General features: G+C 45.0%; 51 protein-coding genes (1 of these 51 running past the window's edge). 19 read left to right on the top strand and 32 right to left on the bottom strand.

Going from position 1 to position 57,671, the window contains the following annotated elements; genetic code table 11:
- Both R7Z78_RS07005 and R7Z78_RS07000 read right to left on the bottom strand, forming a co-directional pair.
- A protein-coding gene (locus R7Z78_RS07005) for a tryptophanase (protein WP_104976313.1) crosses the window boundary here: on the bottom strand, positions 1-133 show its 5' portion. 1,268 nt of this gene lie to the left of the window's left edge; 133 of the gene's 1,401 nt are visible here — the first part of the coding sequence; the start codon lies at positions 131-133; its stop codon lies off the left edge, out of view.
- 298 nt (positions 134-431) lie between these two features.
- The gene (locus tag R7Z78_RS07000) at positions 432-1,676 is read right to left on the bottom strand and encodes an NADH:ubiquinone reductase (Na(+)-transporting) subunit B (RefSeq protein WP_047102825.1); all 1,245 of its coding nucleotides are present in this window, start codon (positions 1,674-1,676) and stop codon (positions 432-434) included.
- A 159-nt stretch (positions 1,677-1,835) separates the two neighbouring features.
- Between R7Z78_RS07000 and R7Z78_RS06995 the strand changes: the two genes are divergently transcribed.
- The 3 genes from R7Z78_RS06995 (at position 1,836) to R7Z78_RS06985 (ending at position 4,812) form a co-directional block, all read left to right on the top strand.
- Entirely contained in the window at positions 1,836-3,224 is a 1,389-nt protein-coding gene (locus R7Z78_RS06995) for a cytochrome ubiquinol oxidase subunit I (protein WP_017635517.1), read from the top strand.
- Positions 3,225-3,234: 10 nt separating this feature from the next.
- Positions 3,235-4,233 carry a cytochrome d ubiquinol oxidase subunit II gene (cydB, locus tag R7Z78_RS06990; protein WP_054574502.1) on the top strand — a complete coding sequence of 333 codons (999 nt, stop codon included), beginning with the start codon at positions 3,235-3,237 and terminating at the stop codon, positions 4,231-4,233.
- A 174-nt stretch (positions 4,234-4,407) separates the two neighbouring features.
- The gene (locus tag R7Z78_RS06985) at positions 4,408-4,812 is read left to right on the top strand and encodes a hypothetical protein (protein ID WP_054574501.1); all 405 of its coding nucleotides are present in this window, start codon (positions 4,408-4,410) and stop codon (positions 4,810-4,812) included.
- Between the two features lie 47 nt (positions 4,813-4,859).
- Here R7Z78_RS06985 and lhgO read toward each other — a convergent pair whose 3' ends face one another.
- The 3 genes from lhgO to R7Z78_RS06970 form a co-directional block, all read right to left on the bottom strand.
- On the bottom strand, positions 4,860-6,086 hold the full coding sequence (gene lhgO / locus R7Z78_RS06980; RefSeq protein WP_104976314.1) for an L-2-hydroxyglutarate oxidase: 1,227 nt from the start codon (positions 6,084-6,086) through the stop codon (positions 4,860-4,862).
- An 8-nt stretch (positions 6,087-6,094) separates the two neighbouring features.
- Positions 6,095-8,218 (bottom strand): TRAP transporter permease, encoded by a 2,124-nt coding sequence (locus R7Z78_RS06975; RefSeq protein ID WP_053307130.1) that lies wholly within the window; start codon positions 8,216-8,218, stop codon positions 6,095-6,097.
- Between the two features lie 88 nt (positions 8,219-8,306).
- Positions 8,307-9,317 carry a TAXI family TRAP transporter solute-binding subunit gene (locus R7Z78_RS06970; protein WP_053307129.1) on the bottom strand — a complete coding sequence of 337 codons (1,011 nt, stop codon included), beginning with the start codon at positions 9,315-9,317 and terminating at the stop codon, positions 8,307-8,309.
- An 836-nt stretch (positions 9,318-10,153) separates the two neighbouring features.
- On the opposite strand from R7Z78_RS06970, the gene brnQ reads away from it, so the two are divergent.
- Both brnQ and R7Z78_RS06960 read left to right on the top strand, forming a co-directional pair.
- On the top strand, positions 10,154-11,464 hold the full coding sequence (gene brnQ, locus R7Z78_RS06965) for a branched-chain amino acid transport system II carrier protein (protein ID WP_053307128.1): 1,311 nt from the start codon (positions 10,154-10,156) through the stop codon (positions 11,462-11,464).
- A 103-nt stretch (positions 11,465-11,567) separates the two neighbouring features.
- The gene (locus tag R7Z78_RS06960; RefSeq protein ID WP_053307127.1) at positions 11,568-12,776 is read left to right on the top strand and encodes a GGDEF domain-containing protein; all 1,209 of its coding nucleotides are present in this window, start codon (positions 11,568-11,570) and stop codon (positions 12,774-12,776) included.
- A 43-nt stretch (positions 12,777-12,819) separates the two neighbouring features.
- Here R7Z78_RS06960 and R7Z78_RS06955 read toward each other — a convergent pair whose 3' ends face one another.
- Positions 12,820-14,169 (bottom strand): sigma-54-dependent transcriptional regulator, encoded by a 1,350-nt coding sequence (locus tag R7Z78_RS06955; RefSeq protein ID WP_053307126.1) that lies wholly within the window; start codon positions 14,167-14,169, stop codon positions 12,820-12,822.
- A gap of 178 nt (positions 14,170-14,347) precedes the next feature.
- Between R7Z78_RS06955 and R7Z78_RS06950 the strand changes: the two genes are divergently transcribed.
- Together R7Z78_RS06950 and R7Z78_RS06945 are read left to right on the top strand one after the other, a co-directional pair.
- Positions 14,348-16,408: a sensor histidine kinase gene (locus R7Z78_RS06950; RefSeq protein ID WP_104976316.1), complete on the top strand. Its 2,061-nt coding sequence runs from the start codon at positions 14,348-14,350 to the stop codon at positions 16,406-16,408.
- Between the two features lie 147 nt (positions 16,409-16,555).
- Positions 16,556-17,947: a glycoside hydrolase family 1 protein gene (locus tag R7Z78_RS06945; protein ID WP_053307124.1), complete on the top strand. Its 1,392-nt coding sequence runs from the start codon at positions 16,556-16,558 to the stop codon at positions 17,945-17,947.
- A gap of 84 nt (positions 17,948-18,031) precedes the next feature.
- Here R7Z78_RS06945 and R7Z78_RS06940 read toward each other — a convergent pair whose 3' ends face one another.
- Positions 18,032-20,068 (bottom strand): PhoX family protein, encoded by a 2,037-nt coding sequence (locus R7Z78_RS06940; protein WP_104976317.1) that lies wholly within the window; start codon positions 20,066-20,068, stop codon positions 18,032-18,034.
- Between the two features lie 267 nt (positions 20,069-20,335).
- Here R7Z78_RS06940 and R7Z78_RS06935 point away from each other — a divergent pair, with 267 nt between their 5' ends.
- Both R7Z78_RS06935 and R7Z78_RS06930 read left to right on the top strand, forming a co-directional pair.
- Entirely contained in the window at positions 20,336-20,674 is a 339-nt protein-coding gene (locus tag R7Z78_RS06935; RefSeq protein ID WP_005374208.1) for a YggL family protein, read from the top strand.
- Between the two features lie 1,331 nt (positions 20,675-22,005).
- A complete protein-coding gene (locus R7Z78_RS06930; protein WP_005384184.1) occupies positions 22,006-22,905 on the top strand; it encodes a LysR family transcriptional regulator in 900 nt (299 codons plus the stop codon).
- On the opposite strand, the gene R7Z78_RS06925 is transcribed toward R7Z78_RS06930, so the two are convergent.
- Positions 22,873-23,217: a DUF5329 family protein gene (locus R7Z78_RS06925; protein ID WP_033906240.1), complete on the bottom strand. Its 345-nt coding sequence runs from the start codon at positions 23,215-23,217 to the stop codon at positions 22,873-22,875. The two genes, R7Z78_RS06930 and R7Z78_RS06925, sit on opposite strands and share 33 nt — an antisense overlap.
- A 95-nt stretch (positions 23,218-23,312) precedes the next feature.
- On the bottom strand, positions 23,313-24,326 hold the full coding sequence (locus tag R7Z78_RS06920; protein ID WP_104976318.1) for an MBL fold metallo-hydrolase: 1,014 nt from the start codon (positions 24,324-24,326) through the stop codon (positions 23,313-23,315).
- Positions 24,327-24,481: 155 nt separating this feature from the next.
- On the opposite strand from R7Z78_RS06920, the gene R7Z78_RS06915 reads away from it, so the two are divergent.
- The 3 genes from R7Z78_RS06915 (at position 24,482) to R7Z78_RS06905 (ending at position 26,835) form a co-directional block, all read left to right on the top strand.
- Complete coding sequence (locus R7Z78_RS06915) at positions 24,482-25,096, top strand: TetR/AcrR family transcriptional regulator (protein WP_104976319.1); 615 nt, start codon at positions 24,482-24,484, stop codon at positions 25,094-25,096.
- Between the two features lie 339 nt (positions 25,097-25,435).
- Entirely contained in the window at positions 25,436-26,341 is a 906-nt protein-coding gene (gene rimK, locus R7Z78_RS06910; RefSeq protein WP_005374224.1) for a 30S ribosomal protein S6--L-glutamate ligase, read from the top strand.
- Between the two features lie 65 nt (positions 26,342-26,406).
- Positions 26,407-26,835, top strand: coding sequence for an ATP-dependent zinc protease (locus R7Z78_RS06905; protein ID WP_005384193.1), 429 nt, complete (start codon positions 26,407-26,409; stop codon positions 26,833-26,835).
- Between the two features lie 66 nt (positions 26,836-26,901).
- On the opposite strand, the gene R7Z78_RS06900 is transcribed toward R7Z78_RS06905, so the two are convergent.
- Entirely contained in the window at positions 26,902-27,627 is a 726-nt protein-coding gene (locus tag R7Z78_RS06900) for an MBL fold metallo-hydrolase (RefSeq protein WP_064354549.1), read from the bottom strand.
- Positions 27,628-27,950: 323 nt separating this feature from the next.
- Between R7Z78_RS06900 and speA the strand changes: the two genes are divergently transcribed.
- From speA to R7Z78_RS06880, 4 genes are all read left to right on the top strand, one after another.
- A complete protein-coding gene (gene speA / locus R7Z78_RS06895; RefSeq protein WP_033906546.1) occupies positions 27,951-29,861 on the top strand; it encodes an arginine decarboxylase in 1,911 nt (636 codons plus the stop codon).
- 1 nt (position 29,862) lies between these two features.
- Positions 29,863-30,783 (top strand): agmatinase, encoded by a 921-nt coding sequence (gene speB, locus R7Z78_RS06890; protein WP_005374233.1) that lies wholly within the window; start codon positions 29,863-29,865, stop codon positions 30,781-30,783.
- A 410-nt stretch (positions 30,784-31,193) separates the two neighbouring features.
- Complete coding sequence (emrD, locus tag R7Z78_RS06885; RefSeq protein WP_005374234.1) at positions 31,194-32,399, top strand: multidrug efflux MFS transporter EmrD; 1,206 nt, start codon at positions 31,194-31,196, stop codon at positions 32,397-32,399.
- Positions 32,400-32,710: 311 nt separating this feature from the next.
- A complete protein-coding gene (locus R7Z78_RS06880) occupies positions 32,711-34,876 on the top strand; it encodes a S9 family peptidase (protein ID WP_104976321.1) in 2,166 nt (721 codons plus the stop codon).
- A gap of 217 nt (positions 34,877-35,093) precedes the next feature.
- On the opposite strand, the gene R7Z78_RS06875 is transcribed toward R7Z78_RS06880, so the two are convergent.
- The 19 genes from R7Z78_RS06875 to R7Z78_RS06785 all read right to left on the bottom strand — a co-directional run bounded on the left by R7Z78_RS06875 (position 35,094) and on the right by R7Z78_RS06785 (position 52,123).
- The gene (locus R7Z78_RS06875; RefSeq protein ID WP_031780879.1) at positions 35,094-36,089 is read right to left on the bottom strand and encodes a porin; all 996 of its coding nucleotides are present in this window, start codon (positions 36,087-36,089) and stop codon (positions 35,094-35,096) included.
- Between the two features lie 215 nt (positions 36,090-36,304).
- On the bottom strand, positions 36,305-37,174 hold the full coding sequence (locus tag R7Z78_RS06870) for a metal ABC transporter solute-binding protein, Zn/Mn family (protein ID WP_053304671.1): 870 nt from the start codon (positions 37,172-37,174) through the stop codon (positions 36,305-36,307).
- A 22-nt stretch (positions 37,175-37,196) separates the two neighbouring features.
- A complete protein-coding gene (locus R7Z78_RS06865; RefSeq protein ID WP_005393560.1) occupies positions 37,197-38,072 on the bottom strand; it encodes a metal ABC transporter permease in 876 nt (291 codons plus the stop codon).
- Positions 38,072-38,800 (bottom strand): metal ABC transporter ATP-binding protein, encoded by a 729-nt coding sequence (locus R7Z78_RS06860; protein ID WP_017635536.1) that lies wholly within the window; start codon positions 38,798-38,800, stop codon positions 38,072-38,074. Before R7Z78_RS06860 ends, R7Z78_RS06865 begins: the two co-directional genes overlap by 1 nt.
- The gene (locus tag R7Z78_RS06855) at positions 38,800-39,726 is read right to left on the bottom strand and encodes a metal ABC transporter solute-binding protein, Zn/Mn family (RefSeq protein WP_062730845.1); all 927 of its coding nucleotides are present in this window, start codon (positions 39,724-39,726) and stop codon (positions 38,800-38,802) included. Before R7Z78_RS06855 ends, R7Z78_RS06860 begins: the two co-directional genes overlap by 1 nt.
- Before the next feature lie 22 nt (positions 39,727-39,748).
- Positions 39,749-40,300, bottom strand: coding sequence for a DUF6162 family protein (locus tag R7Z78_RS06850; protein WP_053349399.1), 552 nt, complete (start codon positions 40,298-40,300; stop codon positions 39,749-39,751).
- Complete coding sequence (locus tag R7Z78_RS06845) at positions 40,297-40,617, bottom strand: hypothetical protein (RefSeq protein WP_005374251.1); 321 nt, start codon at positions 40,615-40,617, stop codon at positions 40,297-40,299. The genes R7Z78_RS06850 and R7Z78_RS06845 overlap by 4 nt, the downstream gene beginning before the upstream one ends.
- Before the next feature lie 42 nt (positions 40,618-40,659).
- Positions 40,660-41,490 carry a DUF4198 domain-containing protein gene (locus R7Z78_RS06840; protein WP_025768070.1) on the bottom strand — a complete coding sequence of 277 codons (831 nt, stop codon included), beginning with the start codon at positions 41,488-41,490 and terminating at the stop codon, positions 40,660-40,662.
- Between the two features lie 15 nt (positions 41,491-41,505).
- The gene (locus R7Z78_RS06835; protein WP_104976322.1) at positions 41,506-42,045 is read right to left on the bottom strand and encodes a DUF2271 domain-containing protein; all 540 of its coding nucleotides are present in this window, start codon (positions 42,043-42,045) and stop codon (positions 41,506-41,508) included.
- 21 nt (positions 42,046-42,066) lie between these two features.
- Positions 42,067-42,696: a PepSY-associated TM helix domain-containing protein gene (locus R7Z78_RS06830; protein ID WP_021035904.1), complete on the bottom strand. Its 630-nt coding sequence runs from the start codon at positions 42,694-42,696 to the stop codon at positions 42,067-42,069.
- Between the two features lie 133 nt (positions 42,697-42,829).
- Positions 42,830-44,002 carry a tetratricopeptide repeat protein gene (locus tag R7Z78_RS06825; protein ID WP_017635539.1) on the bottom strand — a complete coding sequence of 391 codons (1,173 nt, stop codon included), beginning with the start codon at positions 44,000-44,002 and terminating at the stop codon, positions 42,830-42,832.
- Entirely contained in the window at positions 43,999-44,619 is a 621-nt protein-coding gene (locus R7Z78_RS06820) for an energy transducer TonB (protein ID WP_005374256.1), read from the bottom strand. The genes R7Z78_RS06825 and R7Z78_RS06820 overlap by 4 nt, the downstream gene beginning before the upstream one ends.
- Positions 44,619-45,023, bottom strand: a complete 405-nt coding sequence (locus R7Z78_RS06815; RefSeq protein WP_005374257.1) for an ExbD/TolR family protein — start codon at positions 45,021-45,023, stop codon at positions 44,619-44,621. Before R7Z78_RS06815 ends, R7Z78_RS06820 begins: the two co-directional genes overlap by 1 nt.
- On the bottom strand, positions 45,020-45,574 hold the full coding sequence (locus tag R7Z78_RS06810) for a MotA/TolQ/ExbB proton channel family protein (RefSeq protein ID WP_017635540.1): 555 nt from the start codon (positions 45,572-45,574) through the stop codon (positions 45,020-45,022). Before R7Z78_RS06810 ends, R7Z78_RS06815 begins: the two co-directional genes overlap by 4 nt.
- Entirely contained in the window at positions 45,574-46,941 is a 1,368-nt protein-coding gene (locus R7Z78_RS06805) for a MotA/TolQ/ExbB proton channel family protein (RefSeq protein ID WP_025768072.1), read from the bottom strand. Before R7Z78_RS06805 ends, R7Z78_RS06810 begins: the two co-directional genes overlap by 1 nt.
- Positions 46,942-47,709, bottom strand: a complete 768-nt coding sequence (locus R7Z78_RS06800) for a DUF3450 domain-containing protein (protein WP_169644381.1) — start codon at positions 47,707-47,709, stop codon at positions 46,942-46,944. It abuts the gene before it with no gap.
- A gap of 74 nt (positions 47,710-47,783) precedes the next feature.
- On the bottom strand, positions 47,784-49,877 hold the full coding sequence (locus R7Z78_RS06795) for a TonB-dependent siderophore receptor (RefSeq protein ID WP_104976324.1): 2,094 nt from the start codon (positions 49,875-49,877) through the stop codon (positions 47,784-47,786).
- A 207-nt stretch (positions 49,878-50,084) separates the two neighbouring features.
- Positions 50,085-51,458 carry a sensor histidine kinase gene (locus R7Z78_RS06790; protein WP_054701940.1) on the bottom strand — a complete coding sequence of 458 codons (1,374 nt, stop codon included), beginning with the start codon at positions 51,456-51,458 and terminating at the stop codon, positions 50,085-50,087.
- On the bottom strand, positions 51,458-52,123 hold the full coding sequence (locus tag R7Z78_RS06785; protein ID WP_005386018.1) for a response regulator transcription factor: 666 nt from the start codon (positions 52,121-52,123) through the stop codon (positions 51,458-51,460). Before R7Z78_RS06785 ends, R7Z78_RS06790 begins: the two co-directional genes overlap by 1 nt.
- Positions 52,124-52,354: 231 nt before the next feature.
- On the opposite strand from R7Z78_RS06785, the gene R7Z78_RS06780 reads away from it, so the two are divergent.
- The gene (locus R7Z78_RS06780; protein WP_104976325.1) at positions 52,355-53,065 is read left to right on the top strand and encodes a glycerophosphodiester phosphodiesterase family protein; all 711 of its coding nucleotides are present in this window, start codon (positions 52,355-52,357) and stop codon (positions 53,063-53,065) included.
- Between the two features lie 35 nt (positions 53,066-53,100).
- Here R7Z78_RS06780 and R7Z78_RS06775 read toward each other — a convergent pair whose 3' ends face one another.
- On the bottom strand, positions 53,101-53,583 hold the full coding sequence (locus tag R7Z78_RS06775; protein ID WP_054574480.1) for a L,D-transpeptidase family protein: 483 nt from the start codon (positions 53,581-53,583) through the stop codon (positions 53,101-53,103).
- A 241-nt stretch (positions 53,584-53,824) separates the two neighbouring features.
- Between R7Z78_RS06775 and R7Z78_RS06770 the strand changes: the two genes are divergently transcribed.
- Both R7Z78_RS06770 and R7Z78_RS06765 read left to right on the top strand, forming a co-directional pair.
- Entirely contained in the window at positions 53,825-54,820 is a 996-nt protein-coding gene (locus R7Z78_RS06770; protein WP_053350830.1) for a 2-hydroxyacid dehydrogenase, read from the top strand.
- A gap of 85 nt (positions 54,821-54,905) precedes the next feature.
- Positions 54,906-55,262: a YibL family ribosome-associated protein gene (locus tag R7Z78_RS06765; RefSeq protein ID WP_005374274.1), complete on the top strand. Its 357-nt coding sequence runs from the start codon at positions 54,906-54,908 to the stop codon at positions 55,260-55,262.
- A gap of 163 nt (positions 55,263-55,425) precedes the next feature.
- Here the strand turns inward: R7Z78_RS06765 and R7Z78_RS06760 are convergent, their stop codons facing one another.
- Both R7Z78_RS06760 and R7Z78_RS06755 read right to left on the bottom strand, forming a co-directional pair.
- The gene (locus tag R7Z78_RS06760) at positions 55,426-56,457 is read right to left on the bottom strand and encodes a cytosolic protein (RefSeq protein ID WP_104976326.1); all 1,032 of its coding nucleotides are present in this window, start codon (positions 56,455-56,457) and stop codon (positions 55,426-55,428) included.
- Between the two features lie 103 nt (positions 56,458-56,560).
- A complete protein-coding gene (locus R7Z78_RS06755; RefSeq protein WP_104976327.1) occupies positions 56,561-57,322 on the bottom strand; it encodes a cytosolic protein in 762 nt (253 codons plus the stop codon).
- Positions 57,323-57,671 lie beyond the last annotated feature (349 nt).

Here is a 57,671-nt window from a genome sequence, read left to right as displayed (position 1 = left end):
TATAAACATCATCACTACGAAGAAGAAATGGATTATAGCCCGCTTCTTTTAACGCGACTTCACGGTCTGACAAAGTCGTCATTTTGATTGGCTCAACCATTTTGATACGAAAAGGTTCTGGAATACGTTTCATTGTTAATTTCCTTATACGCATTGCCCTACGCAGTTTCACGTAAGACTAAAAAACAAATAGATAGAATGCTTTTCAATGCGATTGCATTGAGGAAATCAACGAGAAGAGATTTTACTAAGAAGAGACAAGCAGTAGTCTAGGTTATACCAGAACGACAGCACCAAACGGCTATCGAGAATATCCTTTATTCTCATCGTCTTCGTCCTCCTGATAAAAATAAAAAGTCAGAAACCCCATGTCTCTGACCTTTTCAATATAGTGCAGTTTTCAATCAACTTTCAGTGAGGTTACCCTCATTTTAAGAAGGTCTCGCCCTTTTCATTCTGCGTTTGATATTACTTTCTTTGACTAGGTAATCGAAAAGTGGCGCGAATAAGTTAGCAAATAGAATAGCTAACATGATGCCTTCTGGATAAGCCGGGTTCAGCACTCGGATAAAAATCGTCATCACGCCGATTAATAGTCCGTATGCCCATTTCCCGTTATTGGTAAAAGCTGCCGAGACAGGGTCTGTCGCCATGAAGAAGGTACCAAACGCAACCCCACCAATCACGAAGTGCCAGTAGAACGGCATGGAGAACATGGGGTTAGAGTCTGAACCGATCGCATTCAATAGTAATGAAGCTCCGATTAAACCGACCAACACGCCCGCAACAATTCTCCACGATGCAATCTTCATAAAGATGAGAACCAAGCCTGTTAGTGCGATCAACAACGTGGAGACTTCACCCATCGAGCCTGGTAAATTACCAACAAAAGCATCTCCCCATGAAATTGGCTCTCCCGTCATATTATTTATCAAAGCACTTTGCCCTCCTTCATACCATTGGCTAAGTGGAGTAGCGCCAGAGTAACCATCAGCCGCGACCCACACGGCACCACCGGACATGTTGGCAGGATAGGCAAAGTATAAGAACGCGCGCCCTGCTAAAGCTGGATTTAGGAAGTTTCGTCCAGTACCACCAAAAATCTCCTTCGCCACAACAATACCGAAAGTGATACCTAAAGCCGCTTGCCATAGTGGAATTGTCGGAGGAAGGATCAGCGCAAAGAGTATAGAGCTGACAAAAAAGCCTTCATTTACCTCATGCTTTCGCACAATAGCAAACAGAACTTCCCAGAAACCACCAACGATAAACACCGTCGCATAAACTGGAAGAAAGTAAGTAGCACCAAGCCACATTTTACTTCCCCACCCCGCTTGTGAAACCGCATCTAACGAGCCCCATACCCAACTCAGTTGCCATGAAGAAACAAGCGCTTGCTGAGCTGAGGCTTGATCCATTCCATACAACAAGGCATCACTCGCTTGCTGGCCTATGTTGTACATACCCCAGAACATGGCAGGGAAGACCGCCAGCCACACCATGATCATAATACGTTTTAAATCGATGCTATCTCGAACATGAGTCATGCCCTGATTTACCTTACCAGGCGTGTAAAAAATGGTTTCGACAGCTTCAAACAGTGGGTAGAACTTGTGATACTTCCCACCTGGACCAAACTTAGGTGTCGCTTTCTCAAAGTAATGTTTAAGGCTCATAACGCTCCTCCTTTATCTAAAAGATGGTACGCACATGTGTAAAAAGCGATCGTTTTTTAATCTCTTCGTCTTCCTTCTTCGTATTTCACCTTGTTCGCCACTCTTCTGTCTCCTCTTTAAATCCGGCGAACAGTTTATCCAACGAAAAAGGGACCGCTCATGGACACACTCGCCATTGACCTAGCTAGATTCCAATTTGCCTTTACTGTCTCTTTCCACATTATTTTTCCAGCGTTTACGATTGGTTTGGCAAGTTATCTCGCTGTATTAGAGGGCTTGTACTTAAAAACGGGCAACAAACAGTACATGCAAATCTATAAGTACTGGCTCAAAATCTTTGCCATCAGTTTTGGTATGGGTGTGGTGAGTGGCATCGTGTTGAGCTATCAATTCGGTACTAACTGGAGCGTGTTTGCCGACAAAACAGGCCCAATCCTAGGCCCGCTAATGGGTTATGAAGTTTTTACTGCGTTTTTCCTCGAAGCTGGGTTTTTAGGCGTGATGCTTTTCGGTATGGATAAGGTAGGTAAGAAGCTTCACTTCGCCGCGACTTGTATTGTTGCATTCGGGACGTTTTTGTCTGCGTTTTGGATACTTTCGGTTAATAGTTGGATGCAAACACCAGCGGGCTATAGTATCAACGAAGCCGGACAGTTTATCCCAGAAGACTGGTGGGCGATTGTCTTCAACCCTTCCTTCCCTTACCGGCTCGTTCATATGTTGCTCGCCGCTTACCTTACTACTGCCTTTGTTGTAGCCGGCGTTGCCGCTTATCACTTGCTAAAAGCAAACCATAACCCTCTAGCCAGAATTATGTTCTCGATGGCAATGTGGATGGCTGCCATCGTGACACCAATTCAAATCGTTGCTGGAGACATGCATGGATTAAACACCCTTGAACATCAACCCGCCAAAGTTGCCGCGATGGAAGGGCACTATGAGTCTCACCAAGGCGCGCCATTGATCCTCTTCGGTATCCCTAACGATGAAGAAAAACGCATGGAATACGCACTGGAAATCCCCAAACTCGGTAGTTTGATTTTAACTCATGACCTCAACGGTGAAGTGAAGGGATTAGATGCTTTTCCAGAGGAGGAACACCCTCCTGTCTCTATCGTTTTCTGGTCTTTCCGAGTAATGGTCGCGCTTGGTTTTGGCATGCTTGTTATTGGTTTGTGGAGCCTTTGGCTAAGAAAACGTCGCAAACTTTTTGATTCGAGGGCACTTCAACGTATTTGTGTGCTGTTTGCCCCAGCGGGGTTTATTGCAGTTTTAGCAGGCTGGATAACTACCGAAGTCGGTCGACAGCCTTACACCGTATACGGTCTTTTAACCACAGCCAATTCGGCATCGCCTATTGATGCCGCCGCGGTGAGCGTCTCCCTGACGGCGTTCATCGTGGTTTACTTTGTGGTTTTTGGAGCTGGCTTCTTCTATCTCCTACGTTTGATGCGCAAGTCTCCAACTCGATATGAAGAAGGTCTAGATAGCCGACTTCCTGATGGCACGAAAACCGATGCCATCACACATTCTAACCATCTAACCTAGGAGCTAACTCATGGATTACGCATTAATTTGGTACGCTTTGATTGGGCTCGCCGTTCTGATTTATGTCGTGTTAGATGGCTTTGATCTCGGTATTGGTATCCTATTCCTCAGCGCTAATGACGATGAAGAGCGCGACATGATGATGAACAGCATCGCTCCTGTTTGGGATGGGAATGAAACTTGGCTAGTTCTTGGCGGTGGTGGGCTTTTTGCCGTGTTCCCCCTCGCCTACGCGGTCATTATGCCAGCACTCTATGCTCCCCTGATTTTAATGCTGCTCGGGTTAATTCTGCGCGGGGTTTCTTTTGAGTATCGCTTCCGAACACAACGCGGAAAGTTTTTATGGGATAGCGCTTTTTTCATTGGTTCACTCACCGCGGCATTGATGCAAGGCATTATGCTCGGAACCCTGCTCCAAGGTATAGAGGTTAGTGAACGAGCATACGCAGGTGGATGGTTTGATTGGCTTTCACCATTTAGCGTATTTTGTGGCCTGGCGCTTGTTTGTGCTTATATTCTGCTCGGTTCATGCTGGTTATTAATCAAGCTTCCAGAAGAGCTGATGGGGCGCTATTACGTGGTCGCGCGACGATGGGGACTAGCGATGGTAGCCTGTATATTCATCGCCAGTTTGTGGCTGCCATTGAGCCAAAATATCGTATTTGAACGTTGGTTCTCATTACCAAACTCGCTACTGTTTTTCATTTTACCAATTATTACAGCGGCACTTATTTGGCAGCTATTCAAAGCCTTACTCGACCACAAAGCCGTCCGAGCCTACGTTCTTGCGATCGGCCTGTTTCTTGTGTCCGCGATGGGTTTCGGTGTCAGTACATTCCCTTACTTGGTCCCATTCGCACTCACTTATCAAGACGTCGCCGCGCCAGACAAAAGTTTGGCATTTTTACTTGCCGGTGCGGTGGTATTACTTCCTCTGATCATAGCCTACACGGCTTATTCGTACTGGGTTTTCCGCGGCAAGATGAAACGTGGAGAAGGATATCACTGATGAAACTAAAACCCATTTTGTGGTTCATTGGCATTTGGCTGGCAAGCGTGGTCGCCTTGTTTATCATCAGTTCGTTGATACGAACTGCGATATTGTAGGCCCAGAGTCTACTGCACCACATCTGAAGCCATTGAGGTCTATACTCAAGCAAGAGTAAAACAACGGAGTGTTTTTATGACCTTAAAGCGGTTTCTGGTAACTTTGATTCCTTTGACGGTTCCACTGTTTTCACCAAATGCATTGGCCGTAGACAAGCAGATGTCATCCGCCATGAAAAGTAAAATGCGGTCTATTTGCTCCGCAACAAACGAACAGAGCCATTGGCAACTTGCTGAGGCAACTCCTGACGCCAGACGTTCACTTAACATGGTGCTTTATCAAATGAATGCCGATGATAAATTGAAAGCAATTCATGAGGTGAGAACGAAAATGGTCGGCGGCACCCATTATGCTTTTGAGTTCGAGTTGCAAGATGGTCAAGTCTGGAATGCAATTGTATTGCACAGTGCCCGAGGCGATTACATGATAGAAAGACACGCAAAGAAAGGCGAACTCTGCCCTAAAGATGGCAACTCCTAAATCCCAGATTCAAATACAATAAAGGCGACCGTTACGTCGCCTTTGTTTTATACCGTTTTCGCCTCTATCTTCTCATTCACTTTATCGCAAATGTACTCTCCAATAGGCATTGCAGATGTCGCTGCGGGAGAGGGCGCGTTGCAAACGTGTAGGCTTCTTGCGCTCTCGGCAAACAAAAAGTCATGAACCAAAGAGCCATCGGATAACACCGCTTGCGCACGAATACCCGCAGGATATGGTTTGAGATCGTCTACCTTGATGCTTGGGCAGTATTTATTGACCAGCTTGAGATAGCCCGGCTTCCACCACGAGTTCTTAAACTCATCCAATCCGGTTTTTAGATGCTTTTGTGTCACCTTCCAGAAACCGGAGAAGCTCAGCATTTGCATGGTATCTTGCAAGCTGAAGTTAACCTTGTCGTACCCTTCTCGCTTCCAGCCTTGCACCGCATTTGGACCTACGGTCACACTGCCATCAATCATGCGAGTCAGGTGGACGCCCAAGAATGGCAAGTCAGGGTCGGGAATTGGATAAATAAGATGATTCACCACTTGGTCGTGTTTGCTATCTAAGCGGTAGTATTCACCACGATAAGGGATGATTTGGAAATCGGTCGGAATAGACATCATCTTCGTCATGCGATCCGCCATCAAGCCGCTGCAAGTAACCAAGAACTTAGCATTGAGCTGCATGGTTTGACCGTCTGAAATACAGGTCAGTTGAACTTCTTCGTCCTTCTCTTCGGCAGCCACCACTTTGGTTCTCAAGCTGATTTGACCGCCGAGCTTTTTGAACTCTTCCGCCATCTGCTCAGTGACCAAACGATAGTCCACAATACTGGTGGTTTTGACATAAATCGCGCCCAATCCCGTGATGTTTGGTTCAGCCAGTTTAAGTTGAACTTCATCGAGTAGCTTTACGTCGATGCCGTTGACATGGCAGCGCTCATAGAGGGCATTCATGCGTTCGACTTCTTGCTCATTGGTCGCAACCAGTAACTTGCCACAGTTCTCCACCGGAATATCGTGCTCGGCGCAGAACGAAATGGTTCGCTCTACCCCACGCTTACAAAAATCCGCTTTTAAGCTGCCCGGTGCGTAGTACACCCCGGCATGAATCACGCCGCTATTGTGTCCGGTTTGGTGCTGGGCAAAACCGGACTCTTTCTCAACCAATAAAATGGATTTGTCTGGATGACGTTGCTGTAGTTGCCATGCTGTCGACACACCAACGATACCGCCACCAACAATGATGTAGTCATAGACTGATTTCATACGACCTCTTATAAAACCGATAGTTGAGATTGTTGCAATTTGAACTTGCGACCACTGTAAATGAACACCCCGACAAATACCGCGCAGCTTGCCACACGAACCAACATTGGGATATCGTGCCAAACTAGCAATGTACCCACCACTACCAACAAGAGACGCGTCAGAATGTTTAGAGGACCTTCCAAGTAGCCTTCAATCGCACCAATCAATGCATAGGTACCGATGATGGCAAAGAAGCCTACGGTAATTACCGACGTCACATCCCAACTGACCAAGCCTGTATAGGCAATAAGTAGCGGTACAAGATACAAACCTTTAGCGATTTTCCACGCCATCAGGCCGGTACGCATTGGAGGTGTTTTCGCGATGGTTGCCGCTGCAAATGCGGTCAAACACACTGGAGGCGTTACGTTACTGTCTTGCGATAACCAGAAGATGATGAGGTGAGCAGCCAGCAATGCCAAGCCTACCGCTTCCATACCCAAACTTTGCTCTAGTAGGGTTTCCATAAAGTCCGCAGGTACTAGCGCCACCATTTCTTTCGCGGTTTCCAACGCCATTGGTGCATTAAGCAGTTCCAACTTTTCTGGCGCCGCCAACATGAAGATAGCTTTTGCTTGTTCAGGCAATTGACCCGACACCATCAATTCAAGCAATTGGTTTTCGGCAATTAACTTGTAAAGCGCAGGGGCAGACAGAGTACCCAATACAATATACGCCGCTGTCACAGGTAAACCCATACCTAAAACAAGAGAAGCGAGCGCAATCAGAACGATCATGATGAACAAGTCGCCATTCGCCCAACCGTCGATCATCAGTGAGAAGGTGTTGCCGATGCCAGTTGTACTGATCACGTTGATCACCAAACCGATACCCACCAGCAATACGGCGGTTGTCGCCATGTTCTTTGCACCTTGCGATAGCGCTTCGATGATCGCTTTTGGTCCCATCTTATGATCTTTCGAGAACCAAGAAGCCACCACCACAGAAATGATTGACAAACCTGCAGCGTAAGTCGGTGTAAAACCTTGAACCAACAAAGTGACCAATACCGCCAGTGGGATAAGGTTGTGCCAACCGCTGATCAGCACTTTTAATAGAGATTCATCGCTGGTCGTGATTTTTTGAACGCCGCTGCGTTTGGCTTCAATACGCACAAAGAACGCCACGGACAAGAAATAGATAAGAGCAGGAATGAAAGAAACCGCGATGATATCGACATAAGGAATTTGCGTGTAAGACGCCATGATGAAAGCGCCCGCGCCCATCACTGGTGGCATCAGCTGACCACCTGTCGACGCCGCAGCTTCAACGCCCGCTGCAAAGCGCGAAGGGAAACCTGCTTTTTGCATTAAAGGAATACTGATAACACCAGTTGAAACCGTATTTGCCACACTAGATCCAGATACTGAGCCCATCAATCCCGAGCCAATCACTGCGATAAAACCGGGACCACCGATGATTTTACCAGCCGCAGCACGTGCCACATTGATGATGTAATCACCGACACCAGAGCGCACAAGAAACGCACCAAACAGAATGAACATGAATACGAAAGTCCAACTGATGCGCGAGATAGAACCAAACATGCCCTCAGAAGAATAGAAGCTACGGTAGAGCAAGGTTTCCATGCTCAAACCCGGGAAATGGAAAATACCTGTCGCCCACTCACCCCAAAGCACAACGTAACTCAGACACACCACAATCAGCACAGGAATAAACCAGCCCATGGTGCGTCGGATCAGCTCAATCACAATCAGGATTGCCATGATGGCGAAGACCCAATCGCTGGTCACGAACTTCACGCCACGTTCGTACAGCGCATCTTCGGCATAGGGAATGTAGAGCAAACACGCGACCGCGCCCATAGCAATTAACACATCGATGCCGAGTGCAAGCTTACTCTGCTTGAGAGAGATATGAGCCGGATACCAAAGCGCACAAATCACCGCAAAGCCAGCAAAGTGGGTCGCGGAAATCCATAACTCTGGTAACGTCGATAAGGTATTAAACCAAATGTGCAAAGCAGACAACACCACGCCAAACACTGTGATTGTGGTGGTTACCCACGGAAAATCAGTGCGCGTGGGCAGCTCAAACTTCTGCAATTCCTTTTCTATTGAGTTGCTCATCTCATACTCCAAGCTCTGGCGGCTTTTTCCATCTTAGAAATCGGTAGGGATAAAATGCCCCGAGCCGAAACTCGGGGCGAAGTTGGCGTTATTTCACCATTAGGTCTGATGGGATTTCGATGCCCATTTCTTTGTAGTAACGCACCGCACCTGGGTGAAGAGGCACTGGCAAGCCAGCGATCGCTTTCTCAATCGCCATTGCTTTTGTTGCTTTGTGGATGCCTTGTAGGAAAGGCAGGTTCTCGTAGATCGCTTTGGTTAGCTGGTAAACGTCTTCTTCCGAGATATCTTCACGAACTGCCAAGAAGTTAGGCTGTGCAATGGTGGTGATCGGCTTATCTAGACCCGGGTACGTGTTCGCTGGGATCTCGTACTTCGTCCATAGGTTGTAATTGCCGTTCGCCTCTTTGATTTGTTCGTCAGTAAACGAAAGAATCGAAATGTCTTTACCCAACGCAGCAAAAGCTTGAGTGACCGCACCAACAGGTACACCCGCAGGCGTGTTCATGCCGTCAATGGTGCCGTTTTGAAGTGCGCTCGCACTGCCGCCGTAACCCATGTAAGCAAGATTGAATTTATCAGGGTCGACCTTCAGACCTTTCATGATTTGGCGACCAGAGTTCTCAGTACCTGAGTTCTTCTTACCGATAGAGAACTTCTTGCCATCTAGGTTGTTCAGATCAGTCACTGTGCCCGTTTTTGCTAGGTCAGAGCGAACAATAAAGTGCTCAACGTTTTGCCAAAGCATAGAGACTGAGCGCAGTTGTTCTTGGCGACCGCTCTTCTCATAAGGACCTTCTCCAGACCAAGCCCACGCACCGTAAAGACCTTGTAGAATCGCGAACTGTGCTTCGTTTTCATTCAGCAGTTTAACGTTTTCACCAGAGCCCGCAGAGCTGATTGCAGAAAGGGAGAAGTGGTGCTTTGGTGCCAACTTCACTTTGCTTAACGTCGCCAACGCTACGCCCACAGGGTAGTAAGTACCACCTGTCGATGCCGTTGCAAGAATATAGCTACGATCTTCTGCCGCAGCGTTAGCAGCAATACCAAAAGAAGTCACAGCGACAGCCAAAGCTTTTACCAGCTTATTCATTTTCATTATTACTCTCCGTGTAGTCGTTTCACGATTGGGGATTTACATCATGTTAAACCTTTATTAACAACACATTCCCTAGAGCAATTGAAATGCCAACTTTTAACCCTTTGTATTTATTGAACTAAGAGCTGAAAGACATCAAAAATGAGCAAAATCATGCTGATTTGATAGCAAAGTAATGAGCAAGATCTTGCTCATTGAAGAGGAGAAGGTTGCACGCCTAGATCGCAAAAGGTTAATAAAATGTGATCAAGACAAAATAAATGCACGATTCACTAATAAGCAATATTTTGCCGATGCAATTTTGGATTGAATTGCAACTAATGAGCGTCTTAACAATAAGAAGAAAAAGCGCATCATTCTAAACTGCTCACTTTATCAGCGGAAGTTTATAGCCTAAACGACTACAAATAGCACAAAAATACAGCAAAACAAGCCATGTTACAGAAATGAAAAGTCATTTATTCTAATTTTGAATTTAAAAAGCAGTTCGATCCACCAGTTCAGAAACAAACATTGACCGTATCAACTTATTTTCTACTTCGGGGTTGTGCCAATAGCCCTATGTTCGTTAGGGTAACAACACACCAAGGCAAACGTATTCCTTGGTATTTTTTTGTCATTAAGGATCACCCATGTCAGCAACTGCGCAATTACAATTCGCTTTAAAACGCCCATCTGGCGTTGCTGCTGCGATCCTCCTGCTCTCTCTGAAACTGATTCAGAGCTGACAGGCTATATCTAAACTTTCTGTCAGCTTGAGAAGAAGCTGACGGGAACACCACATACTCCTCCCATTCCTTTCAGTTTCTTCCAAGCGAAACATAAGAGGAATAACAATGTTAAGCGCACGCAATATCGCCGCTTTGGGCTTCATGACTTTCGCCATGTACTTAGGCGCGGGTAACCTGATCTTCCCTCCATTTTTGGGTTATCAAGCAGGTGAAAACTTTCTGAGCGGGATGTCTGGCTTCCTCTTAACGGGCGTAGGTCTGCCTGCAATGGCACTAGTGATGGTCGCTATCGTAAACGGTTCAGAAAAATTAACCGCAGCCCTGCCTAAACCTTTGGCGACCAGTTTTTGGGTGATGGTATTTATTGTGATTGGCCCTGCGTTCGTAATCCCACGTGCAATTACCGTGGCTTACCAATTCAGCTTTGCGCCAATGTTTGGTGACGCCGCTTTGGTGCCTTTCACTATTGCCTTCTGTGCCATCACCATTCTATTTGCCCTATATCCGGGTAAGTTGGTCGACAACCTAGGCAAGATCTTAACGCCTGCATTGATGGCTATCTTAATCATCATGTCTGTGACGGCTTTGGTTTCTCCTGCAGGTGAGCTAACTACCGCAACAGGACCGTACGTATCTGGTGCATTTGCTGAAGGCTTGACCCAAGGCTACATGACGATGGATGCGCTAGGTTCTATCGGTTTTGGTTGGATCATCTTCCGCGCGATTCGCAGCATGGGTGTGGATTGTCCGAAAGCCACCGCAAAATACACGCTGATCGCAGCTTTGATGTACGCGGTTGCCATGGCATTTGTCTACATCTCATTGGCTTACATTGGTTCGACAAGCTCATACTTGGGTTCTGAGTTCAGTAATGGCGGCGACATCTTAACGGCATTCACCTTCAGCCACTTCGGCGCATTTGGCTCACTATTACTTGGTGCCGTGATGGTATTAGCGTGTTTGACTACTGCTATCGGCGTAACCACAGCAGGCAGTGAGTTTTACGACAACACTTTCAGCAAAGTGAACTACAAAGGCTGCGTTATCACGACCATGGTGTTAGCAGGTCTAATCGCTAACGTAGGCCTAGAACAACTATTGGCTATCACATTGCCAGCCGTTGTGGCTCTTCACCCAGTAGCAATTGCGTTGATGATCATGGCACCAGTGCGCAACAAGATGTCGCAAATCATGGTGGTAGCGACCGCATTCACTGCTCTAGCGTTTGGTTGTGTTGATGCGCTGCACATCCTAGGTTACATGCCAAGTTCCACTGATGAGTGGATGGGTAATTACATGCCTCTGTACAATGACTTTGCTAGCTGGATTGTGCCTAGCGTATTTATGATGATTGTTGGTCTGCTGTTTACGACGAAAACCAACCAAACCGAACAATTCGAGCTGGTGAATGAATAGCCGTTTAACATAAGACATCGCTCAATAAGTGCGTTACTATGTAGCTCGCTTATTGATATCAGGCAAAGGAGTTGCCTGAATGAAAGATTGATATGGGTCGCCTATGGATAATCAGTATCTAGACATCAGAACACTGAACTTTATCGTTATTCTGTTCTCTTGCATTTACTCTATTAGTCTGCTTTGTTATCAATACACTCAGGGTAGAGTCAAAGGCCTAAAAACCTTCTCGATATCACTACTGTTTATTGGTTTAGGTCCTTTTTTACTTGGCTTTAGAGGCTCTGCGCCAGACTGGCTGACCATCGTCATAGCCAACACTCTCATATTAGTCGGCTTCTTGCTTACGCTATATAGCGTAAGCATTTTTCGTCAATACCCTTTAAAATTGGCTCACTGTCTCACCTTGTTAACACCTGTTTTTAGTGGTTCATTTTACTATTTCACCTTCCATGACCCTTCTATCAAAAGCCGTATTATTTATCTGAGCACGTATATTTGTATCGTCACCTTCTTTAGTGGTGTCGCCATGCTTAAAGGTACCCAAAAGGACTTAAAGCTCCCTGTTAAAGCAATGGCTTACTCTTTCTTTGGATTTAGTTTTTTTATGGGATTTAGGGCGCTTTGGAGTACTTTTTCAGGTGAGTTACCAAGTTTTATGGTCGCAGGCCTTATCCATCAGCTGACTTTCTTATTTAGCATCTGCCTGATCGTTGCTTTGAGCTTTAGTATGCTGTGGTTAATTAACGGACGCTTGGTGCAATCCATTAATGATCTCTCTCATTTAGATGCACTCACAGGGCTATATAATCGTCGAGCCATGGAAGAAATCGTTCCAAACTTGGTTAGTAAAGCACATAAAAAAAACCAAGCAATCAGCATTATTATGACTGATGTCGACAAGTTCAAAGCGATTAATGATCACTATGGTCACACGGTTGGCGACTCCGTCATGGCAACGATCTCCACTATTTTTAAAAAGCATCTTCCTGAGTCAGCCTGCATTGTGCGATTTGGTGGTGACGAGTTCATGATTGTTTTGCTCGAAAAAGCACAGCAAGCCAAAATTTTCGCAGAGCAAATTCGCCTTGCGGTCGAAACTGAAACCGCTTTGCAATCATTTAAAACTGAAGTGACCATGAGCTTTGGTATCAGTCAGTTATCTAAGGGGCAATCACTTCAAGAGGCGCTTGCTGAAGCAGACGAAGCGCTATATAGCTCTAAACATACAGGAAGGAACCTCGTTACCTTGTTTGGAGAAGGTAAAGACCTAAATTATAAGTTTGTCCCAGCTCCTGCCAAAAGCGCATAACATGTTTGTTATGCCAGTGATTTCGAATTAGCTAGAAATCGCACTAAGTATAGTCGGAGCGATTCAAACCAAACTTCTGCATCTTTTGGTTAAGGGTTCGACGTGGTAAATCCAACTCCTGCATCACCTCATTGATGCGTCCATGATGCCTGACTAAAGAATCATGCAGCACTTTACGCTCAAAATTATGTAGCTGAATCGCCAACGGAACGCCTGCTTGTGTCTCTTCGGTTGTAGAAGATGGTCGACTGGAGAGAATTTCCATTACTGAGACGGTTTCATCCAGAGCAAAACGCATCGCTACATTTCTAAGCTCACGCACGTTGCCGGGCCAAGCGTAAGCAAGAATGGCTTTTCTATCGGCTTCACTCAGTGGGCGGCTTTCAGGGTTACTTTTCAAAGCAAAGTGTTCGAACAAGATCAACGCATCTTCTTCTCGTTCGCGTAGCGGTGGCAAATAGATCTGCGCCACATTGAGTCGATAATACAAATCCTGACGAAACTCATCATGATCATTGAGATCTTCTTTCGCGGCGGCGATCACTCTCAAATCAACTGAGATCTGCTGATTGCCCCCAACGCGCTCTACTGTATGTTCCTGTAATGAACGCAACACTTTCACCTGCATCGACAGCGGCATACTCTCGATTTCATCAAAGAACAAGGTGCCTTTATCCGCGTATTCCAATTTACCAATGCGCTTTTTACCCGCTCCGGTAAATGCCCCAGCTTCATGCCCAAACAGCTCACTTTCAAACAGGTTCTCAGGAATCGCGCCACAGTTGATTGGCACAAAATGATGGGTTCTACGTTGGCTTTCATTATGCAAACTGGTCGCTACTAGCTCTTTACCACAACCGGTTTCGCCGTAAATGATCACGTTAGTATCAATGCGCGCTAACTTGGCTACTTGTTCTCTAAGCTGTTGCATAACTCGGCTTCGGCCAATCAACACTTCTTCTAAGCCGCTAACGCTAGAAAGGTACTCTTGACGATCTTGAGTAGACGTTTGTGCGCGATAACTCTCAACCGCTTCGGTCACACGTTGAGATAAGCGCTCCGGTTGGAAAGGTTTCTCGATAAAATCGAACGCACCGTTTTGTAATGCGCCTACCGCCATATCAACGTCACCATGTCCGGTGATCAAGATAACTGGCGTTGGAATGTGATTGGCAATCAGGCTTTCTAGTATCGACAAACCATCGGTGTCTGGCAGGCGAACATCACTGACAATCGCATCAAATTCTTGGCTAAGAATGGCCGCTTTGCCCTCTTCGCCTAAACTGAATGCGGTCACGTCGAACCCCGCCAGTTGCAGCCACTGACTGGTAGCCTGACGAACAATGTCATCGTCTTCGATAAGTGCAATTTTAGGGATGTCGTCAAAAGCCATGAGTTACTGCCTGCTTTATGGGGTGGGAAAGAAATCGATCTTTATTAACGGTAGCAAAAACCACTGAGGAGAAAAGGAGCTAGATCTCACTTCTTGCTTACAAGTCTTTAACATCCAACCAGTTAGGCGCACTCTTTAATGACTGTTGGTGAGAACGCACTAGCTGAATGGAGTCGGTATGCAGCGCAAAAGGAATGGCAAAACATGGCTTGTGGTCGCAATTGCGGCAGTGCTGATGTTGTCTTGCTATAGCGCCAGCAGAGAGGTTGCCCGTCAGTGGTTGAGTGTACAAACTCAAACCGAAGCTCAACAAAAACTACTCGACTATATTGGTGAAGTTCGCCGTGCACTCAAACGCTTCTACCACTTACCTTACCTCGTAACCAATAACCCAGAAACCATCGCGTTTGTGAAAGGGAATCTGACTTATTACGAGCCATTGCAAACCCAACTGACTCAGCTAGATAAAGCCGCCAATACCGAAGGTTGGCTAATCCTGTCTAACTCTGGCGAAGTATTGGTCTCAAGTTTGATCGAAGAGCGCTTTAGCCTGTCTGACCGAAAAGCCATTGTGGAACAAATTCACAATCAAGGCGGTGGTGTTTCCTTGGTGAACAAAACCAAAGGTTCGAGTCCGTTGTATTACCTTGCAGCCCCTATCTACGACGGTCTGGATATCGCAGGCATTGTGGTGGTGCAGATCAACCTCAGCTTGTTGACCGAACAGACCATTACTAGCCAAGACATCATTACGTTGCAAAATCGCCAGCAACGCTTTTTCCTATCAAGCAGCTCGCTTTATAACGCAGACTGGTTTAACGAACCGAGCAACACCGTTCAGTTAGAAACGCAGCGCTTATACGACAACACCAATATCAGTGTGTGGACGCTCAATCAGCAACGCTATTTTGCGCACACCGTAAAATTGGATGATTTGAATTGGTACGTAAGCTACCTCACCCCTTCTAAGCCGATTCAGCAAACCATCAACGTAATTGGTTGGAGCGTAGCAGCGCTACTCTTATTGGTTATATTACTCGTCATCATTGGTCTACAACGTCGCCAAAAGCACATCAATCAACAACGAATTCAAGCTCTGTTGGAAGAGTCCCAACGCCGCTTGAAACAGATGATCAATAAGACCCACGTAGGTTTGTTATTGATTGATGAACAAGGGCAACTATTCGATCTCAACCCAATGGCGAAGCGTTTGTTCTGTTTACCAGAAAGCGTCAATCGACATGCTTTTGCTTGGGAGTTATTCGATGCAGGCAATCCCAATTCCACCACACTCAAGTTGCTTAAGGATTTACCTAAACATAAAGAGCTCGCAGAGATCAGTACGGTCGAAACCATTGCCAGACGAAGTGACGGTAGCGTCTTCCCTGTCTTGTTCTCACTGACCAGTTTCCCTTGGCATGGCGAGCAGTATTTCCTTGCGACGATCATCGACATCAGCAAGCGGAAAAAAGCCGAGCAATCACTGCAACAGGTCAACCAAGAGCTGGCGCAGCGAGTAGAAGAGCGAACTCAAGCGCTAAAAGAAGCGCAAAGCCAGTTAATTGAATCGAGCAAAATGGCCGCTTTGGGTCGCATGTCGAGCGCGATTACTCATGAGCTCAATCAGCCACTGACGGGCTTGCGCACCCTGCTAACCACGAACGAGCTACTAGCAGAACGCGGTGAAACCGAGATGATGAAAGCTAACAACGTATTGGTCCAGAAGCTAATTGATCGCATGGCAAGCATGACCAGCCAGCTAAAGACGTTTGCCTATAACAAACCAGAAAGCTTGCAGGCAATTTCTCTTACCTCCGCACTCGAAGAGACCTTACGCGTTTATCAATCCCAATTAGACAAGGTGGATGTGCGTGTTCGAGTTCCTCATGACTTACCTAACATCATGGGTGAAGAACAACGACTGCTTCAGGTGCTCGGTAATCTTGTCTCGAATGCGCTAGACGCAATGAACAACACCACCAACCCGCAGCTCAACTTGATCGTCAACCCAACTGGCAATCGGGTCGAACTGATCGTCAGTGATAATGGCTGCGGCGTGTCGGATGAGATGCTTGAATCCATGTTCGAACCCTTCCAAACCTCAAAGAAAATTGGTGAAGGATTGGGGCTGGGTTTAGCGATTACGGCCAACAATATGCGTGATATGAACGGACAAATTACTGTGCATAAGAATGAACAAAATGGGCTGACTTTCACTTTATTGTTCAAATCAGCCTAAGGTGATATTGATTACAAAATCATCATTAGAACTAGGCATCCCCGCTGTTTGAGAAAAACACGATCTCGATACAAGAATCCCTCCTTGACCTACACTATTCTCAAGCAAATAAGACGAATAACTTCCGAACGATAAAGAGTGAGAAACATGATTAAGTTTCCTGAACATTTTCTTTGGGGTGGTGCCATTGCTGCAAACCAAGTAGAAGGGGCGTACAACCTTGGGGGTAAAGGGTTATCGACATCAGACATGCTGCCAAACGGTATTTTGAGTCCGCATCAAACCCGTGAAGAGCGTACACCGGGTATCAAAGACGTGGCGATCGACTTCTACAATCGCTACCCAGAAGACATCGCGCTGTTCAAAGAGATGGGCTTTAACTGTCTGCGCCTATCTTTAGCTTGGAGCCGCATCTTCCCGAACGGGGACGAGTTAGAACCGAACGAAGAAGGTTTGGCGTTCTACGATAAAATTTTTGACGAACTTGCCGAGCACAACATCCAACCTTTCGTGACCTTATCTCACTACGAAATGCCTTACGCACTGGTTGAAAACTATGGCGGTTGGGGCGATCGTCGCGTCATCGAATTCTTCGAACGTTATGCTCGCACAGTGCTGGAACGCTACAAAGACAAAGTGAAGCTGTGGTTAACGTTCAACGAAATCAACATGTCTCTACACGCACCATTTACTGGTGTTGGTTTGCAAGAAGACGCCAATGAACAAGAGATTTACCAAGCGATTCACCACCAGCTAGTCGCAAACGCAAAAGCGGTAAAACTGTGTCAGCAAATCGTACCAAACGGCAAGATTGGTAACATGCTGCTTGGCGCAATCAACTACCCATACACCTGTAATCCTGATGACGTGCTGGCAGCAAGGCATGAAAACAACAAGTGGTTGTTCTTCGGTGATGTGCAAACACGTGGTCAGTACCCTGGCTACATGAAGCGTTACTTCCGTGAAAACGGCATCGAAATTCAGATGGAAGCAGGCGACTTAGAAGAAATTGCATCGGCAAGTGTCGATTTCATCTCATTCAGCTACTACGCAAGTGGCTGTGCAAGTGCAGACCCGAAACAGAAGGAAGTGGGTAACATTGTCGATAGCGTACCAAACCCATATCTTGAGAAGAGCCAATGGGGCTGGTTGATCGATCCAAAAGGCCTGCGCATTCTGCTGAACTTCCTTCACGATCGCTACCAAAAACCACTGTTTGTCGTAGAAAACGGCTTAGGTGCACGTGATGAAATCGATGAAAACGGTGAGATTCAAGATGATTACCGCATCGCTTACTTGAACGACCACCTTGTGCAAGCACACGAAGCGATTCTGGATGGCGTTGAGTTGATGGGCTTTACCAGCTGGGGGCCAATCGATTTGGTCGCGAACTCAACCGCTGAGATGAGCAAACGTTACGGCTTTATCTATGTCGATCGTCATGATGATGGGCAAGGAACGCTAGAACGTAAACGTAAGAAAAGCTTTTTCTGGTATCAAGACGTGATTCGTACTTCAGGCGGTTCATTGAAAAGCTAAGCCTGTTGTCTAGGTACAAAGTGCAACTAGGCATTCGCCTAAACCATCAAGCCCTGCAATTGCAGGGCTTGAATTTTAAGGTGTTTAAACTGCAATCTCTCCACCGTCTTCACGGCGAATAACCACTGTCGCCGCTCGTGGGCGCACAGAAACACCAGCAGGCGTTTCTTCGGCTGCATCTTCACTGTATGGCCAGTTGCCTGGGTGCTGAATATTCACAAACAATGATTTGTAATCAGGGCTGATGGTAAAGCCTGTTACTTCACAACCATTTGGTCCGACAAAGAAGCGTTTCAATTCAGCTTGATTATCCGCACCAATCACAGCTTGATCACCATTCTCATCTGTTAGCTTAGATGGAACAACAGCCAACATTTGATCATTGGTGTAAGACGTGACTTCATCTGCGCCGTTATCAGTCTGAATCCACAAAATACCACGGCCATCAAACGCTAATCCGTCTGGGCTCGCAAACTGGTTTAGCTCATTCAAGCCAGAACGGTTGGTATCTGCATCACCATTTGCTGGCGAACCGAAGACAAAGATATCCCAAGTAAAGTCAGTTGCTGAAGCACCTTCATCCCAACGAATAACATGACCAAACTTGTTATTCAAACGTGGATTCGCAGGGTTGGTTTCATCTGTACGGCGCGTATTGTTCGTCAATGTTAAATATACTGAACCCGTGAATGGATCAACCGTACACCACTCAGGTCGATCCATTGGTGTTGCCCCAACTAAATCCGCCGCGCCAGCAGTATTGATGATAATTTCAGCCAGTGAGTTAAAGTGATCCGCTAACGTACCACCAGCGGTTGTTACGCTATCAAGCGTTAATGGTAACCAAGTACCTGTGCTGTCTTCATTGAAGCGCGCCACATACAGTGTGCCTTCGTCCATGTACTTGTCACCCATCGCCAAGCGGTTATCAGGGTTAGCATCTGCTGGATCCCACGCTGCCGCAGATTCAAATTTGTATAGGTATTCAAAGCGAGAATCGTGACCAGAATAAAATACCACTGGTTTGCCTTCTTCAAGCTTACCGAAAGTACAACCCTCGTGACGGAAACGACCTAGCGCAGTACGTTTCTTCGCACGTGAGTTTTGCGTGTAAGGGTCAATCTCGACAATGTAACCGTGACCATTGGCTTCATTACGGTAATCATCCATCGCACTTGCTCCTGTTGGAGCCACATTAAAGCGAGAGAACTCATCAAGACGCTCTTCTGCATTACCTGCTAATGTCTCCCACAAGTAGCGTGTGCTTTGGTCATCAACACCAATGCGATCTTGCTCTTCTGTACGAGTCCCGGCGTTAACAAAGTAACCAGGCCAGTTCTCTTCACACGTTAAGTAAGTGCCCCACGGCGTGTAGCCGTTGCCACAGTTGTTTAACGTACCACGCGCTTGGCTGCCATCTGGTGAGAAACGAGTGACAGTTAAAGATGTGTGGGCTACCGGGCCAGACAAATCCATGACTGTCGCACCAGTATAACGACGGTTTAGTGGGTCGGTATCAACCAACTTCCACATGTTATCTTCCAGTTGAATGCGAACCACTGATACACCGTGCGCGTTAATCTCTTTGCGCACTTCATCTACAATGGTACGTACGCCATTTTCAACCGTCGGACCGTTTGGATGCAGTGCTGATGTGTCGATGTACTCGTGGTTAATACATAGCAAGCCATCTGTAGTGCTATCGTTCAATGGGAAAAAATGCATACCGTCATGGTGCATGCCTAGCGCATTTAACTGATCGGTACTGGTGTTGGTACCATCATTTTGCCATGCGCTGCCTTGTGCATTAAGTGGTGTTCCCCAAGGTACTAGTACTTGTGCGGTGTAGCCTTGTGGAATTGAAACTGCGTCAGTGAGTGAGCCTGGGATAGATTCAAAGTTAAGAACGGCTTTAGATGCGCCCGAACCACTGCTTACTGTACTCCCTGAGTCAGACGAGTTACAACCAGCCAATCCGAAAGCACCAAACGCTGTCATCGCACTGATACCTAAACCACCTTTCAGAATGCTGCGTCGAGATAGGCTCGCTTCTAATACATCTTCAAATGGTTTGTTTTCACTTTGGTTATAACGCGTCGCGTCAAAGGTTTCCTTGCTCATTTTTACTTTCCCGATCTTATAGTTTAATTAATAAATAAGTGATTAGTTGAACGGCAAGAAGTTTGGATAAGAAAAATGACAAAAGTGCTTAAAACATATGAAACTTGTGTTTCAACAATACTGCAAACCAAACCAACACAGCTAACGAAGCAATTAAATTCTGGTCACATAACAACCAACTGTATCGCTTCATTCTGATTTTACTTGGGCTAAAGTGTGATAGAAGGTATAAGGTATACGAAATCAAATCATCTACGAGAGATAATCATGAAATTAGACAAGATCGATAACAAGAGCCGTCGTATCCGTAAAAAGCTGTTCTTAGGTGAGTTCGCAATCCTAGGTTTCGAGATCAGCTGTGAAACAGACATTAACGACTTCGACCGTTACGATGCATTCGTTGATGACTTTATCGACTACATTGACGAGCTTGGTCTTTGCTTCGGTGGCGGTGGTCTAGAACTGTTTGAAGGCTTCCTGTGTTCTACTGACCGTTACGGCAGTGCGACTGAAGAACAGAAAGCTCAAGTTATCAAATGGTTAGAAGCACGTCCAGAAGTGAAAAGCGCGCAAGCGGGCGAACTAGTTGACGCCAACTACCTGTAACTAAAGGGCAACCTGTAATACGCAGAGCTCAGTAAATGGTAGAGAAAGCTGGTCTTAAGACTGGCTTTTTTATTTTTGGAAGAATGCGATATTAAAAATAGGGCGCTTGGGAAGTTGCGCGGAGTGATTGTGGCGTTTTTGAGCTGGCAATCAACGGGAAACTGCGTTCCACAGCCAGCTCGTGCCGTTAGGTATAATTAACTATGATTTTTTAGCTGGGGCGTCTTTCGTGTCTTTCCAGTATTGAATACGCACACGATGTAGCTGAGCTCTTCTAGTCTTTTTCATAGTAAAGTCCCTCATCTTATATAAGTAACGCTCCTCATGGAGCTTATTGTCTAAGGTCGTATCCCCTTCAATCTATAAGGGAATCAATCATTTAACCGTGACCAATTTCACAACATAATGATAATTACCGATTTCTTGCAGCCTGTTTTTACTGGCAAACGGCATATTATCTATCTGACACGGTTAACTTACTCACCAGATATGACAGAAAAATGGCAATCAAGTTCCCTACTTATACTGTCATTGAATCTTAATAAGGATTAACAAGGTGGGCATTTCAGATTTACCATACTGTTTATAAAAACCGCAAGAATTTTTATTTCTTTTCAAACAAATCTCTACTCAAGATCAATTCACTTTCATCTTTATCGTCTCCCTTTTAACGCATTGTGATCCAGTTCAATCCACAGAACTCGGAACAAAAAGCGCACATTAATACATTCACCACCAAACTTGTGCGAGATCTCTTACAAGAGTTGTAAGCAAATAGATTAATCACCTCTAAGAGCAATGCCAGAAAAAACACTAAATATATGATTTAAAAGTAATATTTAAATTCACTTAAAATAATAAGTAAAAATAATTTAGAAAAGTTAATTGAGTCAAATCAGCAAAACATCAATACTCAATTTGTCGACAGGATGTTGGCGGGAACAGGAAAAAAGCCTAAAGGATTGGGTATCTTCAGGATGAAGATTTGATAGCTTAGGATGAGTTGTCAGCAAGGATGTAGTTAAGCTCTAGGATAGAGTTCGCCCGTCAGGATGATAGGCAAGAATGGACACCGCTAGGAAGGCGATGAACAAGGAACTCGGTTAAAGGACTTAGCCACAATCAAGGATAGATGCAGGGAGCACCTATTAGTAGCTGGATTGCTGCGAAAAAGAATAAGCCCCGTCTGGGAAACCAGGCGGGGTTTTATTTTGTCTGTAATGTATTGATAAAGATTCATCTTTATCGTTTAAGTCTTCTCTGTTTTCATAAAACACCGTGCTATCATTTTCTTTACGTCTCCCAACAAAGCTCTCAGAAAATCACACACTATGCTTAATCCTGTTTGGTTACATACATTTAAGACATTGATTGAAGTCGGTCATTTTACGCAAACGGCAGAAAAACTTTTTATGACTCAGCCTGGCGTCAGCCAACACATCAAAAAATTAGAGCAAAGTTGTCAGCATGCCTTGATCAAGCGCGAAAACAAAAGCTTCGAATTAACCGAGCAAGGCAGGATTGTCTACGCATATGCGCTCGAGTTAGAAGATAGAGAGAAGAAGCTGCTCGAAGAGCTCAGTTTTGATGATGCGTTTTCAGGCCACTGTAAACTGGCTTGTTCTGGTGCAATGGCGTTAATGTTGTATGGGCCCATTTTGGAGAAGCAAAAACAGCACCCGAGCTTATCGTTACATTTAGAAGCCGCGCCAAATCAATCTATTCTCAACGCCATAACGCAAGGGCACATCGATATTGGTATCGTGACTGATGTTCCCAACAAAGGTCTGTTTCACAGTGAGCGAATTGGTAAAGAGAGGTTGTGCTTGGTTCTGCCAAAGCATTATCAAAATAAGCAGATAACGCCACAACTCTTGCATGACTGTGGTGTCATTAGCCACCCTGATGCCGAGCATTACATGACGCTGTTTTTTGACCAATGTGAAGAACCACAGCTCCAAGAAATTAAGATGAGCGATTTACCATTATCCGGCTACGTAAATCAATTGAGCCAAATTTTGCTACCTGTCAGTAAAGGACTTGGCTTCACCGTGCTGCCTCAAAGTGCGGTCGACAATTTTCCGCTAAAAGACACGTTACACATTGCTCAATTGAAAAACACTGTATGTGAAGAGCTATTTCTAGTTCGTAAGCGCAGTCGTGCTCTACCTCTGCGCTATCAGACCATCAAAGAAGTGTTATTGGATGTGATCGGTGGCGCGCATCAATGATGTTAGCCACTCTTCGCTGGTAATGCGTTCCTCTTGGCAATCCACCCAATATGGTTTGCCAGATAACCAGCTCTTTGACGCGACCTCTTTTATAAACACATCCACGGAATCAACGTCATCTTTGGCGTAATCCCATTTATTGCGCATGTGTTCTGCCGCTTCTTGATTAGTGTACGCCTTGCCGTTGCGGATAAAGGTGCAAGAGGATTGCTCAACTCGTTTTATCAACGTCGAGATATCTTGCTCTACCCCTGCTAGTGCAAAGGTAGGCAGAATGCTTAATGTAAGTAACAACGTCCATTTTGCTTTCATCGCATCTTTATCCTTATCCCTGACCACGTAACTACTAATAGTAACTACTGATAAGTGACTTAACTATTCTGGTGTTTGGCTGTTTAGTTCAGCAATTATTGCCACCATGCCTGAGCAGGCTGAGGCTCCGCAATCGCCAAGCGTTGACCAATCTCAGGGCTAACTAACGTTACACCGCGCTCTTCACTGATGTCTAACGCGCGTTGCATCGGTTCATTCCAATCGTGCATCGATAAATCAAACGTGCTGTTATGGATCGGCATCATAACTTTGCCCTGCACATCGATGTGTGCTTGAACGCTTTGCTCTGGGAACATGTGAATGTCTGACCAGAGTTCATTGTACGCACCTGTTTCAATCATGGTGAAGTCAAATGGACCGTACTTTTCGCCAATCTCTTTAAAGCCATTGAAGTAACCAGAGTCACCACTGAAGAACACTTTGTGTTGTTGTGCATTGATAACCCAACTGCCCCACAGCGTCGTATCGCGGTCTGTCAAACCTCGACCAGAGAAATGCTGAGTCGGAGTTAGTGTATATTCAATGCCGTCAACAGAGTGTGACTCCCACCAGTCTAGTTCGATCACTTTTTCTTTGGGTACACCCCAATTCACCAGCAATTGGCCAACTTTTAACGGCACCAAGAAAGTGCCCACTTTGTCGCCTAGCACTTTAATAGAAGCTTTATCTAGGTGATCGTAATGGTCATGACTGATCACCACCACATCGATAGTTGGCAAATCTTCTATCGTGATGGGGGTTTTGTGAAAACGTTTTGGTCCAACCCATTTCACAGGAGACGCGCGATCACTGAATACAGGGTCGGTCATCACCAGTTTTCCATCGAGCTTCATTAATACGCTTGAGTGACCCAGACGATAGATGACATCATCTTGCTCTTCTAACAACTGCTGCGCTGTGATCGCATGCACTGGAATTTCAATCGTTGGTGTTGGGTTAAGGCGCTCAGTCGTAAAATACGCTTTCATGATTTCGAACATGTCGCCCAAACCGCTTTTGTATTCCAACTCTGTATTTGCAAATTTGTCCGGGTATGTTGGCGCTTTTTCAGTATCAACATTAGAACAAGAAATCATGGATGTACCCATCGCGAACGCTCCTACTGTGGCTAGCAAAGTTTTTTTCATAAAAAGTTAACCCGAACAAAAGTAAACTACACGGTGCAGTTTACATTCTAATTATCAAAAGTAAACTACTTAGTGTAAAATAGATCAAGAAATGATCTTCTTAAATTAGCAAGCTTATGAATGTAAAAAGAAAAAGTCGTAGCGAAACCAAAAGAGAAGCCATCTTATGCGCGGCAAGGCAAGCGTTCCAAGAGTTTGGGGTGCAAAACACCAGCATGGATAAGCTCTCTGCAATCGCACAAGTCTCTAAGCGCACGGTCTACAACCATTTCCCTTCTAAAGAAGCGATCGTGACAGAGTTACTAACCGAACTATGGCGTTCTTCAATGATGGATAGCGACATTGAACGTTTACCAACACTCCCGCTAAAAGATCAATTGATTGAATTACTCTACAGCGAGATCATTGTGGTGACGGAACCAAACTATATTGAGCTGGCAAAAGTGGCATTTGGGCACTTCTTATTTAAGCCGGAAGATCTCAAAGAACAAGCAGAACAAATGTCGAAACAGGAAACCGCCCTGTATCGTTGGCTTACTGAGAAATCGAACAGTAACGCTTTGCAAATTGATGATGTACATATAGCAAGCACTCAATTGCACAACTTACTTAAAGGCAGTGCATTCTGGCCGCAGTTAATGGGAATTCGCCCCTCTTTGTCGAATGAAGAATCTAGGCTGTTAGCGACCCAAACGGCGGAACTTTTTTTAAGTCACTATCAAAACAGCTAAAAACAGCTAAAAACAGCGGTCAAATTGGCCGCTTTTTTAAGCGATAATTCGTGACAAAGCGATGAAATTTTTACTCAATTTTATTTTTCTCACCCTTGACAGTCTCATACCGCAAGGCGTGAGCGTTCGATAAAATATTTTTGTCGTGTCGACGATGCTTTTTCGTTTTCATCTCACAAAAAAACGCCCTAAGGTGCGCACCTCTGACGACGTGGTTGTTCAACCACAATTCTAAATCGTTGAAGTAAGTAGGTTATGTCATAACATGATCACCTGCCTACTGCATTCTATGCTCTATACTTATATTTTAATTTGGTACTGACTTACTAAGGAATTGCCATGCGTATTGCTATTCTCTCTCGTAATGAGAATTTATATTCAACCATGCGCCTAAAACAGGCGGGTGAAGAACGTGGGCATCAAATCGATGTGATCGACACGCTTCACTGTTATATGGACATTACGAGCAACAACCCTAAGATCCGCTACAAGGGTGAAGAATTACCGCAATACGATGCTGTTATTCCGCGTATTGGGGCATCTATTACGTTTTACGGCACTGCTGTTGTACGTCAGTTTGAAATGATGGGTACATTTTGTGTCAACGAATCTGTCGCGATCAGCCGCTCTCGTGACAAGTTGCGCTCATTACAACTGCTATCACGTAAAGGCATCGGTTTGCCACGCACTGGCTTTGCTCACCATCCTGACAATATTCAGGACGTGATCAAAAACGTTGGTGGCGCACCTTTAGTGATTAAATTGCTAGAAGGCACTCAAGGCATTGGTGTTGTACTTGCTGAAACAAATAAAGCGGCAGAAAGCGTGATTGAAGCTTTCATGGGTTTGAAAGCTAACATCATGGTGCAAGAATTTATCGAAGAAGCAAAAGGCGCGGACATCCGTTGTTTTGTTGTCGGAAATAAGGTGATTGCCGCAATGAAGCGCCAAGCAAAAGAAGGCGAGTTCCGTTCCAACCTTCACCGTGGTGGCTCTGCACAACTCGTGCGTTTGAGCAAAGAAGAGCGTGCGACCGCTGTAAATGCAGCGAAAGTGATGGGCTTGAACCTTTGTGGTGTGGATATCCTTCAATCTAAAAATGGCCCAGTGGTAATGGAAGTGAACTCTTCCCCTGGTCTAGAAGGCATCGAACTAGCAACGGGTAAAAACATTGCAGGTATGATCTTCGATTTTATCGAGAAAAACGCTAAGCCAAATTCAAACCGTACTCGCGGTAAAGGTTGATTTTTGTTTAACGCACAAGAGAGCCAAAAACCGGCTCTCTTGTTACTCGTCGCTAGGATGACACTATGAATCAGAAAATGATCATTGGGAATGCCGAAGCTATTTGCTTGCCAGAGTTAGGGATTACTCACCTTGAAGCGCGTATTGATACAGGCGCTCAAACCTCTTCATTACATGTAGACAATATTGATTGCTTTGAAAAAGATGGTCAGTCTTATGTTGCATTCGATCTACACCCAGATGTATACCATTTAGAACAAGTGGTTCGCTGCACAGCGAAACTAAAAGCAAACCGTAAGGTTAAATCTTCTAACGGTACTTTTGAGCACCGCTGCGTGATCACAACGATGCTGCGTATGGGCGACCAACAATGGCCAATCGACATTACGTTGACTAACCGTGAAAAAATGACTTACATGATGTTGTTAGGTCGTCAAGGCATGGCAGACAAAGTGCTCGTTGATCCTAGCCAATCTCACTTATTGGCATCTTAACCCCGTAGCTTCAGATGAGTGATCGAACGTTTTTGTTGAGCATCACTCGTCTGGCTTTATCTTCGCCTACTTCCTACGAAATAACGCAAACAACAATCCCTTCGCTTTAACTTTTGTCACTCGCCAGTGCGTCATTGGCTTAGTCGGCGCTGTATTCAAAATGTGCTGATACGCTTTTTCATCCAAAGTCACCTCTCCCCCATGTGCCAGAAGCAAACATTGCGGATTCATCTCAAACACACGCTTTAATGATTGCCGATATTGATTCGGATGAAATATGGGAAACGGCGCAATCAGATGCTTTTTCACCTGCACCATTAAATCCGCCACATACAGCACATCTTGTTCAGAATGATAAACCGACAGATCTCGATCAGTATGCCCTAGCGTTTCTAGCACCTGCCAATCATCAAATCCAGGAATAAACTCTCCATCAATAAGTTCAATATCTGGCTTTAACTTGCGGGAATACCACAGGTTTTGCTTTGGTTTACGCATCCGATTCGCCATCCAGCGTGCTAACATTAAATCGGTCAAATGCATTAGCCAACCGTCTACACCGCTATACCACTGGCTCTCTCGCTTTGCGGCCAATAGCTTACATCCTGTTAAATCACGTAGTTTGTGCGCACCACCAGCATGGTCTGGATGCATGTGGGTCACAACAACCAACTTTAGGTCAGAAAAAGGACGATGGAGTTGATGTTCAATAAAGTCTTTAAGATGAGGAATGTCTGCTCGACTGGCACCATCAAGCAACAATAATTTATCGGGATATTCGGCGAGATACATGGTCTGAATGTACCCCTGAATTCTGTGCAGCTGCAAAATATGTCCTTATTTTAGTGAGATGCTTCATGACCGAACCCTTACTGGTCAGACCAACTATAACAGCAGAATGGACGCTTCGGTAAACAAATATTCACACGTAGCGACGACAACAAATCATAATCGAGATGATAGATTTTAATCATTAGACTCAAAGGCACTTTTATCCGTTAATGCGCGCACACGGAGTTCGTGTCAGGGTATGAGGTAAATGCCTCATGATTTGCTTTTTTGTACTTTTCCTTCTAATTAATTAAGGAGTTAAGTACATTTTTGTGAGAATCGAGTTGGAAAAAGCAACTAAATTAGACCGCATCCGCGCGGACTACAACGTTCACTACTGGAGCCAAGGTTTCTACGGCATTGATGACCAAGGCGAAGTATATGTATCACCACGTAGTGATCGTGCACATCAAATCCCTTTCAGCGCTATTGTAAATGAGCTAGAAGCGAAGCAGTTAAATCTGCCTGTATTAGTACGCTTCCCGCAAATCGTGCACCAACGTGTGCATGGTATTTGCCACGCATTCAACCAAGCAATTGAAGAATACCAATATCCAAACAAATACTTGTTGGTGTACCCAATTAAAGTAAACCAACAACGTGAAGTGGTGGATGAAATTCTAGCGAGCCAAGCTCAACTAGAAACCAAGCAGCTTGGTCTTGAAGCGGGTAGCAAGCCAGAATTGTTGGCGGTACTTGCATTGGCTCAACAAGGTAGCTCCGTGATCGTGTGTAATGGCTACAAAGACCGTGAGTATGTGCGTCTTGCACTGATCGGTGAAAAGCTGGGTCACAAGGTATTCATCGTACTAGAGAAGCTTTCTGAGCTGGATCTGGTACTAGAAGAAGCGAAAAGTTTGGGCGTAAAACCGCGCCTTGGTTTACGCATTCGCCTCGCCTCTCAAGGCGCAGGGAAATGGCAAGCAAGTGGCGGTGAAAAATCGAAGTTTGGTTTATCAGCATCGCAAGTGCTTAGCGTTATTGAACGTCTTAAACGCGAAGGCAACCTAGACGCGATGCAACTGGTTCACTTCCACCTTGGTTCACAGATGGCAAACATCCGTGATGTACGCAATGGTGTGAACGAGTCTGCACGTTTCTACTGCGAACTACGCGCACTCGGTGCAAACATCGAGTACTTCGATGTGGGCGGCGGCTTGGCAGTGGATTATGACGGCACACGCAGCCAATCATCGAATTCGATGAACTACGGCCTTGCAGAATACGCACGTAATATCGTCAACACAGTGGGCGATGTGTGTCTGCAATACGAACAACCAATGCCAGTGATCATTTCGGAATCGGGTCGCTCGCTAACAGCGCACCACGCTGTGTTGATTTCTAACGTAATTGGTACCGAGTCGTACCTACCGGAAGAAGTACATGAGCTTGATGATGACGCTCCGCTTTTGCTACAAAACATGTGGCGAAACTGGGAAAACTTACAAGATGGTACAGACGCTCGTGCGTTAATTGAGATTTACAATGATACCCAAAGTGATTTGGCAGAAGTGCACTCTCAATTTGCTACAGGCGTGCTTAACTTGGAACAACGTGCGTGGGCAGAACAATTGTCACTGCGCATTTACTTCGAATTAAGCCGCAAGATGAGCACTAAGAATCGCTTCCACCGTCCGATTCTGGACGAGTTGAGCGAACGTCTTGCGGATAAGTTCTTCGTGAACTTCTCTCTCTTCCAATCTCTACCAGATGCTTGGGGTATTGATCAGGTGTTCCCTGTTCTGCCACTTTCTGGTCTGGGCGAGGCGGAAGAGCGTCGTGCAGTGATGTTGGACATCACATGTGACTCTGATGGCGCGATCGATCACTACGTTGATGGTCAAGGCATCGAGAGCACGCTACCTGTACCAGCTTGGAGCAAAGACAAACCGTACTTAATGGGCTTTTTCCTAGTAGGCGCATACCAAGAAATCCTTGGTGACATGCACAACCTATTTGGTGATACCCACAGTGCTGTAGTCAATGTTGATGAACACGGTCAATTTGAGATCAGTTACATCAACGAAGGTGATAGTGTAGAAGACATGATGCGCTACGTTCATATCGACGTGGATGCGATTCGTGACAATTATAAACAATTGGTTTCACAGCGAGTTGAAGCCAATGAACAAGCACAAATCCTAGCAGAACTAGAACAAGGTCTAGCAGGATACACCTATTTAGAGGACTTCTGATATGAATGATTTGTTTACTAAAACTGATTATTCGCTTTACTCCAACTCTATGTCGTTTTTACGTCTGCCGTACATTCGTAACCCGGTATCGGCAGACGCAGACGTTGTGGTGTTGGGAGTCCCTCTGGACATGGCAACATCTGGTCGTCCAGGTGCGCGTATGGGTCCAGATGCAATTCGCCGTGCCTCAGTCAACTTGGCATGGGAAGGTAAGAAGTTCCCTTGGAGCTTCAACGTATTGGATAAACTGAAAGTGATCGACGCAGGTGATCTCGTGTTCGATTGCGGTGATGCGGAAGATTTTACTTACCGCCTTGAAGCGGCAACCAGTGAAATTCTAAAAAGTGGTAAAACCATGTTGGGATTGGGCGGTGACCACTTCATCACGCTACCTATCCTACGTGCCTATGCGAAGCATCATGGCCAAATGGCTTTGATTCACTTTGATGCTCATACGGACACCTATGCAAATGGCAGTTCATACGACCACGGTACGATGTTCTACCATGCGCCGAAAGAAGGTTTGATCTCAGCGAAGAACTCAATACAAATCGGCATTCGTACGGAGTACAAACAGCAAGATCACGGCTTCAATGTGATTAATGCGATGCAAGCGAATGACATGTCGGTGAACGAGATCCTAGAAGAAATTCGTCGCACCGTCGCAGACAAGCCAGTATATGTCACTTTTGACATCGACTGCTTAGACCCGGCCTTCGCACCGGGAACTGGTACACCAGTTTGTGGTGGCTTGAACTCAGACAAAGCGCTGAAAATTATTCGTGGTTTAGCCGGCATGAATATCGTGGGTATGGATGTTGTCGAAGTATCGCCTCCATACGACCACAGTGATGTTACCGCACTAGCGGGAGCAACCATCGCACTAGAAATGCTTTACGCATACGCATCTGAGCGCGAATAGACATAATCATTTCTAAGGGAGCTTCGGCTCCCTTTTCTTTCTGATGCTTTCCTCTACCTTTTATTCACTCGTTTCATCTTGAACTCACCTCAACCGATCAGACGCTTTATTTTTGCACTTTAACCATTAAAACCAGTTACCTATAAGGCTCATTCTATTCACGAAAAGTAAAAAATTTAACGTAATTAGACAAAGAAATGCACCGCTTTTTGAAAACAAAATCGGATTAGTTTTTCTAATTGAAATCATAGATTTTTATCTTGCTCAACTTCACACTTTTCGATTGCTAATTATACAAGCAAGCACTATTATCTCGCGCAAATACCCCCCGCAACACAAGAATTCAGTTGGCACTCTGTAAAAGAGTGCTAAGGGTTTTTACGTCTTAAATTTTTTGGAGAGATACGCAAATGTCTGCTTCGTTTCCATTAGCGAAACTTACCTTTTTAATCGCTATATTGACTGCCGTGGGTCAAATGACCCAGACAATGTACGTGCCTTCAATCGGTCATATGGCGGGCGAGTTTTTGGTATCTGCGTCATCACTTCAAGCTGTGATGGCTTGTTACCTAATCCCATATGGCTTGTCGCAATTTGCGTATGGCACACTATCGGACCGCTTGGGACGCAAACCGATCATCATCGTCGGGCTGCTTATCTACATCGCGGGTACACTGGTGGCATTATTTGCACATCAATTTGAATGGTTCTTGATTGGTAGCTTTATCCAAGGCTTAGGTATTGGCTGCGGCGGTGCGATGTCACGCACTCTGACTCGCGATTGCTTTGAAGGCTCTGATCTACACAGAGCAAACAGCTTAATTAGCATGTGTGTGATTTTCTCACCATTAATGGCACCAGTATTAGGCGGTTACCTAACAGAAGCTTTCGGATGGCGGTCGAGCTACTTGTTCTTAGCGCTATTTGCTATCGCGGTTGTGATCACCATGATGACAAGCATGATGGAAACGCTACCAAAAGAGAAACGCAAATTCGAACCAGTAGCCAAAAGCTACAAACACGTTTTGTCTGACCGTCGCTTTCAAGGCTTTTTGATTTGCCTGGTTGCAACATTCGCTGGTGTGGGTGTATTCGAAGCGGCGGCTGGGGTGTTGTTAGGTGGGGTATTAGAATTACCTGCAACAACGGTAAGTTTGCTGTTTATATTGCCGATCCCAGGTTACTTGGTGGGTGCGGGCTTATCTAGCTACATCGCAAGACGTCGCTCTGAGCGTCGTGCTCTAAATGTAGGCTTGGTCTCTATTTTTGTAGGCTCTGCTATTGTGCTCATCCCAGGCTTGTTTGGTTTAACCACGGCATTAACGCTAGTTGGAGGCGCAACCGTGTACTTTTTGGGTGCGGGCATTCTCTTCCCAGCAGCAACAACTGGAGCGATTGCGCCATTCCCATACCATGCAGGAACAGCAGGCGCGACATTGGGTGGCATGCAAAACTTGGGGGCAGGTGTCGCAACTTTGCTCGCGTCACTATTTCCAGCGCATAACCAGATGCCTTTGGGCATTTTGATGATGGCAATGTCGGTAATTGCAATGCTTGGGTTAATGTGGGTGAATCGAGCACACAATCACTCAAACGAAGTACCGCAAGTTATCTGATCATTATCAGCTTACTTTCAAAATCCAAAAGGGACACACTCAACAAGTGTGTCCCTTTTTTCATATCACACTATATCGATTTCCCGATGAGAATGATTTAACTTTCGAATTGATATTTGTTAAAAATAACAGCTGCTTACACAATGTGTTTTCAGCTTCCTTCAAATTGAGTAGCCAACTCGAAAATATTGAGGATTCTCACTTTTTCGGCATACCCCATAACAAAGAATGGACAACTGAAAACCACTAACAAAATGAAAGCCCAGCCCTCAGGATGAGGCCACTTGGGTGTACAATAAGGATAAAATCAGATGCGTTTCACTTTAACTACGTTGGCCGTCTCGGTCGCGCTTGTCGCCGGATGCAGCAATCAAGGAATCCCCAGCATGACTCAATACTCCCAAACACAGATCGTTGCTCAACAAACTCAAGCTCCGGTTGCGAAAAAAGTCCCTCACGCGATGACTATTCATGGCGATACCCGCGTTGATAACTACTACTGGATGCGTGACGACGAACGTAAAGACCCTGAAATTTTACAGCACCTAGAGAAAGAAAATCAGTACGCAGAAACCGTTCTAAAGCACACTGAAACACTTCAAGATACGCTATTTGAAGAAATTAAAGGGCGCGTCGCAAAAGACGACAACTCAGTACCGGTTCGTAAAGGCAACTACTTCTACTCCAGTGAAGTGACCGGAGATAACGAGTACGAAGTCCATTTGCGAGCTAAAGACTTTGCAGGCAAAGACAAACAAATCATTTTAGATGTCAATGAACTAGCAAAAGAACATGAATTTTTCAGTATCGGCGGCCTATACGTTAGTCCGAATGAAAACTTATTGGCGTATGGCGAAGACACATTAAGCCGCCGCGTGTACACCCTTAAGATCAAAGACCTGACAACAGGCAATTACCTACAAGATGAAATCGAAGGGGCCTCAAGCGCTGTCGCATGGCAGAACGATAACAACGCCTTTTACTACATCAAAAAAGATCCACAGACCTTATTGGGCTACCAAGTTTATCGTCATGTATTGGGCACACCACAAAGCAGCGATGAGCTGATTTTTGAGGAAACCGACAGCGCCTATTACACCTCACTAAGCAAAAGCAAAGATGGCGAAGATATTTATATCTGGCATTCGAGTACAGAAACCAGTGGGGTCTCTATCATTGATGCGAACAACCCTAAAGCAAAGGCGAAACCGTTCTATCCTCGTGAAGATGGCATTGAATACAGTATTTCTAAGCTAGGCGATTGGTACTACATTTATACTAACTATCAAGCCGTCAACTTCCGTTTGATGAAAGTTCATCAAAATGACATGCATGACCGCTCTAAATGGCAAGATGTGATTGCCGCAGACGACAACACTCAACTTGTCGACTTCGAGTTATTCGATGATCACATCGTCTATGAGCAGCGCTCTAACGGCCTAGCAAGCGTCACTGTACGTCAGCTTTCAACAGGAAAAGAACTCCCCCTCACATTTAATGACGATGCGTTTGCTGCCTATTTGACAGGTAACCTAGAGCTGGATAACGAGAAAGTTCGTATTTATTACAGCAGTTTAACCACTCCAGGAACCTACTACGATTTCGATCTAAAAACGGGCGGGTCAGAAATCATGAAGCAAACACCTGTACTTGGTGATTTTAATCCTGACAATTACCAATCAGAACGCATCATGGTCACAGCCCGTGACGGTAAAGAAGTACCCGTTTCTTTGGTGTATCGTAAAGACTTATTTAAGAAAGATGGTACGAATCCACTCTACCAATATGGTTATGGATCTTATGGCGCAACCATTGAGCCAACTTTCCGCTCGACACGTTTGAGTCTATTGGATCGCGGCTTTGTTTACGCCATTGCTCATATTCGTGGATCTGAAATGCTTGGCCGCCCTTGGTATGAAGACGGTAAAAAACTAACCAAGCAAAACACATTCAATGACTTTATTGATGTGACTAAAGGTTTGGTTGAACAAGGCTATGGCGCGAAAGATAAAGTCTTCGCTGTTGGTGGCTCTGCAGGAGGCCTCTTAATGGGGGCTATCATCAACCAAGCACCAGAACTGTATCGCGGTATCGGCGCTCATGTTCCGTTTGTGGACGTGGTAACCACTATGCTCGATGAATCAATTCCATTGACCACCAACGAGTATGATGAATGGGGTAACCCAAATAACAAAACATACTATGACTATATGTTGAGTTACTCGCCTTACGACAACATCAAGGCGCAAAACTACCCGAACATGTTGGTAACGACTGGCTTGCACGACTCTCAAGTACAGTACTTTGAACCAATGAAGTGGGTCGCCAAACTTCGTGAAATGAAGACAGACGATAACGTCTTGTTGTTCAAAACCGATATGGAAGCCGGACACGGCGGCGCATCTGGTCGATTTAAGCGCTTAAAAGAAGATGCGCTAGAGTATGCCTTCTTCCTCGATTTACTCGATAAAAAATAAGCGTATTAATAGAACTGCATCTCTTCTAACAACAAAAATGCCCGCAAATTGCGGGCATTTTTATAGACGCACTCTCTAAACAAAGAGTTGGGTTACCTAAGCACAGAACTACCAGTGTCTCTTATAGCCAACGGAAACCAGAAAGAAAAACGCCTACTCACAACGAGTAGGCGTTAACACAATAAATGTGTTTAGGCAGTAGAAACTGGCCTATTTATTAGAAGTAGTAACGAGCACCTAGAGTCCAGTAGTCGTTCTCTTCATTGTTGTAGTCGTTACCTAGATCAAACTGGTAAGCTGCAAACGTTACGAAAGCAGGAGTTACAGCGTACTCTGCTTGTAGCGCAGTTTCGCTTGAAAGTGTCTTGTTGTCTTCTTCGTCTTCTACGCCTTCGTAGTTAACGCTGAATGTCCAATCGTTTACGCCGTATGCCAAAAGAGCTTCAAGTTGAGAAGTGTCTTTACGCATTTGGTAGAAGTACTCGTTCATACCGTATACTACTGCTGCGTATAGACCTGAACCGTACTGACCGTAGTTTACAGAGAATAGGTGTGATTCAGCATTCTTAGTACCTAGAGTCGCGTTTTTAACATCACCGCCGCTGTATACGTAGCCTAGACCAAAGCCAGCTACAGAACCGCTCAATGCAACTTGACCACGTTGCTCGTATGTTGTTGCATCTGAAGTTTGCTCACCTTGCCAACCTAGACCTAGGTTGAAAGCAAAACCTTCACCAAATTCAAAACCTTTACGGTAGCTAAGCATTTTATCAGCACGAGCTGAGCCTAGGTTGCCGTGGTTGTCGTACAAAAAGTCGTTCGCAAACGCGATTGGTAGATCCGCAACGCCAGCGACATCGTAGTAAGGTGACCATTGAGTACCTGCTACTAAACGGCCAAACTGCTCATGAGTAGCACCGATGTAACCTAGACGAGTTTTGAACGATTGCTCGCCACCGTTTAGGTAGTTAAGCGCCCATTCACCTTTAGCGTCGATAGTAATACCGTTGCCAATGTCTTTCTTACCCGCAACGTTAATACGTGGAGACACTTGGTGAACTTTTACATCTTCTTCGAAATACTCACCCACGCCAACTGAAACGTGACCGCCGATCGATAAAGATGTACCATCGCTGTTGTAAACTTCTGCTGCGAAGGCCTGTGAACCACATGCTAGTGCCGCCACTGCAACGGCTAGAGTTTTCATTTTCATTGTTAACATCCGTATAGTTGTTTGTACCGGTTCGCTTAGAAACAGATTAAATCCGAATCAATCGCAACGAACACATAACAAAGTAGTAATGAAATAGAAATGAAACAAACACTTTCTTATGCAACCAGTGGTATTAATGCTCACATTTTGAACTGAGTCACAAAAAAATAGGGAACTTTTCATTCCCCATCATAAAATCTGTGGCTTTTTACGTGTCACATCTCCCAACGTGCGAGTGGCTTCTCAGTTTTGATACCCTTACTGCCCCAGCGGTCAATAACATCAATTTGCAGTATGCGGCTCGGTTTAATAAGCGATGTCAAGGTTTTCGACGGTCGTTTATCCGTCACTAACCATAGCGTTTTATCTTGTTCAAACTGAGCTTTTAAAGATAATTTGTCTTCTTCTGTCCACTCGAGTTCCGGCTTAAATTCGCGCCCAACCACAAACAATTGGTTGCCAGAGGCAAAGTCCTCTAATGACTCACTCATCAGTACCACTGAATCGATGCCTTTATCGAAGATCTCTGCCTGTTGTTGGTTGATCAGTTCACGCACATTGAGCATAAGAGCCTGTTGATTCGTTTGAATAGCCTTTTGGTGTTCAGGATATACACGTTGTAGATCCTCTCCAACAATGCCCGCCATTCGGATTAAGTTTGTAGGGTTCAGCCATGCGTACTTCGATGTTGACCCGTTTTCCAATGTCAGTACTGCAACTCCTTGAGCTCTAGGAGAAATGGCCTGCGATGCATCGATTTCAATCAAGTGAATGTTGCCCTGTCGAGCGTAAACATAAGTCGGGTCTTGTTTCCAAATCGCACCAAGAGTAATAGCAACCGTCGCGACTTGACCCGCTTGCTTAACTTGCTCTGTACCTTTATTTGCGAACCAGTTTTCAAGACGCTCAACGCCGTAACGCTTTGGAGGCAGATACTGAGTCTCTATCCCTGTACCTTTCATGAGTTGCTCAGACAACATGTACGTGACGGGAGTGCTGGTTAAAATGTCTTTGGCGCTTGCCAACGATGGAAGTGTTGTCGCTATAACCAAACCAAAAGTTATCGCTAATTTTTTTATCTTCATGTTCATTACTTTATAAAAATGGTTACGCTTTTTGGATAATTCGGTAAACCGTTGCTGTTAGGAAAAATGCCGCAGAAACAATGATGATGGATGCGCCTGATGGCACTGGTAGCTCAAGCTCCATTGGCAGTATGGTTCCTACTAAACACGCAATGGTTGCCAATAAAGAAGAAAGGAGAACAAAACTGCCCATGCGTTTAGTCAATAACCGAGCCGTTGCACCAGGAATCAGTAGCAATGCACCAACCAATACCGCGCCAATAATCTTTACCGCGGCGATGGTGACCAAGGTGATCATCATGACAAATAAGTAATCATAAAAGCTGGTATTAAAGCCGCGTACACGTGCAATATCCGGGCTGATACAAGTTAGCAAAATGCGGTTAAACGTTGGAATAAGAAGCAGTAATATGATCAAACAACTGATCGCTAAAATAAGGATATCGTTGTCCGTCACAGTCAAGATCGAGCCAAACAACACGTTCTCCAACATGTGAATGTTGATCTTGCGAGCAACGTACATTAACAGCGCAGCACCAACCGCTAACGCTAGTGCAAGAAAAACCCCAACCAGTGTGTCGTAAGGTACATTCGTACGATTACGAACAAAGTGAAGTAACAGCGCAAAAATCATACAAAAGCTAAACAATCCGATGATCGGATTCTCTGGCGGCTCACCGAGCAACACACCAATCGCGATTCCGGTAAGCGCAGCATGCCCAACCGCTTCAGAGAAAAAAGCCAGTCGCTTGGCGATGACTAATGTACCAAGACCACCAAGTAATGGTCCTAATATCAGCGCTGCAACAATTGCGTTCACCATGAAAGCATAAGAAAAGCTATCGCTTAACCATCCAGCTTCAACGCCGCTAACCGCTAACTCTCGCAACCAATCCATTATGCAGCCTCCACTTTTGCTGTGTAGTGCTTGAATAATGTTTCTATACGATCAGGACTTAGTACATCTGAATGGTGCCCTGACGCCACAATTTGACGATTTACAACATGGACCTGCGCATCTAAACGGCGCACTGCGGTCACGTCATGGTGTACTGCCAGTACCGTTTTGCCTTCTCCAACGACTTCATGAATCAAACCTTCAAGATATCGAACACCTTGCTCATCCATGCCAGTTGTAGGTTCGTCTAAAACCAATAAATTGGGCTCATCCAGTAAAGCTTGCGCAAACAAAACACGCTGTTGCTCACCGCCAGAGAGTTGCCCCATACGACGGTCGCTACGCGTTGCCATACCCACGCGATCCAGCTGGGCCAGGGCATGTTGAGTTTGTTTCGTTTTACGTCGCCAAAATAGAGGGATACGGGTTTGGTTAAGCAGTACAAAATCCATCACGGTTAACGGGAGGCTTGCTTCAAACATCGCTTTTTGTGGCACATACCCTATCTTCCCCGATGCAGCTGATGGCTCTGGCCAATTGAGTGCAATGTTTCCCGAAAACGGCGTAAGTCCAAGTACCGAACGAAGCAAAGAAGTTTTCCCACCACCATTCGGTCCCATAATCACGTGACATTTCGCGTTCTCGAATTCGGCGCTGATATTCTGCAAAATGATATTGTCGGCGTATTTTAGGCCCACGTTACTTAAGGAAACGGAAGGTCCAGTCATTACGCCTTTTCCCCTGCTCGCTTACTCGCCACAAATTTCATGGCTTCGATTAGTGTTTCCACATTATCTCGCATCTCAACCTCAACTTTATCGGCCTCATACTCACCGTGAGTCATGTGAGAAAAGCGATAAAGCTGCACCCCAGTCGCCTCTTCGATGGTATCAACAAAGCGATTCGGCATATTGAGCTCATAAAACAGAACATCAATGCCCGATTCACGAATTTTCTCTATCGTTTCCTGTAGCTGACTTGCACTTGGTTCTACACCATGAGCAGGCTCAATGACAGCGGCAACGTCAACACCAAACTCCTGAAGGATATATCCGTAAGCATTGTGGGTTGTCGCCACCTTCATACCAGCCGTGTCCAACTCACCAAGAGACAACATTGCATCACGCTTCATCAGGCGAAATGTTTTCGCGTATTTACGAGCATTTTGGCGATAGAACGTAGCATTGTCTGGGTCCAATTGGCTTAGCTCACTCGCGATGGTGTAAACCTTTTGAATGGTTGTTGATAAACCGACAAAGGTGTGAGGGTTCACTGCTCCTTGACCAACAGACTGCCCCATAGCAGGCAATAAAGGCACTTCTTTGTTCGCCTCGATAACCACGAGATCATCACGCTGAGAAGCCTTGATCACTTTCAGTGCAAAATCGTCATGACCAATACCATTGATCACTATTACGTCCATTTCATTTAAGCGTTTAAGATCATTAGGTTGTGGTAAATAGTTGTGAGGATTAAAACCAGCATCAACCAAAGGAATGATGTCCGCCTTCTCACCCACAACGGCTTTAACATAGCTGTAATAAGGTTGTAGCGTAATACCAATACTGAGTTTTTCGGCAGCAAAGCCTGTAGAAGACACCGCCAATAACGCGGTGGCTGTAAGAATACGACGTAAAAGAGAGCGTTTGATCATAGTACTTATCAATTATGTTGTCTTAATGGGCGTGAGAGTGAGAGGAAGAGTCTGACACAACGATTTGTTTCCAACCGAAATCGTGGCGTTTTGCTAGCTCGCTTAGTCCCTCCACATTTAACGAACGGCTAGAATCATTAAACCAAATATCAGCTTGAGAACTGCGGCTATCCAACAGCATGGAAGCAGAGCCTTGGGCACTGGTCTTCACGCCAATGTAGACACCGTCATCAATTCGTTGCCACTGATGAGAACCTTTACGCTTCCAATTTTGGTCTTTCACGAATGGAGCAATCCAAAGCGCCTCCATATCAGAGATCTCAGGCCAAGTTCCGGTATCTAACTGCAAATCACGAATCTCTTCATGAGCGAGCTTAAGTTCAGCGATCAACCCCAACTCATTTTGATGTAAATCCGTGATTAACACTTGATGAGACTGCATATCTGGCTTTTCAGTCGCGACCTGATGGTAGGGCATAAGTATGGCTGCTGAACTGAGAATTGCTGCGATTGTCAGTGCGACCCACTTTCCTTCTCGGTTACCATCATCAGGGCGAACTTTCTTTACACTCATTTCTCTTTCAGCTCAACGATATCCACTTCCACCGGGCTTTCATGTCCGGCATCAAATACCAAATAGAAATCTGTTTCAGGGTGAGTAAATTCTGCGATGGAACGCTTATCTGTTTTTTCTTTGGCGATCAGATTGTCGTCGTAATCGTACATTTCGACATCGTAGTCGACCGCTGTCGATCCATCCGAGTAGCCCGCTTCACAAATCACTTTATCTTGCGCCAAGTGACAGCTCATCAGAGGAAAATGTGCAGCAGCGTGAAAGGACGCAAATCCAGAAAAAAGCAAAACCGCTTTTAGAAGAGAAGTGTTATTCATGATAATTCCAAAATGGCCCAGCAATTGCTGAGCCTAATTCGATTAGTTAAGTTGAGTTTCAAACGTAAGGTGAACATTGGCACTCGCTTTATCCGCCAATGGATTATCTTTCAATTCACCTTTGTAGTTCGCTTTCATTAAGTAGCGCCCGGCGACTTCTGGCGTGAAGATCACTTTGCCATCTTTATCGCTCACCACATCGATTTGTTCTTGATGGTTTCGGTACATAGTACCTTCACGTGTAATCTCAGCAGTAACGCCCTCTTGTGGCTCTCCGTTAAAGAAAAACTGGAAAGTCACAGGCTCACCTTCAATGATGTCCGATGGATGCGTGATCGGTTTCATCTCCAGCATTTTGCCTTCAATCTCCAACGCTTTGTCCGTTGGCATACCAACCGTAATGTAGCTTTCTGCTCGGGTGTAACTTAGTTGAGTAACCACATCACGCGCTTGCTCGGGAAGCACATCACCACGCTCAGCTTTGCTTGCTCGCGCCCATTTCACCGTATCACGACGGCCCGCTTTGTATTGTGTGTAGTAGCTCGGCTGATTATTAATCGCAACTTTGTGCGTGCCTTCTTCTGTAAAAAAGAAATCAAACATAGAGCGACGCTTGCCACGAACAACAAAGTTAGGACGCTCAGAGCGGCCATCCGGCATCACCACAAATGCCTGGTCACTACCCGCAGGCTTATCAAAAACAAACGTTCCGTGAGAGGCAGTAACATCAAATGTCAGCCAGTCACCGCCTTCTTTAGAAACCGTAAAGTGAGAGGGCAAAACCCAACGTGGATGTGCTTGTGCGGTGGTGGTTACAGCCAATCCCATTGCCATTACACTCGCCAATGCCACTGCTTTCATTTTGGTTTTCATTGTTGTGTCCTTTAATCACTTAACTTGATAATTGACGGTGATGACACCCGTCTCTTGTGTTGGTTTAAGCTCATAGCGCACGTCACTGTCCGCTAGCGTTATTTTTTGACGTAAGTAGTTTCGCCCACCGTGTTCACGAACGACTTCGACGTACAACGTGTAATTTCCTTGTTCCAAACGCTCCCCTGAGTCATTGGTTCCATCCCAGACAAAGCGGTATTGACCAGCAGGACGTGTTGCAGAAGTCACCGCATCAACAAGTTCACGATCATAACGACCCGCTTTTCTCCACCAGCTGCGTAGATCTTTTAACCATTCGTCTTTCCCTACCCATAACTGAATGGTTTTAATCGGTTTACGCTGATCGTTTTCAACCCAAACCGCCACATAAGGGCGTGCATACATTGAGGTATCTATCTTTGGAAGTTCGAGTTCGAAGTCGACCTTCGCGTTATCTGGTAGAGGCGCCGCGGAAAGAGAGAAAGGAGTAAAAGCCGCGATCAAAGCGGCTTTACAAAAGTGATTACAGCGGAAAAATCTTCCTGTGTTCAACATAAGTGTTCTCTAAAAAAGCTGTTATGGAACAGCAACAAAATAAATTACGAGCGACAGTAACGTACCAAAGCTCATCCATTGCATTGACGTTCTGAGCGTCTTCTTCTTAGGCAGTAACAAGCACACGCCTGTAAGAACAAAAAACACCATCAAAAGCGCAGTGACGTCGATAAACCACTTCCAAATCCCACCACTGTTGCGTCCTTTATGTAGATCGTTCAGCAGCGCAACAATACCGTAGTGCGTCGTTTCGACGTCTGCTGCACCAGTAGTCATATCAATAAAGACCGTAGCGTTATAACCCGGGCCTTTAAAATCCATAGAAAGCTCTCCGAGTAACAACTCACCTTGCTCAACTTCGGTATACACATCTAGTGCGGAGGGAGTACCGCGAAGCTCGGTTTCTTTAGTCAAGAAAGCCACCAGTTCTTCACGATTAGGTTGAAAGGTATCTGAATGTGAGAATAGAACTGAGTGCGGAACCGTCAGAGTATGTTGTTGAATGATAGGTTCACTGCGTTCAAACAATTCGGGGCGATTGAGGGTAATACCAGTTACTGCAAAAAACAGCGTAACTAAGAGAAGAGCCATCGAAATATAGATATGTAGGCGGCGAGCCCAAGTTTGAACACCTTTGCTTTTAAGCAACATAGAAACAATCATCACCAATAAATGTGGGGCATAATTTAGGTGATAATCATTCGTATTGGCATTTAATTTACATTGTTTACTTTAAACAAAAAAATACCCGAGACTGAGCTCGGGTATTTAATAAAAATGTTCGCTATGAGTTCTGCGTCGATTCTACTTTGCGTAGCTGAGATAGATACTTAACCCAACTTTTTGCCTGATTCGATGGCTTAATCTCATTCGCTCTTTTGGCATTAGCGAGCGCATCGTCAAACCGCTTAAGTTTGTAGTAAGCGCGAGTTTTGATAAGTGCAACATCCGCTTTACGACCTCTGACCTTATCGAGCGCGGCAATGGCATCTTTATAATGGCCTTCTTGCACCAGCAGTTGAGAATAGTTCCAGTAATACTGCCTATCTAGCTGAGCTGCAATACGCCAGCTATCAATAGACTCTTCCCACTCTTTTGCCATTTGCCAATACGTTGCTTGCTGAGCTTTTAGCTTACTATTCGAGTTTACATCCTCTAGCTCGTTCATCACCAATGCAGCTCTCTCAGGAATACCTCGTTTCGCGTACAATTGTGCCAGCAGCTTTAAGTCATCTTGGCTAAGTTGTAACCCTTTCAGTTTTGCCAACGCCAAAGAGTCTAGGGCACGTTTGTTGTCATCAACCCGTAGGTATAGAGCAACAAGCTGACGCCACCATTCAATTCGCTCAGGTTCAATCACTATTAAGCGTTTGATGGTCGAGATTGCCGGCTTCCACTTTTTCAGTTCTAGCTCAGCAGAAAGCTTTATCGACAATGCGCCAAGCTTGTCTGGCTGCCCAAACTTCTCATAACGAGCCATTGCTGAAAGCACTTTTTGCCACTGACTCAGTTGATAATGAGATTGGGAAATACGCAGCCATAGCTCATGCGCTTTTTGACCTTTAGGAATGTTTTTGCTCAAGGCATAGTAATGAGGTAACGCCTTAGAAAAACGTTGCTCGTTCAGCAGTATATCAGCCAACATTTTTCGGGTTTGCCATGCTTGCTCATCTTGTAGCAAACCACTATTGACTGCCAACTCAAGTTGCTTAATCGCCGCTTGAGTTTGCTCGTTCTGCCAGTAAAAAATACCTAACATTCGAGCGACATAAGCTTGGTCATATCCACGAGAAAGCTCCATAGCTTCAAGAGATGAAATCGCTTCTTTCAGTTTCTCTTCTTGAGCCAAATTATGTGCTCGTTGAACTCTCGCTGCGGTGTATTGGCTTAACTCACTGGCAATGGTTGAGAGTGCACTCAGGCTTAATACCGTACCGATTAAGAATTTTTTCATCATTTGGCTAACTTGAACTCCACTTTAGCGGTTTGTCCGAACTGCTCAATTGACACACCATCCTCAACTTTTGGCTGATACTTCCATTTTTTAAGCGCACGGATTGCTTCCCTTTCAAACATGCGCTCGGGCTCAGCCTCGATCACTTCAATATCTTTTGGTCGTCCAGTTGCATCGATCGTGAAACGCATAATGACATAACCTTCCACTCTACGTTTCAGCGCCTTACTTGGATAGCGAGGATCAACACGATACAACGGCAGTGCTTGCTGGTTGCCCATTGTTCCCTTCAAGTTTGGTGCACTAATCGCGATGCCTTCAAGGGCAGTGTTTAAACCTAAAGCACTGACTGGCGTCATCTGACTCATTGGTTCCATTTGAGTGTCAGCTTGAGACAGATCCATTGGCTCCGGCGCTTGAGGTGGTTCTGGTTGCTCCGGCACTGAACGTTGACGACGCTGCACGTCTGCTTCATTCTCTACCATCACCATATCAAAACGAACGGCTTCTGAAGCTTCTGGTGCACGCTGGTTGCCTTTATCAACCATCCACGCCATAAAGCTAAACAAGCTCACAGAAATTAACAGTGATGCTGGTAGTGCAAGTAACAGCCTGCCCATTAAGGTTTCTCCGCCGCCAATGCAATGTTCTTCACACCTGCTGCCTTTGCAGCGTCCATCACTTTCACGACAGTGCCATTGTAAGCATGCTCGTCAGCTTGGATAACTAACGAAGCATCAGGCTGATCAAGTAACAGGTGCTCAATAGAGGCCTCAACACGCTCAATATCAACCACTCGTTTGTCAATGTACACATCATTCGCTGCCGTTACTGCGATAAAAATGCCCGCGTCTTTTTGACTTACTACATTAGAAGCCTGAGGGCGGTTCACTTCTACACCGGATTCACGTACAAACGAACTGGTCACAATGAAGAAGATCAACATGATGAAGACGATATCAAGCATCGAGGTTAAATCGACTTGAGCTTCATCTTGTTGGTTAGGTCTGCGTCCGAGTCTCACTTTTGACTCCTTAAAGATTGTTCTAACTGGATAGCTTTTCGTTCACACACTTTGCTAAGGCGAGCATGAATAAACATGCCCGCAAGCGCTGCTACCATACCTGCCATGGTTGGCAGCGTAGCAAGTGAGATACCAGAAGCCATCAATTTCGGATTGCTGCTGCCTTGCGATGCCATTACGTCAAACACCGTAATCATGCCTGTCACCGTCCCTAACAACCCTAGCATTGGGCAAACCGCCACAAGTAGCTTAATAGTCGATAGGTTTTGGCGCAGTTCGATTTGCGCTTTTGCAATCCATCCTTCACGGATTTGATGCGCGTACCAAGAGTGGTGCTCTGATCTTGCTTGCCACTGCTCACAAAGCTGTTTTTTTACCCCAGGGAAAACCGTTGTGAGATAAATAACTCGCTCCATAACCAACAGCCAGCACACCGCCACGACAGCGGCCAGCCACCATAGGATTTGACCACCTTGCTGCATAAAGCTCATCAAGGTTGTGGCCCAATCCTCACTGATCAAACCCAATGTGCTGAGTAGGATCTGCTCCATTACGCTGCGTTCTCCGCTAAGGTGTTAGAGTGACTTTTGTTACTCGGCATATCACGCTCAGCTTGTTCTGCAACTAAACCGATGCCTTGTTTTTCTAAGATACTGCGAATATTTTCTGCTTGAGAGCTCAATACGTTGTGCGCTAATAGCAAAGGCATGGCTGAAACAAGGCCAAGTACGGTAGTCACAAGTGCCATTGAAATACCACCCGCCATTACTTTCGGATCACCATTACCAAATTGAGTGATGACTTGGAAGGTTTCGATCATACCCGTTACCGTGCCTAGTAGGCCAAGCATAGGAGCTAGAGCAGCAAGAAGCTTAAGCATCGACAACCCTTTTTCTAGGTGGGTTTGCTCATCAACAACAGCTTCCAAAAGACGTAGTTCTAACGCTTCTACGCTGCGATGCTTGTCTTTCTGGTATACCGCAAGCACGCGACCCAAAGGGTTGTTTCCTGGCTGCGCTGGGGTTTTCAGTTGCTTCATGATTTTCTGACGCGAAATCATCAGTGATGCACCACGTACGAGCGCAATCAATAGGCCGATAGCCAATAAGCCAAGGATGATTTTGCCGACAACGCCACCCGCATTTAGGCGATCAGCCAAAGTCGGTGAGTTTGCAAGCTGTTCAAGAAGAATGCCACGTGACGGATCAATGACAAGTGCATCAATGTCACCAGAGGAAATAGTATTCGCTGTTGGACCGTTCTCAGGCTGACGAAGATAGTTTACCGCATCTCCGCGTTGACCATTCCACTTAACGTAGCCAGTCTCATCCAGCAGCGCCATAGAACCAAGACGAACACCATTAACCGTTTGTTCACGACCTTCGCCATTTAGCAGTGTGAAAGAGACGTTTGCCATTTCACCGCTTGCTTTGATTTGTTCTTCCATGCTGCGCCACATCGCCTGAAGTTGGGTCAACGTTGGCAGTGATTTAGCCGCAACAATAGCATCGATATCTTTCTGATATGAGTTTGCATCTACACCGGTTACTGAGCTTTTTAGCTCAGACTCTAGCTCTTTTGCGTTCTGGCGAACGACGCCAAATAACTCACCTAGGCTCCCGGTTTCTAGACGCAACTTTTCTTCTAGCTGTGCCAGTTCTGCTTCATTTTCACCGAAGGTAACACTTAATGAGTCCGCCTCTGCTTGAAGAGCAGCACGCTCTGCCACCAATTTATTCTTTATAGCCTGTAGGTCTTGCTCTGTTTGCTTAAAACCTGATTCACGCGCGACATTGTGCGATTGCTGTTGACGATTTTCTTGCTGCGCCTTTTGTAACAACGCATCACTAGCAAAAGTTGTATAAGGCATTAATGCGGCTGTCGAGATTAATGCAACCGATAACCATTTTTTCATCATTTATTTGCCCTCCGCAGCGGTTAACGACACTGGCAGAGTTAACATACTCGGCGCGATCTGTTTATTCGCCATAGCGAACGCTTTGTCTAGCTCTGATTTTTGCTCAGAACCCACTTGTTGCCATGCTTGTTGTTGCTGTGACCAGCTCCAAAATGTGTCACCAGATAAGCTACGCGCTACCAAAGACAAACGGCCTAAATAGAGAATGTCCGCCTCCACAGTTTCATTGTCACCCAGGTTAATCTTGCCTTGGTAAACGCCAAGCTTGGTGCCGTAATCCATTTCAATTTGGTACGCTTCTAAAATACGACGAAACTTCTCTGCATCCGCAACGTCTGCACGCGTCATCATGGAATCCAGCTTTGCAATTCGCTCCTCACGTTGCGCTTTGCGTATAGGCTTGTCGTTAGCGACGAGCACTTTTAAGCCCTCAAGCATGTGATACATTAAAGGCACGACACCTTGACGAGTTTGAGCAATCTGTTCAATTTGCTCGTTCAAGCTATCAACTTCTTGATTTTGGCTCTCAACAAGGCTTGCAAGATGATCGCGATAAATCTTCAAGTTACCGACTTCTTCTTGCAGCTGCTCAATTTCAGCTTCTAGAGTAAGTGATTTTTCTGCGCTTGCATCAATACGTTTTTGGCTTACCGCCGACGACTGGTTTGTTTTACTCTGCACAGCTTGTGCATCGTTTAAGTTCGCCGCGTGAGCGGGAATCAAAACCGATGATATCAACAGAGCGATACTTGATTTCATTAGATTCATACGAGTTATATTTCTGTGTTCCAAAAACGACCAAAGGGGAAGACTACCCTTCCCCTTTAATAATCAAATTGTTATCAGTACTTGAACTGGATTGTTGCCATGTAGTTGCGGCTTTCTCCAACCACAACCCCACTCGCACCTTTTTGCTCGCCATTCGTGCTACCACCACCTGCGAAGTAGTCGGTATCGAACAAGTTTTCGACATTGAATCGAGCAATAATATCCAAGTTTTCATCGTACTTATGTTTGTATGACACACCCATATCAACGCGAGCGTAGCCATCTTTCTTGAAGGTGTTCTTTGCATCACCGTAGCGATCACCTTCATAAATCAAACCAAGGTTTAAGTTAGTGTTGTCTTGAACCTTGTAGCTAGACCATAGACTTGCCGAGAACTCTGGCACGTCTACAGGGCGGTTACCTTCATATCTTTCTGCCTTCTTTAGCTCTGCATCCAAATACATTGCAGAAGCGGTTAGCGACAACTCTGGGGTCACAAAACCTTGAGCCATTAACTCAGCGCCTTTGTGAACTTGCTCACCACCTTGCGTTTTCTTGTGTAGGAGATTGCCGCCCGCGTCTTTGCCGCTTTCAACATCCAGCGAGATGTTCTCTAACGTGATATCAAACACAGCACCAGATACAAATAAACGCTGATCAAACAGTTCCCACTTCGTACCGATTTCATAAGAGATACCACGCTCAGCGTCGAGTTTCTCACCTTCATTGATGTAGGTACGACTACCGTTGCTGACTTCACCTTGAGGCATGAAGCTTTCAGAATACTGAACGTAAACCGAGCCATTCGTCGATGGGTGGAAAATGACACCAAATTTTGGAGAAACCTGGTTTTCGGTCAGTTCATCATCACGCTTTTCGTCATAACGAACACCTGCAAGCACTTGCCAGTAATCATTAATCGTCATCATATTTTGCGCGTAGATACCCCAAGTATCGTACTCAGCAGTTGGTGATTTCTTCGAACTACGATAGCTAGGCTTAGGCACCGTTTCTCCTGGCGCAATACTCGCCTCATTATGAAATGCCATAAAGCGATCATAACTGTAATCTAAGTAGTTAGCGCCCACTAACAACGTGTTTTCCGTACCGAACAAAGTAAAGTCCGTCGTCACATCTATATATGCAGTATCAAATACCCAATTATCGGAGCGATCGTTGCCTCGATGCTTAATCGTATTTAACTCTTCATACTGATCAAACTTAGGGTAAGACTCTACATCAAAACGCTTAAAGTCTTGGCGGTTGTAACCTGCTTTTACGTTCACGTTATCCGTGACTTGCGCATTAATATCGACACCGTAGTTTTCTACTTCGTTATCAATTTCAGACCACTGCGCATCCCAAATGTACTTATCACCGCGAACCGCTTTGCCATCAACAATGTATGCGCCAGAGTCTACGCTACCATCGTCTTTCGTGCGATCGTAATGCGCTGACACCATAAAGTTGTCGGTGATGTCGTACTCAACCACTAGGCCCGCTACCGTACGATCTGTTCTAGGCTCAGTGCCATCACCGTACCTGCGCCAAGAGCCGTAGCTTTCTTTGGCAAAAATTGCGCGCGCTCGCAGTGTCTCTGCATCATTTAGCGCGCCACTCACATCAAGCACAGTGCGTGAGTGATCATTCGAACCTAGATCTTGACTCAAACTTGCTTGTGTTTGAGTTGTTGGTTTTTTCGAAACCATGTTTACCAAGCCACCCGGTTCAGATTTACCGTATAGCAGACCTGATGGACCTTTAAGCACTTCAACACGCTCTAAAAGCTCAATTGGCTGACGGTAGTGTGACCAGTGTTGACGACCATCACGAAGAAAACCGTCTGAACTGCTAAGTTCAAAACCACGTAGAGAGAAACGTTCGCGGTTACGGCTTGTACCACCCGCGCTAACACTTGCATCGTTACGTAGCACTTCACCAAGTGTACTTGCACGCTGCTCATCAATTACCGTTTCATCGATAACCGCTACTTGTCCCGGCGTTTCCAGCTGCGTCATTTCCATGCGCATTGCTGTACTGTTTGTATCTGCCTTGTAGCCAAACTCTCGACCTTCTACAACTACATGTTCGTCTGTTTGAACTTCCGCCACTGCAGGTGTTGCTAACACTGCACCGATCACTAACGCCAAATGGCTCTTAGTAAACATATCCTTTCACTCCGATTATTATTTTTCGGGTCACATACTTGTTGAATGCGATTCCCTCTTAATTATTTCGCGGGTGAATATAAGTGATAAGTATTACCATTTGCATTAAATTTACATTCTTTGCATTTGCAAACTTTTGTAAAGTACTCTCTGATGATGCGCCATGATAATGTGATATTAATCACAAAAATTACGACTTAATCATACTTATTGCTTGAACACTAAAGTAACCCTCAGACCACCTTGCTCACGGTTTTTCGCCGTAACTGCTCCACCCATAATACGCATGGATTCTTTGACAATCGCAAGACCTAAACCGTAGCCACCAAGCTTTTTATCTCTAGAAGCATCTAAGCGCGTAAACGGATCAAAAATATCGACCAGCTTGTTATCTGGAATACCAGGCCCATCATCAGATACTGACATGGTGGTGAACTGCTGCCCTTCTTTGACATAATTTTCCAGAGAAACTTCTATCTGAGATGCTTGTCCTGAATATTTAATGGCATTACCAATAAGATTGTTCAAACAACGAATGACGAGCGTTTCTTCACAAAAAGCTTTAGCACATACAGCTTCTGAGCGGAAAGACAACGTCTGTTCTGACTTCAAATCTATTTTGCAACGCTCTACTTGCGGGGAGACCAAAACTTCTAAATCACAGCGTTTCGTGGCTTTGTCGAAACGCGCATTTTCCAAGCGACTGAACTCCAATATATCGCTGATCAAATGGTTTAGCTCTTTTGCTTCATCTTCTAGCCTTGTCACTAGACTTTGCTCACTTTCTCCAACACGCTTTCGCAAAAGATGCAGAACCAAGTTCTGCCTCGCTAACGGCGTTCTCAATTCGTGAGAGACATCTCTTATAAGCAGTCGCTGCTTTTCAGCGAGAGAATGAATCTGTTGCGTCATGTGATCGAAATCTTGCGCTAACTCGTTAAACTCACGCGTGCTCGACTTCAGCTCTTTCACGACACTGACATTAAAATCTCCATTAGATAGCTTTTTGCTTGCTTCTCTCAATCGATCCAATGGTTGCTGTAAGTTACGTGCCATTAGCAGTGAAAAGAGCGCCAAAATAACCACTGCAATCACGACTTTGAGAATAGAGAAATACAGAATGAAGTCATTTGCAGGGTGCAGTCGATGTGGCAACTGAATCACTAAAGTATTGCCATGAACTAAAGGAATATTGATGATGGGGCGATTCACTTTCCCCTCAAGTTGATCATCAATGCTTCTCTTAAATTGAAGTTTGAACTCGAAGTGCGGATGCATCAGACGGTGCGTAACTGGTTGCTGATGTTCATTCAACACAAATAAATAAAAGTTTTGCGCATTTGCCCAGTCAGCAAGTTCGTCCATGTCTCCGTGCTCAATCAATACATTGGCTTGATGTGCAAGGTCTAGCATTTCTTCTCGCACACTATCGGGCACTTTCAACATGGCTTTCACCAGAGCTTGTTCCGCTAAGGATTGCACGACCAAAATACTAATGACAATTGCGGTCATGCAACTAAATAACTTGAACGCTAAGCTATCTTTACGTTTTGCAATAAAAGGTGGACACCGGAGCTTCATTAACGGTTTACAGCCTCTAAATAACTGTAACCTTTGCCACGGAAGGTTTTGATATGTTGCTTGGAAAGCCCCGCTTCAACTAACTTGCGACGTATGTTACTGATGTGCATATCAAGGTTGCGATCAAAAGGACTCAGCTCTTTCTTTAACACTTCAGTTTGAAGCTCTGCTTTTGAAATCACGACTCCTTGGTTTTTTACCAAGTAGCTCAATAGTTCAGCTTCCGTACTTGTGAGGGGTAAGCTATTAAGCTGGTCACTGATCGTTTGAACGGTACTACACATCGTCTGACGTTGACGTTCCAAGCCAACACGACGAAGAATCGCTTTGATGCGCATTAGAAGCTCAGCGACATTAAAGGGCTTTCCGATATACTGATCGGCCCCCGCTTGGTAACCATCAAGCATCGAGTTTTCATCGTTGAGAGCGGTAAGCATTAGGATAGGTGTCGCGAAGCGCTGACAGATCCTACGAGCAACTTGCATACCGTTAAGGTTTGGTAACATGACATCAAGCAATACAAGATCTACAGGCGTTTTTTCCATATATTGCAGCGCACTTTCACCGCAATGTACAGAAGAGACGATGTAGCCCTCCTCTTGCAAAACCGCTTCTAACAGCTCGCACAAAGGAACGTCATCATCGACTATCAAAACTCGTGACATTACCACTCACCATTCAAATAAAAATGGTTCGCATTTTATTACTCATTTACCAATTAAACAACTACACACTCTAAGGCTTTAAGTCCACAGGACTCAGTCCAAGAAGCAGCAACGTACTAATTAGAGTTTAATGTTCACTTGTACTAAAGGCTCCTAACAATATGCACCTAGATATATCTTCATAGAAAAAACGAGTACAATCTGGCAACCGCAAAGCAAAAGATAAAGCGAATGGAAACGTTATTAATTGGTCACCGTGGCGTGGCAGGTTCATACCCTGAGAATACAAAAATAAGCATTCAAGCAGCCATTGACCTGGGATTAAAGTGGGTGGAAGTGGATATACAACCTACCAAAGATAATGTTTTAGTGGTTTGCCATGATCATACCGTCAATCGATGCAGCAATGGACAAGGGCGTGTTGATGAGCTCACCCTGGAAGAGTTAAAAGCATTAGATTTCGGTAGTTGGTTTAGCACAGACTTTTCAGGCGAGAAGATCTTGACACTAGATGAACTGCTCACTTTAGCTACTGAGAATAAGCTTAACTTGAATATTGAAGTTAAAGTAGACAACCATCCAGCGGAAGAAGTGGCGCAGACTCTAGCCAATGCGTTAGCAAAAAGTCCAATGCCGCAAGAGAATGTACTCCTATCCAGCTTTAGTCATGACGTCATTAGAGCGATGCACAAATGCTGCAGTGGCTACCGATTGGGTGTGTTAAGTGAATTCTTTACGAGAAAAGATAAACGCCTTTTGGAAGAAGTTAGTGCCTATAGCTGCAACCTAAACATTAACTGGGTTCGCACTCGCCAGATAAACAAACTCCAACAAGCCGGTTACAAAGTGATGTGCTATACGGTGAACAATCCAAATAAACTGAAATACCTGCCTCAGTTAGACGGTATTTTTAGTGATCATCCACAGCGCTTTATGCCATAGCCTATAAGAGCCAGAACATTAAAGGGGACCTTTTATTACCACTCAATCTGAATTGGTGTCCCCATCTCGACGAGCTGGATAAATTCGTCCATTTCCTCGTTGGTAATCGCAATACACCCATTAGTCCAATCAAAACTTTGGATGTAAATCGGCAACTGACTCTCACCGTTTTTTAAGCCATGAATTTTGATGTTCCCTCCAGGGGAGACACCTCGGCGCCTCGCTTCCAACGTATCAATCGCATCAGGGTAACTGATATGCACAGAACGATAAAAAGCAGAGTCCTCTATAACATAATCTAGAGTGTACTCGCCCTCCGGCGTGCGATTGTCTCCCTCTTCTTGTTTATGTCCTTGCGGGTTCGCTCCTAAAGCAATTCGGTATTCTTTTAGCACTGCTCCTTGTTCCATCAAATACATTCGACGCTTAGACTTGTCGACTTTAACGAGGTCAACAGCTGCGTGAGTGCCCGAAGCAAACACACAACACAAGAACATAGAGAACCATTTTACTGACATTGTCGTAACGCCTAAGCTAATAAAGTGAACAAGAAAAGAGCGATAATGCTAGTCAGTTAATGCTCGTAAAGCAAACAGTATCTAATGCGGAACCGTAAGATAGCACTCGCTGAAAGGCGTTCTTCTTATCGTTATTTGACACAACAAAGTCAAAAAGAAGATTTCTCTATTCATTGCGGCTAAGTTGCATTACTTTATAAGCATATTTATTTATAAAGTCCGTACTTTTTGAGAGGGAACCATGATTAACATTGCTTTTTTTAGTGCAAAATCCTACGACGAAGCCTCTTTTAATAAAATTAAAAATAACCGCGATTTTGAATTTCACTATCACGACTTCCGACTAACCGAAAAAACAGCCAAGATGGCGCACGGCAGTGATGTTGTATGTGCGTTCGTTAATGATGATCTTTCAGCTCCTGTCCTTAAACAGCTTTCTCTGGGCGGGACCAAACTTATTGCTATGCGCTGCGCGGGATTTGATAAAGTTGATCAACAAGCAGCCAAAGAACTAGGTTTACAAGTGGTTCGAGTTCCTGCTTACTCACCAGAAGCAGTGGCAGAGCACACGGTTGGTTTAATGATGTGCCTAAACCGCCGTCTTCACAAGGCCTACCAACGCACACGTGACGCCAACTTCTCGCTAGAGGGTCTTGTTGGCTTTAACTTTTACGGAAAAACTGTTGGTGTTATTGGTACAGGTAAGATTGGTATCGCGACGATGCGTATCTTCAAAGGGCTTGGCATGGAGCTGCTTTGCTACGACCCCTACGAAAACCCATTAGCGCTAGAAATGGGAGCCCGTTACTGTTCGCTTGAAGAAATCTACGCTAATGCGGATGTTATCTCTCTCCATTGTCCAATGAGTGAAGAAAACTATCACTTATTGAACGAAAAAGCCTTCGCGCAAATGAAAGATGGTGTAATGATCATTAACACCAGTCGAGGCGAGTTGCTAGATTCACTAGCGGCGATAGAAGCGTTGAAACAAGGTAAGATTGGTGCGCTTGGCCTAGACGTGTATGACAATGAAAAAGACTTATTCTTCCAAGATAAATCTAACGATGTCATTGTAGATGATGTTTTCCGCCGTTTATCGGCTTGTCATAACGTGCTGTTTACTGGCCACCAAGCATTCTTGACTCACGAAGCACTTAATAATATTGCCTCTGTGACGCTTGATAACGTCGAAGCCTTTTTCTCTGGTAACGTATCGGGCAATGAACTGATTAACTAAAGCCAGACAATCGAGAAGTATAGTAGAGCGTGTGATCTCAGCTATGCTATACTCCTCGACTATTTAAAATTTGAGCCAAATTACCATGAGCATAAAAACTGATATTCAAAAGCTGCACAACCGTTTAGATACATGCCAACGTAAACTTGATGCGGCACGTTCTCGTGGTGATCACGAAATGATTACAAAGTTCACGGATGAAGTAGAACAGCTTACCAAAAAGCTTAACCAGTTAAAGCACAAGCAAAACTATGAGCTGAACAAAGAACGTAAAAGCTTACTTGATATGCCTTTCTCTCGTGAAATCACCAAAGCAGAACAAGCGGACATCGGCAAACTGAAAAAACGCGTACGCGGCTTAGTAATCGTTCACCCATTAACAAAAGTTGGTAAAGAACTTCGCCTTGATGTGATGACAGGCTTTGCGCCAAAAGAGTTTTAAAACTCGCATTAACATTTATTGAGCCCAAGCATTTGCTTGGGCTTTTTATTTTGTACTGCTTCATTAGATTTCATCGAAATATCAATCCATAAGCTATTAAAAAGGCCAGCGACAAAAGCCACTGACCTATTTCGACCAATATCGTCCGCATTACATCTCAACGTTACGACAGTTGCTGCAACTTGTGCTCCACAACGGGATCATTCGGAACCAACTGCTGAGCGACTTCCAAAAGCTGTACTGCATCTTGCGGGTTGTCATACTCATGCTTAAGTGCAATATCAACAAGTGGCTGAATATCGATTTGCGCTTGATGCTCTTTCACATGTTCTTTCTTTTCTTCAATTAGTACATTATGAGCGGTACTCAGTAAGTTTAAACGATGCTGTGAACTCGCATTCGCCTTGTTAAGGCACTTATAGTAATCTTCTTTTAAGCGCAGCGTTTTGGTCTGATGACGAAACTGCGCTATATCTATCTTCTGATAACGTATAAAGTCTACGGCCACTTGCTTATAAAAACCGAATTTATTCAAATACGTCGCGTGGGTACCATGTCCCATCCCAAAGACTCTCAAGTGAGTGAGCTCTGGGTAGCGTTTGGCGTGAAGGCGGTCGATTTCATTAGTTGGATCATAAATGATATAGCCTTTTGCATCGCCAAGGTCGAGGTCGTGATACTTTCCTTCCCAATCAAATTGTTGGGCAAGTTCAGTACTTGACCTATCATCCCATGGCACCAGCACTTTGTTTTTTGTGCTGACCGGGTGAAACATCAATACTTGATCCAACTTTAATAGATTAGAAAAGGCACCAATAGCAAAACCACCGCGGCTAAGCCCATAACCTAAACGACATTCAAAAGGCTCAAGTAAAGTTGATAGCTGCTCTAGAAAGAAAATCAAATTACGGCTGCGAAACCAGTTACTTTTCCCAAGATGCTGAAATGAAATAATATTTACTTTTTGTTTCTGGGCTAAGCGATAACCCCAAGGCGCAAAGTCTGAGTGTAAGTCCTGTACTTGTAGATTCGTACCAGCAGGGGAAAAGGTGAACAACAACGGTTTATTGCGGTCGACAAACTCATACTTAACAAATACATCATCAAGTAAGTCCTCCCCGGACATCGGTAGCCTGGTTTGCTGTTCTTCACGAGAAAGAACCAGCCATTCATCCAACCAGTACAGTAACTTCATTAATCCTCCATCTAAATTGCGCCTAGCAATTGTGTTAAAAATCTAGTTTTTAGTGTGTGATCATCTCCCCCTGGTTACAGGGGACTCTGATATCAGTCCTCTTTTAAAACAAAGCGTGAATTTGCTTATTAAATTGGTCAATATCTAAGGTTTGATGGCGAACAAACTCCTGCGCCACCAGATTAAAAAATTCTAATTTATCTAATTGTGCGAATTGAGTGCCGTGTCCCATACCGACGACTTTTAAATGGGTAAGCTCGGGATAACGTTCAGCATGAAGACGATCAATGCGATTGGATGGGTCATAAATAATATAACCTTTGGCATTGCCCAAATCTCTATCATGATAGCCGCTTTCCCAAGCAAACTGCTGAGCAAGCTCAGTACTCGGCCGATCATCCCAAGGCACTAACGCTTTATTTTTTGTGCTAACAGGATAAAACAACAAAAGATTTTCTAGTTTCAGCAAGTTAGCGAACGCGCCAATTGCAAAGCCACCTCGACTTTGCCCATAACCCAAACGACATTTGAAGGGATGAAGCAACTCAGATAGCTGCTCCAGAAAGAAAATCAAATTCCGACTACGGAACCAATTACTTTGTCCTAAATGTTGAAAGGCAATAATGTTTACTTTTTGTTGTATTCCGAGCTCGTAGCCCCAAGGAGAAAAATCCGGAGTTAAGTCTTGTACCTGTACATCAGTACCGGAAGGAGAAAATGTGAACAACAATGGCTTGTTAAGATCGACGATTTCATACTTCACAAACACATCATCAAGTAAACCGTAGCCAGAGATAGGTAAAGCCATCTCTTGTTCTTGCTGAGTAAGAGCTTGCCATTCATCTAACCAGTAAAGTAGCTTCATTTTTTCTCCAAGTGCATCCGCAGTATTTAGACTGGAACTCTATCAAAATGCGTTTAAGCATCCCACGTTGAGATTTAAAAAAGCTCTATTTGAAGCCCAAATGGCGTATGGAAATGTCTTCGATTGAAGGTATTACTGCGTAAACTAAACCCAAAGTAGGTACGCAAAAACTTGAAGAAAGAGCTAGAGAAAAACCAATTAGAAGTTTCGATAACAGCGGTTAAAAAACAGCAGATACAAAAAAACCGCTGTAAGAACAGCGGTTTTTTTAAAAGTGGCGGAGAGATAGGGATTTGAACCCTAGATACGCTATTAACGTATGCCGGTTTTCAAGACCGGTGCTTTCAAC

It is taken from the genome of Vibrio sp. 1167 (genome assembly GCF_033340375.1).
Lineage (GTDB): Bacteria > Pseudomonadota > Gammaproteobacteria > Enterobacterales > Vibrionaceae > Vibrio > Vibrio alginolyticus.
The sequence above is the reverse complement of the archived record's forward strand: the minus strand, read 5'-3'. Positions and strand labels throughout refer to the sequence as shown.

Excerpts from the sequence above, each read along its gene's own strand:
- R7Z78_RS07000 (WP_047102825.1), bottom strand. The coding sequence starts at position 1,676 with ATGAGCCTTAAACATTACTTTGAGAAAGCGACACCTAAGTTTGGTCCA.
- R7Z78_RS06995 (WP_017635517.1), top strand. The coding sequence starts at position 1,836 with ATGGACACACTCGCCATTGACCTAGCTAGATTCCAATTTGCCTTTACT.
- cydB (WP_054574502.1), top strand. The coding sequence starts at position 3,235 with ATGGATTACGCATTAATTTGGTACGCTTTGATTGGGCTCGCCGTTCTG.
- R7Z78_RS06985 (WP_054574501.1), top strand. The coding sequence starts at position 4,408 with ATGACCTTAAAGCGGTTTCTGGTAACTTTGATTCCTTTGACGGTTCCA.
- lhgO (WP_104976314.1), bottom strand. The coding sequence starts at position 6,086 with ATGAAATCAGTCTATGACTACATCATTGTTGGTGGCGGTATCGTTGGT.
- R7Z78_RS06975 (WP_053307130.1), bottom strand. The coding sequence starts at position 8,218 with ATGAGCAACTCAATAGAAAAGGAATTGCAGAAGTTTGAGCTGCCCACG.
- R7Z78_RS06970 (WP_053307129.1), bottom strand. The coding sequence starts at position 9,317 with ATGAAAATGAATAAGCTGGTAAAAGCTTTGGCTGTCGCTGTGACTTCT.
- brnQ (WP_053307128.1), top strand. The coding sequence starts at position 10,154 with ATGTTAAGCGCACGCAATATCGCCGCTTTGGGCTTCATGACTTTCGCC.
- R7Z78_RS06960 (WP_053307127.1), top strand. The coding sequence starts at position 11,568 with ATGGATAATCAGTATCTAGACATCAGAACACTGAACTTTATCGTTATT.
- R7Z78_RS06955 (WP_053307126.1), bottom strand. The coding sequence starts at position 14,169 with ATGGCTTTTGACGACATCCCTAAAATTGCACTTATCGAAGACGATGAC.
- R7Z78_RS06950 (WP_104976316.1), top strand. The coding sequence starts at position 14,348 with ATGCAGCGCAAAAGGAATGGCAAAACATGGCTTGTGGTCGCAATTGCG.
- R7Z78_RS06945 (WP_053307124.1), top strand. The coding sequence starts at position 16,556 with ATGATTAAGTTTCCTGAACATTTTCTTTGGGGTGGTGCCATTGCTGCA.
- R7Z78_RS06940 (WP_104976317.1), bottom strand. The coding sequence starts at position 20,068 with ATGAGCAAGGAAACCTTTGACGCGACGCGTTATAACCAAAGTGAAAAC.
- R7Z78_RS06935 (WP_005374208.1), top strand. The coding sequence starts at position 20,336 with ATGAAATTAGACAAGATCGATAACAAGAGCCGTCGTATCCGTAAAAAG.
- R7Z78_RS06930 (WP_005384184.1), top strand. The coding sequence starts at position 22,006 with ATGCTTAATCCTGTTTGGTTACATACATTTAAGACATTGATTGAAGTC.
- R7Z78_RS06925 (WP_033906240.1), bottom strand. The coding sequence starts at position 23,217 with ATGAAAGCAAAATGGACGTTGTTACTTACATTAAGCATTCTGCCTACC.
- R7Z78_RS06920 (WP_104976318.1), bottom strand. The coding sequence starts at position 24,326 with ATGGGTACATCCATGATTTCTTGTTCTAATGTTGATACTGAAAAAGCG.
- R7Z78_RS06915 (WP_104976319.1), top strand. The coding sequence starts at position 24,482 with ATGAATGTAAAAAGAAAAAGTCGTAGCGAAACCAAAAGAGAAGCCATC.
- rimK (WP_005374224.1), top strand. The coding sequence starts at position 25,436 with ATGCGTATTGCTATTCTCTCTCGTAATGAGAATTTATATTCAACCATG.
- R7Z78_RS06905 (WP_005384193.1), top strand. The coding sequence starts at position 26,407 with ATGAATCAGAAAATGATCATTGGGAATGCCGAAGCTATTTGCTTGCCA.
- R7Z78_RS06900 (WP_064354549.1), bottom strand. The coding sequence starts at position 27,627 with ATGTATCTCGCCGAATATCCCGATAAATTATTGTTGCTTGATGGTGCC.
- speB (WP_005374233.1), top strand. The coding sequence starts at position 29,863 with ATGAATGATTTGTTTACTAAAACTGATTATTCGCTTTACTCCAACTCT.
- emrD (WP_005374234.1), top strand. The coding sequence starts at position 31,194 with ATGTCTGCTTCGTTTCCATTAGCGAAACTTACCTTTTTAATCGCTATA.
- R7Z78_RS06880 (WP_104976321.1), top strand. The coding sequence starts at position 32,711 with ATGCGTTTCACTTTAACTACGTTGGCCGTCTCGGTCGCGCTTGTCGCC.
- R7Z78_RS06875 (WP_031780879.1), bottom strand. The coding sequence starts at position 36,089 with ATGAAAATGAAAACTCTAGCCGTTGCAGTGGCGGCACTAGCATGTGGT.
- R7Z78_RS06870 (WP_053304671.1), bottom strand. The coding sequence starts at position 37,174 with ATGAAGATAAAAAAATTAGCGATAACTTTTGGTTTGGTTATAGCGACA.
- R7Z78_RS06865 (WP_005393560.1), bottom strand. The coding sequence starts at position 38,072 with ATGGATTGGTTGCGAGAGTTAGCGGTTAGCGGCGTTGAAGCTGGATGG.
- R7Z78_RS06860 (WP_017635536.1), bottom strand. The coding sequence starts at position 38,800 with ATGACTGGACCTTCCGTTTCCTTAAGTAACGTGGGCCTAAAATACGCC.
- R7Z78_RS06855 (WP_062730845.1), bottom strand. The coding sequence starts at position 39,726 with ATGATCAAACGCTCTCTTTTACGTCGTATTCTTACAGCCACCGCGTTA.
- R7Z78_RS06850 (WP_053349399.1), bottom strand. The coding sequence starts at position 40,300 with ATGAGTGTAAAGAAAGTTCGCCCTGATGATGGTAACCGAGAAGGAAAG.
- R7Z78_RS06845 (WP_005374251.1), bottom strand. The coding sequence starts at position 40,617 with ATGAATAACACTTCTCTTCTAAAAGCGGTTTTGCTTTTTTCTGGATTT.
- R7Z78_RS06840 (WP_025768070.1), bottom strand. The coding sequence starts at position 41,490 with ATGAAAACCAAAATGAAAGCAGTGGCATTGGCGAGTGTAATGGCAATG.
- R7Z78_RS06835 (WP_104976322.1), bottom strand. The coding sequence starts at position 42,045 with ATGTTGAACACAGGAAGATTTTTCCGCTGTAATCACTTTTGTAAAGCC.
- R7Z78_RS06830 (WP_021035904.1), bottom strand. The coding sequence starts at position 42,696 with ATGTTGCTTAAAAGCAAAGGTGTTCAAACTTGGGCTCGCCGCCTACAT.
- R7Z78_RS06825 (WP_017635539.1), bottom strand. The coding sequence starts at position 44,002 with ATGATGAAAAAATTCTTAATCGGTACGGTATTAAGCCTGAGTGCACTC.
- R7Z78_RS06820 (WP_005374256.1), bottom strand. The coding sequence starts at position 44,619 with ATGGGCAGGCTGTTACTTGCACTACCAGCATCACTGTTAATTTCTGTG.
- R7Z78_RS06810 (WP_017635540.1), bottom strand. The coding sequence starts at position 45,574 with ATGGAGCAGATCCTACTCAGCACATTGGGTTTGATCAGTGAGGATTGG.
- R7Z78_RS06805 (WP_025768072.1), bottom strand. The coding sequence starts at position 46,941 with ATGATGAAAAAATGGTTATCGGTTGCATTAATCTCGACAGCCGCATTA.
- R7Z78_RS06800 (WP_169644381.1), bottom strand. The coding sequence starts at position 47,709 with ATGAATCTAATGAAATCAAGTATCGCTCTGTTGATATCATCGGTTTTG.
- R7Z78_RS06795 (WP_104976324.1), bottom strand. The coding sequence starts at position 49,877 with ATGTTTACTAAGAGCCATTTGGCGTTAGTGATCGGTGCAGTGTTAGCA.
- R7Z78_RS06790 (WP_054701940.1), bottom strand. The coding sequence starts at position 51,458 with ATGAAGCTCCGGTGTCCACCTTTTATTGCAAAACGTAAAGATAGCTTA.
- R7Z78_RS06785 (WP_005386018.1), bottom strand. The coding sequence starts at position 52,123 with ATGTCACGAGTTTTGATAGTCGATGATGACGTTCCTTTGTGCGAGCTG.
- R7Z78_RS06780 (WP_104976325.1), top strand. The coding sequence starts at position 52,355 with ATGGAAACGTTATTAATTGGTCACCGTGGCGTGGCAGGTTCATACCCT.
- R7Z78_RS06775 (WP_054574480.1), bottom strand. The coding sequence starts at position 53,583 with ATGTCAGTAAAATGGTTCTCTATGTTCTTGTGTTGTGTGTTTGCTTCG.
- R7Z78_RS06770 (WP_053350830.1), top strand. The coding sequence starts at position 53,825 with ATGATTAACATTGCTTTTTTTAGTGCAAAATCCTACGACGAAGCCTCT.
- R7Z78_RS06765 (WP_005374274.1), top strand. The coding sequence starts at position 54,906 with ATGAGCATAAAAACTGATATTCAAAAGCTGCACAACCGTTTAGATACA.
- R7Z78_RS06760 (WP_104976326.1), bottom strand. The coding sequence starts at position 56,457 with ATGAAGTTACTGTACTGGTTGGATGAATGGCTGGTTCTTTCTCGTGAA.
- R7Z78_RS06755 (WP_104976327.1), bottom strand. The coding sequence starts at position 57,322 with ATGAAGCTACTTTACTGGTTAGATGAATGGCAAGCTCTTACTCAGCAA.